Genomic DNA, 55,214 nt, shown 5'->3' with positions numbered 1-55,214 from the left:
GGGAATACGCGCGATCAGAGACGCTTCGGCACGGTTCAGATCCAGCGGGAACACTTCACGATTTTGCAAAGCCCAAGCCAGTTTCGGGTCGATGTCCAGCGCCAGATTACCCGGCCCCTTGAGCAACTCGTCGGCGCTGTAGCCATAACTGCGCAAGAGAAAATCGGCCTGATACAAACGGTGCTCACGCATCAGCGGCGGCGCGGCCAGCGGTACGCTTTTCGGGCTGTCGGGGATCGGGCTGAAGGCCGAATAGTAGACCCGGCGCAGTCGGAAGTTGCCGTACAAGGCCTGGGCGCTGTGGAGGATGGTGCTGTCGTCGGTGTCGTCGGCGCCGACAATCAATTGCGTGCTTTGCCCGGCTGGAGCGAACTTCGCCGAGCGCGGTTCGTTCAAAACGGTCTGCACGCCGGTGTAGATGGTGTTCATCGCCTGCTTGATCGAAGCGATGTCCTTCTCCGGTGCCAGCACTTGCAGGCTGGCATCGGTCGGCAGTTCGATGTTGACGCTCAGGCGATCGGCGTAGCGGCCAGCCTCTTCAATCAATGCCGGATCGGCTTCGGGAATGGTCTTGAGATGGATGTACCCGCGAAACTCATGCTCTTCGCGCAGCAGCTTCGCCACCCGCACCAGTTGTTCCATGGTGTAGTCCGCCGAGCGGATGATGCCGGAACTGAGAAACAGCCCGCTGACGCAATTGCGCCGGTAGAAATCCATGGTCAGCGCCACAACTTCTTCGGGGGTGAAACGGGCACGCGGAACATCGCTGGAGCGGCGGTTGACGCAGTATTGGCAATCGTAAAGGCAGAAATTGGTCAGTAGAATCTTCAACAACGACACACAGCGCCCGTCCGGCGTGTAGCTGTGGCAGATGCCCATGCCATCGGTCGAGCCCAACCCGCTCTTGCCTTCGGAGCTGCGCTTGGGCGCGCCACTGCTCGCGCAGGAAGCGTCATACTTGGCGGCGTCGGCGAGGATGCTCAGCTTGTCGATGATTTGCATGGCACGGGCCCTTTACTGTTTGCATATACAGTATAGAGTCGTCTGCGGTGATACAAGGTGGCAGATGCGCCCCTCGTCGGTCAGAAGCTGAAAATCAAAAGATCGCAGCCTTCGGCAGCTCCTACCTGGATCGGGTAGGGTCGAGATTTATCGGGTGTACGCGATTTCTGTAGGAGCTGCCGAAGGCTGCGATCTTTTGATCTGCCCGTCTACCGGCCATTCAACGCCAAACCGCGCACTGATCTCCTTACGCCCCAGCGCCGTCAACGCCAACGCTCGACTGTCCAGATCCTGCGTCACCCACTTGCGCTTCAGCGCCGTTTGCAACAACGCTGCACCCAGCGAACCCCCGAGATGCGGCCGGCGCATGCTCCAGTCCAGACACGGGCAGGCAAACTTGCGGCGCAGCGTCGTCAAATCCTGCACTTCGATGCCCAAACCGAGAAACAACGCCTCGCCACTGTCACTCAAGCGATACGCCTGTTCGTCGGTTTGCACCAGCCAACCAGCCTCAAGCAAACGGTCATGCAGCAACACCGCCAGCGTTCCGGCCATGTGGTCATAACAGGTGCGAGCGAATTGCAGACGATCCGGCGTATGCGCCTTGAACGTCGGCGCCGCGTTCTGGCCAATCACCATCAACGCTTCCAGCGCCTGCGCCACGCGCTGATCAGCGAGGCTGTAATAGCGATGGCGGCCCTGCACATGCAGGCGCACCAGGGCCAGGTCCTTGAGTTTCGCCAAGTGCACACTGGCGGTCGAGGCGCTGACTTCAGCGATCGTCGCAAGCTCCGTGCTGGTGCGGGCGTGGCCGTCCATCAGCGAACAGAGGATTTTTGTCCGCGCCGGCTCGGCGATGGCGGCGGCCACCTGCGATACGCCGATGTCTTGATGTTCTGCGTGCATAGTTCGCTCCCGGACGAATCGTCGTCGTTGCGCAGTGGAGATAGTAGCAACACTTTCCCCGCCGACAAGGATGCAAACCATGAACCCGATCAGCGCCGCAACGCATGCCGACCCTTATCCCTACTACGCCGAACTGCGCGCAGCAGGTGGACTGACGTTTCATCCCGAGCTGAAACTGTGGGTCGCCAGCAGCGCCCGTGCGGTGTGTGCGGTGTTGGCCCACGCTGATTGCCGGGTGCGTCCGGCGCAGGAGCCCGTGCCCAAAGCGATTGCCGGCAGGATGGCCGGCAAAGTCTTTGGCCAACTGATGCGGATGAATGACGGTGAACGCCAGCGCTGTCCGCGTTCTGCGATCGAGCCTGAGCTGGCAGCGCTGGACCTTGAGACGATCAATGCTTTGGTCGCCGCACGGCTGATCACAGCGGACGCCGACGGTGTGTACAAGGCAATGTTTCGTGGCCCGGTGTGCGTGGTCGCGGCGCTGCTGGGATTCACGCCAGCACAGGCGCGGGTAGTCAGCGAGCTGACGGCGGACTTCGTCGCTTGCCTGTCACCGTTGAGCGATGACCTGCAATTGGCCGCAGCGGATGCAGCGGCCGAGCAACTGCGCGGCTACTTTATCGAATTGCTCGCCGAACCTGCGAGCGACTTGCTCAACGCGATCAAGCGGCGCTTTGTCGGCGATGAAGAAACCCTGATCGCCAACCTGATCGGGCTCTGTTCGCAGACATTCGAAGCCTGTGCCGGACTGATCGGCAATACGCTGTTGGCGCTTCGTCGGCATCCGGATTTGCGCGGCGAAGCCATCGAAGCGTTGCTCAGCGAAGTCCAGCGCTTCGACCCGCCCGTGCAGAACACCCGGCGCTTTGTCGCCGCGTCCTGTGAGATTGCCGGTGTGCGTGTCGAGGCGGGCGATGTGATTCTGGTGCTGCTGGCCTCGGCCAATCGAGATCCGGCGCTTAACGGACAGCCGGAGGAGTTTCTGCCGCAGCGCGAGAACCGCCGCAGTTTCAGTTTTGGCAGTGGCCGGCATCAGTGTCCGGGGCAAGCGTTGGCGATGAGTATTGCCGGAGCTACGGTGCGGGAAATACTCGCAAAGGGCATCGATCTGAATTGCCTGAACTGGCACTACAGGCCCTCGCTCAATGGGCGCATTCCAATGTTCAGCGACGTGGGCGCCTGATAGTCCGTCTTCGCGAGCAGGCTCGCTCCCACAGGGTTATGGGGTGTACACACTGTTGTGATCAACTCGAACAATGTGGGAGCGAGCCTGCTCGCGAAGAGGCCACCCCAGTCACCGCAAATGCTGGCTCAAGCCGCCCACTGCAAAATCAACCAGCTGTTAGCGCCGCTGATCACCACAAACAACCCCCACGCCAACACCCGGGTTGGCCAGCGATTCACAAACGGCCCCATCAGCTTTTTATCATTAGTCATGCGGATCAATGGATACAAGGCGAACGGCAACTGCAGACTCAACACCACCTGACTCAACACCAGCAATTTGCCGATCGCGTTATCGCCCATCAGCCACACGCCGATAAACGCCGGAATCAACGCCAGTCCGCGAGTAATCAAGCGGCGCTGCCAGCACGGAATCCGCAGGTTCAGGTAGCCCTCCATGATCACCTGGCCGGCGATGGTGCCGGTGAAGGTCGAACTCTGCCCTGATGCGAGCAACGCCACGCCGAACAACACACTGGCCAGCGCACCGCCAACCAGCGGATCAAGCAGGTGGTAAGCGTCCTGAATGTCCACCACGTCGGTGTGCCCGGACTGGTGAAACGCCGCTGCCGCGAGAATCAGGATCGCCGCATTGACCAGCAACGCCAGCGCCAGCGAACCGATGGTGTCGATGCGCGCAAGTTTCACCGCGTCCTGCTTGCTCGCCAGGTCCTTGCCGATCATCCGCGTCTGCACGATCGAGGTGTGCAGATAGAGGTTATGCGGCATCACCGTTGCGCCGAGAATACCGATCGCCAGGTACAACGGCGCCGCTTCACCAATCGCCGCCAGCGACGGTTTGAAGCCTTGGGCGACATCCGGCCAGTACGGTTTGATCAGCAACAGTTCAACGAAAAAACACACGCCGATGGTCGCGACCAATACCAGCATGATCGCTTCCAGCCGGCGGAAACCGCGATTTTGCAGGGCCAGCACCAGCAAGGTGTCGAACGCGGTCAGGGCAATGCCGAAGGTCAGCGAACAACCGAGCAGCAAATGGAACGCCAGCGCACACCCAAGCACTTCGGCCAGATCGGTGGCGATGATCGAGATTTCCGCCAGCACCCACTGCAAGCGCGCGGTCGGTGTGCTGTAGCGCTCGCGGGACAGTTGCGCCAGATCGCGACCGGTGGCGATGCCCAGTCGCGAGCACAAGCACTGCACGACCATGCCCGCCAGACTCGCCAGCAACACCACAAACAACAGGCTGTAACCGAAGCGTGAACCGGCCTCGATGGCGGTGGCCCAGTTGCCCGGATCCATGTAGCCGATCGACACCAGCAAACCGGGACCGGCAAAACGCAGCACGCGTTTGAAGAATGAGGCATTGGGATCTACCGCGACACTGCCGGCCACTTCCGGCGGGCAAAACGGCGCGGTGGCGATTTTGGGCAAGCTGAATTTCACGCACACATCCAGAAACAAGTCGGAAAGACGCAGCTTAGAGGTTTCCGCCACAGCCTTGAAGCGCAAAAGATCGCAGCCTTCGGCAGCTCCTACAGGAGAGTGCATTCCAATGTAGGAGCTGCCGAAGGCTCGGGCCGCGATCGGACGATCTTTTGCTCTTATCGACTCACCCCCAACAACTGTTCGCGCAACTCCGGACTGCGTGTGCGCGGATCCAGCCAGATAGCAAAAAACGCTCGGGCAAACAGCGGGTCATCAATCTCGTGCTGCAACTGCTGACCGACAAAAAACCGCGCGCCCTGCCCCGGTAGGTACACGCCGGTAATCCGCGTGCCGGCCTGCACATCGACGAACGATTGCTGCATCTGTATTTGCCAACCGGCCAATTGCGCCGGGCTGACGCGGCCATCGGCCAGACGTTTGATTTCGTCGACGCTGGCCTTGACCAGATCGTCGCGAGAGATATTGCGGCGGTAGATCAGTTCCAGCGCAAACGGCTGGCCGTCGACCAAGGGTCGCGCGGCGCTCCACAGGCGCGCGTTGTACACATCGAAACCGAACACGCTGTAATCGCCGGTGCCGATGATTTGCGCGCCGGGCACGGCGTCCTGCCAATTGGCCCAGGTTGGCGTCAGCAATAGCGCCCACAAGCCGATGCCGCAGCATCCCCGCAACACCTTCGGTGTTCTGTTCATCGCGGCATCGACTCCGGCAAGCCCTGATAGTCAGAGCATAGTCGGGTATTGCTCCCGACACTTTGTATACAAAAACTGCGCACATAGGCAGCAATCGCTGATCGACAATGCTAACGTGGCGAACCTTCAACGGATGGAGACTCCTGCGTGCTGATCCTCAAACTGCTGCTGATTCCCGGATTTCTGCTGCTGATTTCCCTGGCGGGCAAACGCTGGGGGCCGAGTGTGGCCGGGTGGCTGTCGGGATTGCCGGTGGTGGTCGGGCCAATTCTGTTTTTCCTCGCCATCGAGCAGGGTCCGGCGTTTGCCGCGCAGTCGGCGGTGGCGGCGTTATCGGCGATGTTCGCGATGATTGCGTTCTGCATCACCTACGCGCAGGTCGCGCAACGAGCGAACTGGCCGTTGGCGTTGGCGGCGTCGCTGTCGGTGTGGGCCGTGATTGCTGGGGTGTTGTCGCTGATTCCGGCGTCGCTGCCGTTTTCAGTGGCAGCGGCGGCGGTTGCGTTGCTGGCATCGCCGTATCTGTTTCCTACGGTGCAACCGATGCTCAACGGCCCGGCGCCGAAGTCGGACAGACTGATCTGGCGGATGATCGCCGGCGCCGCGTTGACCCTGGTGGTGACGATGCTCGCCAGCACCGTCGGCGAGCGCTGGAGCGGTTTGCTTGCGGTGTTCCCGGTGCTCGGCAGTGTGATGGCGGTGTTCTCGCAACAAACGCGCGGCCCGGCATTTACCGCCGCATTGTTACGGGCGACGGCGACCGGCATGTATTCGTTTTCGGCGTTTTGCCTGGTCTCGGCACTGACGTTGCCGAGCATGGGCCTGAGCGGATTTGCTGTAGGCGTGGCGGTGTCGGTGGCCATGCTCGGTGTGACCAAACGGCTGTTGGCCCGTCCGCTGGCGAAAGCGCAGGCGCAGTAACCGCTCAGACGATTCGCGCTGGAACGCCCGCCCCCCTCCGTGGGATGATCGCCCGCCTCGCGCGACCATCCACCGGAGATTCACATGTCATTGTTGAGCAAAAAAGCCGTCGTCCTGCTGGTGGCGGCCCTCGCCGGTTTCGGCGCCCTTCACGCGCAAGCAGCGAAGGAAAAAGCCAGCACCGAGAAAGTCTCGATGCTCGATGGCAAGTTCACCTTTGTGCTGCCTAAAGGTTTCATCGCCGACCCGCTGCCGACCAGCCCGAGCGGGACCACGGGCACGATGTACACCAACGAGGCCACAAAAACCGTGGTCATTACCGCTGAAAACAAGATTCCCGAAGGCCAGCACGTCAAGGACAACGACGGCCAGTTCCTCGACGGCAGCGTGGCGAGTTTCATTGAAGACCAGCGCAAAGCGCTGCCGGACTTCAACAAACTCAGTGAAAAGAGCCTGACCCAAAAAGGCACCGGCCTTGGCCTGCGTCAGGTCGACAGCACCGCGACCCAGGGCGGTGGCCAGACCCTCAACACCACGCTGATGGCCGGCTCCGGCACGAAGATGGCGCTGGTGCAGGTGATCTCCCGCGCCAGCGACAAGAAAGGTCACGATGCGCTGGTGAAAACCATCCTCAAGGATTGAGCTGCTGCAACCAGCCGTTCAAGTCACGCAGCTCGGCCGCACTGATACTGTGGCCGACGCCGGGATAGGCGTGGAACTGCGGTTTGTAGCCGAGTTTCTGTAGTTGCGCGTTGGCCTCGGTGCCGTTTTTATACGGCACCGGATTATCGGCGGTGCCGTGGCCGATGAAGATGTTCAGCGGCAACGGCTGCTTTTCGCTTTTGAGTTCAGCCTTCAACACTGGCAATAAACGCCCGCTCAATGCCGCAATCCCACCGACCGCCACTGGCGGCCTCAGCCCCACTTCGTAGGTCATCATCGCGCCTTGGCTGAAGCCGATCAGGTACACCTTGCTCGGGGTGGTGTGATATTTCTTCGCTGCTTGCGCGATAAAGTCGCGAAGCTTCTGGCCACTGACCTTCAGATCATCGGTCTCGCCGTTGTAGGCGCCTTCGCCTTTCTTGCGAAACCACTGGAAACGTCCTTCACCCAATGACAGCGGCGCCTGCACCGACAGGTAGTTGTATTGCGCCGGCAGTTGGAATTTCATGCCGATCAGGTCGGCTTCGTTACTGCCGTAGCCGTGCAGGAAGATCACCAGCGGCCGAGCCTCAGCGTCGGCGTGCACCTGTTCGATGTACTTGAGCGGCAGATCGGATTGCAGCGTGGTTTGCGCCTGCACAGCAGTGGACGCCAGCAGGGTCAACAGAGCAAAGACCTTCAACATAGAGCCTTCCTTCACGGAGTGTCGGGTTCGGGGGGGAGCCTAACATCCTGCGGCGAGGATCAACATGTTGGGTGCTGCTGATGACCCCTTTCGCGAGCAAGCTCGCTCCCACATTGGAAATGCATTCCCCTGTGGGAGCGAGCTTGCTCGCGAAAGGGCCAGTGAATCCAGCGAAGATCCTTCAGTCGTTAGTCAGTTTCCCTGTACGAAACGCCACCCGCCCCGCCACTTTCGCCTGCCAGATCCCCGGCTCGGTATAGCGCCCGCGATCAAGCGCAAACAACACGCCACTGGTGCCGGCGCGCACGGTGGTCACGCGATCCTGCAACGGATCCACCACCTCAAACAGCGCATCGCCCTTCTCCACCCACTCGCCGGCATTGCGCAGAAAACTGACCACACCATGGTGTGGCGCGAACAGATATTCGGTGCCCTCGAACGGCAGACCTTCACAGCACTCGCCCGGTGCCGCCGGCCATTCGCCGCTGATAAAACCCTGCTCGGCAAGAAAGCCGAGAATCGCCTCACAATTGGCCTGAGCCTGATCGACCCGGGTGTCGCCCATACTGCCCAGTTCCAGCGTGGTCGCGAGGTTCGCCGCCGGAATTGCAGCATTGGGAAATGCCCGCGCCAGACGCAACCACGGCGTCGAGCAGGATTCATCAAACGAGCTGCCACCGGAATCTTCACACAACAGCGCCACGCCAGCCTTCAAACGTGCCGCCAGCGATTGCCATTGCGGCCAGTGCTGCGGCAGCGCGTACAAGTGAATCGCCGCGTCGAAATCACAATGCAGATCGAGGGTGATGTCGGCATCGCAGGCATGGCGCAGCAACAAACGATGCAAGGCTTCCAGTTGCGAGGCTGGGGCCGGCAGCTCATCGAACACCTGGCCCATGGTTTGGCGGATCAGTGCAACGTTGGCCTCGGCATCCGCGCCCAGACGCTCACCGATCAACGCCGCGACCGGTGCGCTGAGTTCGACGAAGGCACGGTTGAAATTCTTGCCGCTGCCCAGTTCGAAGCGGCCCATGTGCGCACCTTGCACATGTTGATCGAGGCCGATCGGGTTGGCCACCGGCACCAGCTCGATCACGCCCTGCAAACGGCCCTGCTGTTCGAGTTCATTGAGACGCTGCTTGAGCTCCCACGCAGTGCGCATGCCCGGCAGTTCATCGGCGTGCAGGCTGGCCTGGATGTACACCTTGCGGGTGCCTGCGCCGTAGCGAAACACGCTGAGCGAGCGCTCGCTGCCCAAGTGGCTCCAGGGCAGAACATGGTCGATGCGTTGCATGGGTAACTCCTGCAGTCTGGTAGATCTGGATCAATGAGATCCCTGTGGGAGCGAGCTTGCTCGCGAATGCAATTGGACAGTCAATAAAGATGTTGAATGTTAAACCGTATTCGCGAGCAAGCTCGCTCCCACAGGGATTTCCATCAGTAGAAAGAGAGCATAAAAAAAGTGGCCACCGCGCAAACGGGGCCACTTTTTTCTACGGCGTATTAATGGCCGTACACATCAAAGTCGAAGTACTTGTCCTGGACTTTCTTGTACTCGCCATTGGCGCGGATTTCGGTGATGGCTTTGTTGAACTGCTCGGCCAGCGCGGTATCGCCCTTGCGCACCGCAATGCCGGCGCCGCCGCCGAAGTACTTGGCGTCTTCGTAGGTCGGGCCAACGAATTCAAAACCTTTGCCGGCGTCGGTTTTCAGGAAACCGTCACTCAGGTTGACCGAGTCGGCCAGCATCGCGTCGATACGCCCGGAAACCATGTCGAGGTTGGCTTCCTGTTGCGAGCCGTAACGCACCAGGTCGATCCCGGCTGGCACCAACACTTCGGTGGCGTAACGGTCGTGGGTGCTGGCACGCAGCACGCCGACTTTCTTGCCCTTGAGCTCAGTCAGCGGGGCTTTGACACCGGAGCCTTCCTTCATCACGAAGCGCGCCGGGGTGTGGTAGTACTTGATGGTGAAATCGACGTTCTTTTTGCGGTCATCAGTAATGGTCATCGACGACAGGATCGCGTCAATCTTCTTCACTTTCAGCGCCGGGATCAGGCCATCGAATTCCTGCTCGACCCAGGTGCATTTGACTTTCATCTGCGCGCACAGCGCATCGCCGATATCAACGTCGAAACCGGTCAGTTTGCCGTCAGGGGTTTTCATCGAGAATGGCGGGTAACCGGCTTCGATACCGATGCGGATCGGCTTGGCGTCTTCGGCCACAGCGGTCAGGGACAACATCGACAGTGCCAGGGCACCGAACATCACTAGCTTCTTCATTTATAACTCCTGTGTGCGGAGGCTTTTATTGGCAGCTTTCGATTCAGCGTTCGGTCATGGCCAATTGGCTACAAACACCGAAGTGGCCGGCAGTCTATGGCGGCGCGCACAGGGTAAATTGTGTTTAAGCGACAAATACTTATGAAAGATCGGCGCACCGATTGACCGGGATCAACGGGTGCGCCGTCGTGGTGCAGAGGCTGTAGGACAAGAGCATTTCCAGCGCAGAAAATCGCTGATTTCCCTGTAGGATCTGCCGCAGGCTCGGGCCGCGTTCGGACGATCTTTTGATCTGGTTTTTTTACCGCAAGATCATGAGATCGCAGCCTGCGGCAGCTCCTACAAAGGGATCAGCATTCGCAGCCGATGGCGGTTTTGGCGGCTTGCTCAACGCTCAGTTGAAAGCCTTCATCCAGCCATCCAGTAACGCCGCCAATCATCTCCTTGACCGGGTAACCCAGCGCCGCCAGCTTCACCGCCGCCTTGTTCGCGCCGTTGCAGTGTGGGCCGGCGCAATAGACCACGAACAGCGTGGATTTCGGGTAGTTCGCCAGTTCCGCCGCCGTCAGCAACCGGTTCGGGATATTGATCGCCCCCGGCACATGCCCGCGCTCAAAGGCCAGCGGCCCGCGCACATCGACCAGAACAAAATCAATCTCGCCAGCCTCCTGGCTACTGAACACGTCGGAACAATCGGTTTCGAAAGTCAGACGATTGCTGAAGTGCATCAGGGCGATCGCCGACGGGGCTGCGGGGATGTCGCGAACCAGACTGACCATGGGTGTTGCTCCTTTATCTGAACGGGTGTGAACAGACTTTATCGAGCGGCCGCTTGCGGCTACAGTGGCGCACAAGACACTCACCGGGAATTTTCCGCCAAATGCCGACATCACCAGGTCTGGTCGCGATTCTGGCCTACGACGGCCTCTGCACATTCGAGTTTGGCATCGCCGTGGAGGTCTTCGGCCTGACCCGGCCGGAGTTCGATTTTCCGTGGTACACCCACGCCATTGCGGCGGTCGATAAAGGCCCGATGCGCGCCTTGGGCGGCATTCAGGTGCTGGCCGACGGCGGTCTGGAATTATTGGCCGAGGCGCGCACCATCATCATTCCCGGCTGGCGCGATCGCAACGCGGCGGTGCCTCCAGCATTGATCGACGCGCTGTGCCAGGCCCATGCCCGGGGCGCGCGATTACTGTCGATCTGCTCCGGTGTATTTGTGCTGGCGGCCACCGGCTTGCTCGACGGCCACGGCGCCACCACCCATTGGCGTTACACGGCGGAACTGGCGCAGCGCTTCCCGGCGATTGCCGTCGATGCCGATGTGCTTTACGTCGATTCCGGTCAGTTGATCACCTCGGCGGGCAGCGCGGCCGGGATCGATGCCTGCCTGCATCTGGTGGCGCGGGATTTCGGCACGCAAGTCGCCAACTCGGTGGCGCGGCGTCTGGTAATGTCGCCGCAACGCACCGGCGGTCAGGCGCAGTTCATTCCGACCCCGGTCAGCCCGACGCCGCGCAATGATCTTTCACGGGTGATGCAGTGGGCGCGCGAGCGTTTGCATGAACCGCTGGAAGTGCGTGATCTGGCCAGCGAAGCGGCGATGAGTGAGCGCACGTTTCTGCGGCGTTTTACCGAGGCTAGCGGGCAGTCGCCGAAGGCGTGGTTGCAGCATGAACGGTTGGCGCGGGCGCGGGAGTTGCTGGAGAGTACGCCGGACAATACCGAGCAGATTGCCGAGCGTTGCGGTTATCGTTCGGTGGAGAGTTTTCGTGTGGCGTTTCGTGGGGTCGTGGGTGTGCCGCCGTCGGTTTATCGGGAGCGGTTTGGGCGGGGCGTGAGGGTTGAATCCTGAAGTGATTTTGAAGGCGCCTTCGCGAGCAAGCTCGCTCCCACAGGGGTACGCATTTCAAATGTGGGAGCGAGCTTGCTCGCGAAGGCGTCCAGTCAAACGCAGCATCATTTAGACATCAGCCACAAGGCTACAGCGCCTTGCGCCTTTGCCTACAACTACGCCAGAATCCGCCGGCTTGTGCGGCTTGGGGGCTGCCGGTAACTTGGTTCGCGTCACTGAATGTTCAGTGATCGGGTTTAGTCGCTCGGTGGTTTTTTGGCAGCATACAGTCCGTTCAGTCAGGCATTCTCGCGCCTGAGCTTAATGGTAGCTGTGCGCAGGGCGCCTTCGGGTGCGCCGGGACTGCTTAGAACCACCGGTCGACTAACCTGCGCATAGCTGCCACCCATTTGTTTAGTCGCAATGAACGTGTCGGCCTCATTAAAAGGTTCTAAGAAATGTTCAAAATTACGCCGAATCCGCCCGAAACAGACGCGGAAATCGATCCAAACTCAACGTCCCCTTATTCCACACCAGGCTCCAGAAAACTCCACGAAGCCGCCGAACGCGCTCTCGATCACTACCTGAAACCCGCGCCCCCAGCGCCACCACGCAAACCCAGCACCATGTTCCTCGTCGACCCCAACACCGGCGCCGAAGACCTCATGGCCCACGCCTGCGAATCCATGGCCTCGGCCAGCGTCATGCTCAGCGACTTCGCCGCCCTGCTCGACTCGCCCTACCGCAACACCGTGCTCGGCATCCAGCAAGTGGTCATGCTCGGCGAACTCGCGGTCAACCGCGCCCTCGACAAAATCGAACCGGCCCTGAGGCAATAACCATGACCCACAAAACCGATGCACAAGTCGTCGCGGCACTGGTGGCCATGGGCTTCAACGAGCGGGACGGACGCTGGGCACAGAACGCCTGCCTGGTGCTCTTCGAAAGCGAACGCGAATCCATCGTCGCCTCCGCCGTCACCGTCCTTCCCCAACTCGATGAACTGGAAATCGACGCCGTGCTACCCGCACTGCGCCGCGTGACCCGCCGGTTCCCCTCACTGCAAAGAACCGTGGCCGACACACTGGCCGAAATGTCCCACGCAGCCTGACTGACCGCGTGATCGTTCTTCGCGAGCAGGCTCGCTCCCACAGTTGTTCGCGGTTACTCGCGGCATTCGAGTACACCGCAGTTCCAATGTGGGAGTGAGCCTGCTCGCGAAAGCGTTCTTTCTGCATCGGACGCGTGAGTCACGACGCTCGAAAATCCGCGAGGATAAAGGGTGTGTGGTCACGCAAGTAAACGTCGACATCGTCCAGCGAGTGCAACGCTTCACTGGATGACTCCACGCATTCTTCATCGTCATGGCGAATGACCGTGACGAAAAAGGTTTCTTCCTGCCGGACCAACGTCGCAGTGCGTTTGACTGGCCGCCCATCCTCCTGGGCAAAGGACATCGCACGTAACGTTTCATTTTGCAGAGCTTCAGACACGTTTGCTTTGAGAGCCTTGCGTTTGGCGAGCAGTTCTTTCGCGACTACCCAGCTGCCAACTGCAGCGGCAGCGGAAACGAACAACATATAGTTGTAGGTCGATCCCCTACGAGTCGCATGCCTCTCAACCAGCCAATCGGCAACTTGTGAAACCACCTGCCACACATCCATCGCATTTATTCCCAAGCGTAAAAAAGACCCGGTTTCAATCCTCCCGCGTCAGCACTTCCAACAACTCAATCTCAAATACCAGATTCGAATTCGGCGGGATCTTGCCCATCGTCCGCTCGCCATACCCCAGATGCGCCGGCACCAGCAATTTACGTTTGCCCCCCACCTGCATGCCCATCAAGCCCTGATCCCACCCCTTGATCACCCGCCCCGTGCCAATCACGCACTGAAAAGGTTTGCCACGGCTGTAGGAAGAATCGAACTCGCTGCCGTCTTCCAGCCATCCGGTGTATTGGGTGGTGATCAGTGCGCCTTTGACGGCGGCTTTGCCTTCACCGATCTGAAGATCGATTACCTGCAGTTCATCATTCATAACATTCACTCTATTGTTCAGCCGGCCGCCGTTTTCCCAGAAATGCCGGTGATTGGCAACCTGCCAGCGCAGATCAACGTGGTATCGGAACTGAGTATTGAAGCATTAACATAGCCAACCGCCACTACCCCACGGATCGACCCGCCATGCTGGCAGCGCCCGAATGACTCTGTTCTGGATCAGCCTTGCCGTGGCCGCGATTTTGCTCGCCGTCATCGCCGTGTTGCTTTGGCGCGAACGCGGTTTGCGCAGGCAGCTCGCGCAGTACCGGGATCTGCTGAGGCGGGCCGCCGATGGCCAACACATTCAGCAGGACGGCGACGTCGAGCGCTTCAAGCGCAGCCAGTACTTTGCGCGCATCGGTACGTGGGACTGGGAAGTCGACACGGATCGCTTGTACTGGTCGGATGCGATCTACGGCATGTTCGGGTTCAAGATCGGTGAGATCACCCCGTCCTATGCGCTGTTCTGCTCCTGTGTCCATCCGGACGATCGCACCAAGGTGCGCGAAGGCGAACTGCGCTGCCTGGAGACTGGCGAAAACCACGATGAGGAATACCGCGTGGTGTGGCCCGACGGCACGATTCGCTGGCTGCGGGAAACCGGCAACGTTGTACGCAACGACCACGACGCGGTGGTGAAAATGATGGGCGTGGTGCGCGACATCACCGAAGAAAAAGCCTCGGCCAGTTACCTGCAACACCTCGCTCACTTCGATCCGCTGACCGGCCTGCCCAATCGCCTGGTGCTGGAACAACGCTTGTCCGAAGCACTGGATCACGCGCGGCAGACCGAAACTCGCGTAGCGCTGGTATTCGTCGACCTCAACGGTTTCAAAACCATCAACGACCGCTACGGCCATGCCGCCGGCGACCGGGTGCTGATCACCATGGCCACGCGGCTGAAACGCATCCTGCGCGCCACCGATACCGCTGCGCGCATTGGCGGCGATGAGTTCGTGGTGATCCTGCAAGGCCTGGCGCCGAGCCTGAGTTTGCAGGACGAAGCCCGCAGCATCTGCCAGAAAATCTTCATCGAACTGTCGCCCCCGATCAGCATCGGCAACGACCAGCGCCACATCGGCACCAGCCTTGGGGTGGCGGTGTTTCCGGATCATGCGACGGCCATGGATCGCTTGCTGCACATTGCCGATCTGGCGATGTATGAGGCCAAGCGCAGTGGCAATAATCAGTATCGGCTGGGGGGTGGGCAGGTGATGAATCACTTACCGATATAGAGGCTGAATCCGCCAAAGAACGTTAAGCCTTATGGAAAAATGCCCCGCGCATGGTTTCGGCCACCAAGCCGAGGCAGATGATTTAGGTTTTATTAAATGCTTGAGCGACCACCTACATAAAATTCCAGCTTCGAATACGGGAACATATTTCCTTCATATTTAATTCAATCTCAGGACGAAACTCCAAATTTTTCTGAGTAAAGTACTTTACATACTCTTTAGCCTTATCAAATTTTTGAGTGTATTCAGAGGCCTCTGTCACTTTATGCCGGGTCAAGAACTCCAGTATCGACTCATGCATTCCGATATGCGCAATATTACTTAATGCATTTACCGATTGAAAGGCCTCTTTAGGAATGCAATTTTCAATTTCTCTGCACTCTGTAACCCACGAATATCCGCCCGTGGACTTAAGATCCTGCATCGCCTTTATCACTCTAGCCTTCAGTGGATCACCTGGTTGACGCCTGTCACCATCACAAATAAGGACAGCATTTTTATTAATCCGCAAAACATTTAAAGCCTCATTGACATCATGCTCAGGGAGAGACATATCCAAATGCTTCAAGAGACTCCCACCAAAGTAGGCATACTGAAAATGCACGCCTTCGCGAAGCTCTCCCTCGCTAAAAATATCAATAAACTTATTAATATAAATGCGATCTGATGGCCCTTCCACCCAGAGCAGGCCATTGGCTTGCAACAGATCGCTGGCCCTATTCCCGAGGTCGGACAACACACGATACCCGTGGGAGTTGTCGCTAACAACGAACCCGACCACTTCTCCATCTATTTTTTGAATATGATTTATCTGCGCGCTATCCGAATAACTGTACGTATCAATGGCCACACTGGAGTGAGTGGTAATAAACATATGACACTTATTACTTACCGCAAAATTCTCGAGATACTTGAATAATCTGCGTTGCAGGCTAGGATGCAAATTATTCTCTAATTCCTCAAAAGAAAATATGTACTCAGAAACCGGAAAATCTTCAAATTTTGGCCGAACCAACAAATTCAGCAGCACTAGAATAATCGTCTTTAATCCACTTCCAGATTGGGACAGCGGATACAGTTTCGCCCCATCTTCAGAAAGATAAATCTCCCAAAATTTTTCGGTCTTGTGATATTTCGTTGTAATTTCAATGAACCGAGTATCGGGACTGAACACCTCATTCAATGCACTTAAAAAGGTTTTTGTAATAAGCTCTCTATCCCGCTCAGAATGATGGGAGAGCGCATGAACTATTTGCGTCGCCCCAACCCCATTATCCGTGAAGGTAATATTTTGTTGATCGACCTCTGGAACAATATCGCGATCGGCACGTAATCTTACATGTTTCTTATCGAGAATTTTTTGAGTCGCTATATACCCTCCATCCAGCTCACTACGAAACATATTTGTTGAATATCGATCAGCCAGACCATACTGTTCATATTCCGAAACTTCACAATTGACTCCGACATAAGCGGTATCGTGTTGACGTTCCCTGTAAGTAACCACAGCCCCTCTGAGATGCTCGTGATCAACGGCTTCTGGCTCGGGCTCATCTACATAAGCTTGCTCATCAAAATCTATCCTTGCGAATACATCATCAGTGAGTGTTTCAAAAAGCTCTATTTCCTCAAACGGAGTGCCCTCCCAGCCATCGGGAGCACATAAAGAGTCCAACACTTCTAGAAAAGTCGACTTACCAACATTATTTCTACCGATCAACAAGTTGATGGGCTTGATTTGGTGGATACTGGCTCCGCGCGACTTGAAACATTTGTAGTCTTTAACGGTGAATCCGAAATTGATAGTCATGACAGTCCATGTAAACGCGACAAACCATCATTTTGCCATCACCCCATCCATTGCTGTCAACTCGATGGAGTAGCGAGTTAAATATCGTTTCACCGAAACGGGGAGTGCCTTGTTTTTGATGAGGTAGCTTGTTTTTCATGATGCTGGCATTGACCTCGATTCATTCGAAACGTCGTACGAGGTTGTATTCATACGACGCTCGATTTTGATCGCCCGTTCATGGCCAGATATTGCCGTAAAAATTAACGCTCCACCGGTTTCATCTCGACAATCGTCCCGTTGGTGATCATCACCATGACGTACTGGTCATTGATCTGTACCCACTGCGCTTGCGGCTCGGGTTGTTTCAGACCTTTCTGTTTCCAGTTGGTAATTGCCTTTTCACTGCGCTGATAAATATCCGGCGCCCGATCATTGACCTTCAATTCGCGGTCGCTGACCGGGGATTGCACGGCCTGTTCATTTGAGGTTTGCGCCGCTTGAACAAGTGGGCTGATCCCGGCAATGCCGGCGACGAGGGCCAGGCTGGCGATTAGGGTTTTGCTGTTCATCGGTGAACCTCCTGAATTGGGTAGTACCTCAACTCCGACTGCGTGGGGCGGGAAACATTCCTTTTTTACCGGGGGTGGCCGCTAGAGGTCATTGGAATTTGGGTGTCCTGGAGACAAAAGCAAAATCAAGAGCCCCTCACCCTAGCCCTCTCCCGGAGGGAGAGGGGACTGACCGAGGTGTTTGGCAGAAGTGCGCCGACGTGCGATACCGAGTCGAATGCAAGTTTCAAAACCAACCGAAATCGGCTCCCTCTCCCTCGGGAGAGGGCTGGGGTGAGGGCGAAACCATAAGCAGCCGTTACCGCAGCAATGGATTTGTACCCAAAAAAACCATTGATCCACTTTGCACATCAATCCATGCCAACAATGCAATTAACATCCAGTTACACCTGCGCCACCATCCGCCTCAATAAAAACCGTGCGCCGCCCTCCCGTCGCGCACGTCATAAAAGCGGTGGAGTACTTTTCTATGACAGCCTCAATCCCACATAACGGCTCGCGGGCCGGCGCCATTTTCCGGGTGACCTCGGGCAACTTCCTCGAACAGTTCGACTTCTTTCTGTTCGGCTTCTACGCCACGCAGATCGCGGCGGTGTTCTTTCCGGCGAGCAGTGAGTTCGCTTCCCTGATGATGACCTTTGCGGTGTTCGGCGCAGGCTTCTTGATGCGTCCGCTGGGCGCCATCGTGCTCGGTGCGTACATCGATGATGTCGGTCGGCGCAAAGGTTTGATCGTCACGCTGTCGATCATGGCCAGCGGCACGATCTTGATTGTGCTGGTGCCCGGTTATGAAAGCATCGGCCTGTTTGCACCGGCGCTGGTGTTGATCGGGCGTTTGCTGCAAGGCTTCTCGGCCGGGGCGGAATTGGGCGGTGTGTCGGTGTATCTCGCCGAGATCGCCACGCCGGGTCGCAAGGGTTTCTTCACCGCTTGGCAGTCGGCCAGTCAACAAGTGGCAATCATTGTCGCCGCCGCGTTGGGCTACGCCTTGAACGCATGGATGGCGCCGGATGTGGTGGCTGACTGGGGCTGGCGGATTCCGTTTTTCGTCGGCTGCATGATCGTGCCGTTCATCTTTTTCCTGCGTCGTAACCTGGCGGAAACCGAAGAGTTCGCCGCACGCAAACACCGCCCGAGCATGGGCGAAGTGTTCCGCACCCTTGGCCAGAACTGGGGCGTGGTCCTCGGCGGCATGTTGATGGTCGCCCTGACCACCACCGCGTTTTACCTGATCACCGTGTACGCGCCGACCTTCGGCAAAACCGTGCTGCACCTGAGCACCTCCGACGCACTGTTGGTGACCTTGCTGGTTGGTGTGTCGAACTTCTTCTGGCTGCCGATTGGCGGCCTGTTGTCCGACCGCATCGGCCGTCGTCCGGTGCTGATCGCCATGTCGCTGCTGGCCTTGGCCACGACCTATCCGGCGCTGTCGTACCTGGTGCAGGCGCCGAGCTTCAGCCACATGTTGCTGTCGCTGTTGTGGCTGTCGTTTATCTACGGCTTGTACAACGGCGCGATGATTCCGGCGCTGACCGAGATCATGCCGGTCGAAGTGCGCGTTGCCGGTTTCTCCCTCGCCTACAGCCTGGCAACGGCGATTTTCGGCGGTTTTACCCCGGCGATGTCGACCTTCCTGATCCAGTACACCGGCGACAAAGCCGCGCCGGGTTACTGGATGAGCATCGGTGCGCTGTGTGCCTTGTGCGCCACTCTTTATCTGTACCGCCGTGCCGGTGGTCGTCTGCAACCTGTCGCGGCCTGAGGAAACTTGCCATGAAAAAACTGTTTACTGTCACCGCCCTGCTCGCCGGTCTCGCGTTCAACCTCGCGGCGCAGGCCGAAGAATTGAGCGTGATGACCTCCGGGGGCTTCACTGCTGCCTATAAGATTCTCGGGCCGAAATTCGCTGCCGCCAGCGGCAACACACTGACCACCAGCCTCGGCCCGTCGATGGGCAAAGCGCCGGAGGCGATCCCCAATCGCCTCGCGCGCGGTGAGCACGCCGACGTGGTGATCATGGTCGGCTACGCCCTCGACGACTTGATCAAACAGGGCAAGGTCGACCCGGCCTCGCGCGTTGAGCTGGCCGATTCGCGGATCGGCCTGGTGGTGCGTGAAGGTGCGCCGAAACCAGATATCAGCAGCGTCGACGCCTTGAAGAAAACCTTGCTTGACGCACAATCGGTGGCTTACTCCGACAGCGCCAGCGGCGTGTACATCGAGCAGCAGTTGTTCAAGAAACTGGGCATCGAAGAGCAGCTGAAACCGAAGGCCAAGATGATCCCGAAGGTCCCGGTCGGCTCGGTGGTTGCTACCGGCGACTATCAATTGGGCTTCCAGCAGGTCAGCGAACTGCTGCCAGTGCCGGGTGTGAGTTTCGTGGCGAAGATTCCGGAATCGGTGCAATCGGTGACGCGTTTTGCCGCCGGGATTCCAGTCGGTGCGCAGCATCCAGAAGAAGCCAAAGCCCTGCTCGCCTACCTCGCCGCGCCGGCCGCGCAAGCTGACGTGCAGGCCACCGGACTGGACTCGGTCAAGCGCTGATCGTAGGCGGCTGGACCTTCATTTCCACCACCAGCCGCTCCAGTTCCAATGCCGCCGGGGTCAACGTGCGACCCCGGCGTTTGATGATGCCGACACTGCGCATCACTTGCGGGTCGGTCAGCGGCACCCGCGTCAGGATCGGATGATCCGGCCCGGGCATCGCCATCAGCGGCACCGCCGCCACGCCCAACCCCGCCTCCACCAAACCGATCATCGTCGTCACATGCCGGGTTTCGCAGATGCTCGAACGCTGCGGCACCACCGTGCTCAACGCCTGATCGAGCAGAAAGCGGTTGCCCGACGTCTTGTCCAGCGAGATGTAATCCTGCTGATAGAACTCGTCCCAGCTCACGCTGTTGCGCCCGGCCAGCGGATGATCGCGGCGACAGGCGACGACGTAGCACTCCTGCACAAGCGGTTCGAACTCGACTTTGGCATCCTGCGTGCCGAGAAAACTCAAGCCGAAATCCGCCTCGCCATTGACCACCGCACTCAACACATCGTGCGCGCTGGAGTCGAGTACTTTGACTTTGATGCGCGGGAATTGCTGGTGATAGCGCGCGATCACGCGGGGCATGAAGTAGTACGCCGCCGAAGGCACGCAAGCGACAGTGACGTGACCCAAACGGGTCGAAGCGACTTCGCTGATGCCCAGCAACGCGACATCCAGATCATCGAGCAAACGCTCAACGCTGGGCATGAAACCGCGCCCGGCCTGAGTCAGGCTGACCTTGCGCGTGGTGCGTTCGAAGAGTTTGACGCCGAGGGCGTCTTCGAGCTTCTCGATGCGCCGGCTCAACGCCGGTTGCGACAGGCGAACAGTGTCGGCGGCCTTGCGGAAACTGCCCTGCTCGACCACGGCGCGAAAGGCTTGCAGGTCATTGAGGTCGAAGTTGATGGCCATGGTGAGACTCGGGAGATTGATTCGCAGAGGTTATGAATGTAACCAATTGATGCAAATTATTACAGGTTAAAACCAAGATCCCTGTGGGAGCGAGCCTGCTCGCGAATGCGTTCTGTCAGTGACAACTATGCTGGCTGACACTCCGCATTCGCGAGCAGGCTCGCTCCCACAGGGATCTTCGGTGGATGAAAAGTCGCTGTAGCCCTTATCCTTGTCACCCCCGCCGTACCGTTGTCAGGAGTACCCCCCATGCCCCATGAAGGCAATCTGTTGCAAGCCGCTGTCGTCTTTCTGTTCGCGGCCGTGCTCACCGTGCCTTTGGCCAAACGTCTGCAACTGGGCGCCGTGCTCGGTTATCTGTTTGCCGGCGTGATTATCGGCCCGTCGGTTTTGGGCCTGATCGGCAATCCACAAAGCGTCGCGCATATTTCCGAACTGGGCGTGGTGTTGCTGCTGTTCATCATTGGCCTTGAGCTGTCGCCGCGACGCTTGTGGGTGATGCGCAAATCAGTGTTCGGCGTCGGTCTGGCGCAGGTGCTGCTGACGGCTTCGGTGATCGGCGTGCTGGCGTTGTCGGTATTTGGCCAACCGCTGAACAGTGCAATTGTGCTTGGCCTTGGTCTGGCGCTGTCCTCTACGGCATTCGGCCTGCAAAGTCTGGCCGAGCGCAAAGAATTGACCAGCCCCCATGGACGTTTGGCATTTGCGATTCTGCTGTTCCAGGACATCGCCGCGATCCCGTTGATCGCGCTGGTGCCGATGCTTGCCGGTGGTGCTCAGGACACCAGCAATGCCGAGGGCCTGAATCACGCCTTGCAAGTACTCGGCGGTATCGCCGTGGTCGTGGTCGGTGGGCGCTATCTGCTGCGTCCGGTGTTCCGCGTGGTGGCGAAAACCGGTTTGCCGGAAGTGTCGACGGCCACAGCGTTGCTGGTGGTGATCGGCACCGCGTGGTTGATGGATCTGGTCGGTGTGTCGATGGCGCTGGGCGCGTTTCTAGCCGGCCTGCTGTTGGCGGATTCGGAATATCGCCATGAACTGGAAGCGCAGATCGAGCCGTTCAAAGGTTTGCTGCTCGGGCTGTTTTTCATCAGCGTGGGCATGGGCGCCAACCTCGGTTTGCTGCTCAGTGCGCCGATCACCGTGTTGGGGCTGACGCTGCTGTTGATCGGGCTGAAATTGCCGCTGCTGTTTGTCGTCGGACGCCTGGCCGGTGGCTTGAACAAGGTCAGTGCAATACGCCTCGGTATCGTGTTGGCGGCGGGTGGTGAATTTGCCTTTGTGGTGTTCAAGATCGGTCGTGATCAGGGCCTGTTCGAACCGCGCTTGTATGACTTGCTGGTGCTGACCATCACCCTGTCGATGGCGGTGACGCCGTTGTTGCTGTTGCTCTGCGCGCGGCTGGTCAGCCCGAAAGTGCAGCCGGTGGAAGTGCCGGAAAAATACCGTGAGATCGACACTGACACCCCGCGTGTGGTGATTGCTGGCATGGGCCGGATGGGCCAGATTGTGGCGCGGATTCTGCGAGCGCAGAACATCAAATTCGTCGCGCTGGACACCTCGGTGGAAACCATCGAACTGTCGCGCAGTTTTGGTGGTGTGCCGGTGTTCTACGGCGACCCGATGCGCCCGGAAATCCTCAATGCGGCCAAGGTTGGCGAGGCGGAATATTTCGTGATTGCCACGGATGATCCGGAGACCAACATCAAGACCGCCGAGGTGGTGCGCAAGCTGTATCCGCACATGAAGATCATCGCCCGGGCGCGTAACCGTCAGCATGTGCACCGTTTGGTCGATGTCGGCGCGGAGGCGATTCGTGAGACGTATTACTCAAGTCTGGAGATGAGCCGGCGCACCTTGGTGGGACTTGGTTTGACCCAGGCCCAGGCCGATGCGCGGATCAAGCGCTTCAAGCATCACGACGAACAGGTGCTGGAGGCGCAACACGCGATCTACGACGATGCGGCCAAAGTCCTGCAAACCGCCCAGGAAGCCCGGGCGGAACTGGCGCGGTTGTTCGAGTCGGACCAGCTCGAAGAAGAATCACGCAACACCTGAGCCACATACAAAACCCCATGTGGGAGCGAGCCTGCTCGCGAATGCAATCTGTCAGTCATTGAGATGTTGACTGACAGACCGCTTTCGCGAGCAAGCTCGCTCCCACAGTGATTTTCGGTGCTCACAAAACCTGTGATAGCCAAGGCCTAAGCCAGTTCTAATTCCAGTGATTGCTTAACCTGGGCTGTTTCAAAGCGATCCGCCAAAAACGGCGTGATGTCCAACGGCAGCGGTTCATCGTTGACCAGCTTATCCAGCAACACACCAGTAATCGCCGAGGTCAGAATCCCGGTGCGGAAATGCCCGCAGGCATTCAAATACCCCTCCACCCCACGCATCGGCCCGAGGATCGGTAACTCATCCGGCGAACCCGGACGCAAGCCCGCCCACGTGCGCTTCAGATTGACGTCCTTGAGTTCCGGCAGGCAACGCACCGCACCCTGCACCAGGCCGGCGATTTCCGGGTAGGTGGTGGTGACGTCGAAGCCTTTGTCTTCGGTGGTGCTGCCGATCAGGATCTCGCCATTGTCCTTTTGCGCCACGTAGCAATCGCTGGTGGTCAGGCAGCCGTTGAGGATTTTCGGCATGCGCTCGGTCAGCAGAATCTGGCCCTTCACCGGTTTCACCGGGATGCGAATTCCCGTCGCCCATTCACTCAAGTCCGCCGCCCAGGCACCGCTGGCGTTGATCAACGTCTTGCAGTGGAACACGCCCTCCTCGGCCGTTTGTACACCGGTGACGCGGCTGCCGTGGTGCAACACGCCGGTGACGTTGGTGTTGACGAAAATGTCGACGCCATTCTGTCTCGCACCTTCCATGTAGGCGTCGGCGAGGCGGAACGGGCTGACTTGATGGTCGCAGAGAAACTCCAGCGCCCCGCGTGCTTCATGGCTGACGCTAGGCTCGGACTCACGCAGCGCCGCCTGATCGAGCCAGCGCACCTGATCGGCCAGATGCGGGATGCAACCGACGATGTGCTCGGCGTAGAGCCGGTCTTCATCGTCATAGATGACGAACTTCAGCCCGGTCTTTTCGAACTTGAAATCCATCCCGTGATTGTCTTTCAGCTCTCGGTGCAACGCCGGGTACAGCGCGTTGGACTGCAAAGCAAAATCGAAGAACGACTCCGGCAGAATGTGCGGCGTGCTCGCATCCACAGCCACCGCCGCGCCCTGGGTTTCGCGCTTGCGGTTGGCCGACATCATGCGGAAGAAAATCACCCCGCAGCCGAGACCGACCGACTCACCAATCGCCCACAAGCCACCGGCCGAAGCACGCGTCGCGTTGCCCGGGCGCTTGGCATCGATCAGCGCGACCTTGAGGTTTTTGCGTTTGGACAATTGATAGGCGCAGGACGCCCCGATCACGCCACCACCGGCGATGACCACGTCATAGAACTTACTCATGGGCAGCGGCCTCCGTGCCGACAGACTGGAATGCGGAAAAAGGAATCGGATCGATCGGGAAACGCGGGCGCAACCAACCGACATCCTTGCGCCCGGTAGCCTGACGCAAGCGATCGCTGCAGTAGCCGACGCACATGCGCCCCTGGCAATCGCCCATGCTCACCCGGGTGCGCATTTTCAGGCTGGCGATGTCTTGCACGCCCTGCTCCAGCGCCAGGTCGATGTCGGCGCGGGTGGCGTGTTCGCAACGGCAGATCACCGTATCGGCGGCGGGCAATGCAGTCTGGCCGACGCCACGTTCGGTGTAGCGATCCACGGCGGCGCGGAAGCGTACGATGGCTTTGAGTTTGCTCAAGTAGCGGTCGCGGCGCACGCGAGCCAGTTCCTCCTCGAGGACACCGCGTTGCAGCAGAATCGAGGTTGCGGCGATCTTGCCGGCGAGCATCGCTGCTTCACCACCGCGAATTCCGCCCATGTCGCCGGCCAGATGTACGTGCGGTTGATTGCTTTGCTGCCAGACGTTCGCGTTGGCGCGCAGATAACCGTCGTCGCTGAAGCCATGATCCAGGCCCATCTGCTGGCTCAGTTGGGTGCGCGGAATAAAGCCGTAACCCACCGCGAGGGTCTTGGCTTCGAAGCGCTCGACACGGCTCATGTCCGGTTCCCAAGTGGCCGAATATGGCGCGACGCTGACGCTTTTCAGCTCGCCCTCGCCGTGGGCCTCGACCACGCCCCAGCCGTAGTTCATCGGGATGCCGTGCAGTTTCAGGTAGGCGAGCATGCTCAAACCGTCGAGAAACAGCTGCGGCTTGTTCAGCAGCGCCAGACTTTCACGGGCGATCTTGCCGAACGCACAGGCCTCATACACGCCCGCAACGCTGACACCTGCGGCGTGCAGTTGTGTCGCCACCAGCGGCAGCAACGGCCCGGTGCCGGCGATGATCACCGGCCCTTGCGGCTTGACCACGCCGCTTTTGATTTGCAGTTGCAGACCGCCGAGCATGATCACCCCCGGCAAGGTCCAGCCCGGAAACGGCACGCTACGTTCATGGCAACCGGCAGCCATGAGCAATTGCGGGTACTCGATCTCGTGCAATTGCTCGTCGCTATCGAGCACCATCAGCGCGCGGGTGCCTTCAGCGCCGACCACGCGATGGTTGAGGCGCACGTCGATCAGCCCGGCCTGCTCCTGAAAATCACCGTGCAGCTTGCCCAGTGCTTCGGAGTAACGCGGGCCGAGATAATCCAGTTGCACGCCGTCACGCAACGGCCCGCGATAGACCACGCCGCCGAGGCGCGAAGCTTCTTCGAACAAGGTGCAGCGCACGCCGTGGCGCGCCAGTTCGATGGCTGCCGCCATCCCCGCCGGGCCGCCGCCGACAATGACCGGTTGCAGGCTCATACGACCACCTCCTGCGCGGTGATGCGGTTGACCTGGGTTTCGATGTGCATGCCGTCACGCACCACGGTCTGGCAGGCGCGGCGTTTGTGCCGGCCATTGATTTTCACCAGACAGCACTGGCACACGCCCATGCCGCAATAGGCGCCGGTGATCTGGTTGTGATCGTTGCGTGCAATCTGACGCACGCCGAGGGACTGGATAACGCTGAGGACGGTTTCGCCAATGGCGGCGGTGACCGCTTGGCCGTTGATGTGGACGGTCATATCCGCCTGCGCCAACGGCTGGATATCGAAGGTTCTTTCTTGGCAGTGCATTGCAATGTTCATCCGTGAAGGTTCGGTTGAGGTGGTGTCAGCTCCTTGCCGCACTACACCGGGTCGACGCGTTTATTGTGGCTATGAGGGAGCGTCGACGCGGGTACTTCGTCAGCGCAACAAGGTGCGCGTGAAGCACTGTAGTTCATACCTCAGCAAAGGCCGGGATCATTTACGTTAGGCGATCTCGCCGCTCGAAATATTGATCCAGGCCAGTGAAAGCGGTTGGATTGTCCAACGATCAATTGGAGAAGACGAATTGCCCTTTGATCTTTTTCGCGCCGATGAAACCCAGGTCCGGGAACAGCAGGGATTTGATCCAGGCAGCGTAGAACACAATGGCCAGGGTGATGCCGACGGCAATCACGGTCGACAGCGGATCTTCCTCATAGCCCTTGAACATGCGTGAAACCTGACTGATGGTGAGGAGGACGTAAACGGTGTAAGCCGCCGCCACGTTCTTGTAGAAGCCCCATGCAAACAACAACGGAATGCCACCAGCGATCAGCAACATGGTCAGTGCCAGACCGGCGCTTGCGTCATAGAACAGGAAGAAACCGACGACTGAGCCGATCAATGCCTGAATGCAGGTCAACACGATCAGCAGGATGACTTTGAGTGAATGCTTTGCTCTGAGGGCCGGATCCGGGCGCCCTCCGATCCAGGCCGCCAACACGCGATCCTTGACCGCTCCGCCCGACAACGCCTTGAACGTTTCGGTTTTCGAGCGCCCGGCTTCGAGCATCTCCACCAACTGGCGTTTGATTTCCTTCTTGTCCAACGTGTTCATCCTTAAAGAGAGGTAAAAGCGGCCAATCCACTTCCGGCGGCGATTCTCGCTGTTGCCCCCGCAGAAAGCAAAAAGCCGCTTCCACCCGAAGGTGGAAGCGGCCGAGGCATGGGCCTCAATGGAGCAATCAGTGCACGAACAGGGCGATCAGGATGATGATCGGGATCGGTACGCCGAGGAAAAACAGCAGAAGTGAGCGCATGGTCATGCTCCTTGTTTAACGGACTGGAGTGGTCGTGGTGTAGGTGTCGACTTCTACGTACTCGACGGCATCGCGGCGGCGACCGCCGTAAGTAGCCGCGAGGCTGGCAAAGAACGCACCGGCCAACAGCGAGATAAACATCCACAGCGAGGTCCAGGCAGCGACTTTCGCGGCGGTGTCGGCGGCTTGTTGAGCTTTCAGTTTGGCGTCGGCCACAGCCTTCTGAGTGCGCGCGTAGATTTCATCGACGCGGCGCTCGGCATCAGCCTGAGTCAGGTTGGTCCGTTGGGCGACCAGTTGCGCAAGGTAGGTACGGTCTTCGGCACTCAACTGACCGTTGGCCAGACTTTGCGCAAAGATCCGGGCCACGGCGCCATGCGCGGCGTCATCGCTGACGGAGGCTGGACGGTCATCGCGGAACAGGCTGTCGATGTAGTAACCGTACTGGTTGCTGTCGGTGTTCGCCGCTGCAGTACCGGCTGCCTGAGTCATGGCTCCGGCGGCACCGCCAGCAACACTGGCACCGGCCTGGACACCACCACTGATGACGCTGCTGACCGAACCGACCACCAGCACAGCGGTGACCAACGTAGCCACGCACCAGGCAAGGAAGCCGTGCGCGGTGTCGCGGAAATACACCTCGTCACCGTGCATGTTCGCCCACTTCACCCGCAGGCGACCGGCGATGTAGCCACCCATGCCGGAAGCGATGATCTGCGTCGCCGCCAGCCAGACGATTGTTGAAATGCCCAGGCCTTTGGCACTGACGCCCTCTCCGGCCCACGGTGAAACGGCAGAGAAACCCAAACCGAATCCGAGCAGGACCAGAATCATCGACAGTGCAGCGGCAGCCGCAGCACCGGCGAAGATCGCGCCCCAGGACACGCCCGAAACGCTGCTCGACTCTTCAACGGCGGGATAAAACCCATCAGGGGATCTATTCATTGTTGTTCTGCTCCAGGCATGAAAAATGGTGTTACAACTCGTCATCAGATGAATTGCAGCGACCGTGCCATTCGCGAGAATTAATTAAGTCCTTTAATTTCAGCCAGTTATAAAGAATGAACTTCCGAAAACCTTGCAAATTGCAACAACTGCCGGATAACAGCGGGTTTTATGCATTGGCTTCGGATACCCATCACACTCGAAATTTGCGTTTGTGACAGGTGAACATGAAAGTTAATTTAAAGCGTCAGCGGATTTTCTTGGCAAAATGCTGCCATTCCGTTTGAACCGATCAGCAGGTCTGCCTATGACTCGTATCTTGACCATCGAAGACGACGCCGTGACCGCCCGGGAAATCGTCGCCGAACTGAGCAGCCACGGACTGGACGTCGACTGGGTCGACAATGGCCGCGAAGGCCTCGACCGCGCCGTGAGCGGCAACTACGACCTGATCACCCTCGACCGCATGCTGCCCGAACTCGATGGCCTGGCCATCGTCACCACCCTGCGCACAATGGGCGTGGCCACGCCGATTCTGATGATCAGCGCCCTCTCCGATGTCGACGAGCGTGTGCGCGGCTTGCGCGCCGGCGGCGATGACTACCTGACCAAGCCGTTCGCCACCGATGAAATGGCCGCACGGGTTGAAGTCTTGTTGCGTCGGCAGAACAGCGGCGCGACTCAAGCAACGACCTTGCAGGTCGCCGACCTGGAGCTGGATTTGATCAGCCACGAAGCGCGCCGTGCCGAACAAGTGCTGACGCTGCTGCCCACCGAGTACAAGCTGCTCGAATTCCTGATGCGCAACAGCGGCCAGATCCTCTCGCGGATGATGATTTTCGAAGAGGTCTGGGGTTATCACTTCGACCCCGGCACCAACCTGATCGACGTGCACATCGGCCGTCTGCGCAAGAAGATCGACGCCGTCGGCAATGTGCCGCTGATCCGCACGGTACGGGGCTCCGGTTATGTCATTGCCGAACCCGTCTGACGGCTGGCGTTCCTCCAGCAGCCGCTTGCTGGCGCTGTACAGTTCGCTGTTCGTGGCGTGGAGTGCGATCCTCATGGGGGTCATGTATTACGAGGTCTCCGGCTACCTCGACAACCTCGCCAAACATTCGCTGATGCAACGTCAGCACCTGTTTTCGCACTTTCGCGGCGAGCAACTGGAAGACGCCCTCGCCGCCAGCATGACCTTCGACATTCGCGGTATCGACGCTTATGGCCTGTTCGATGCGCAAGGCGTATACCTCGGCGGCGCACTCCAGCAGATCCCCGAAGGCCTGCAGCTGGACGGCAAGATCCACATGCTCGCCGACTGCGCCGACTCCGACGATCCGACCCTGCCCAATGACAGCTGCGACGCGGTCGCCACGCAAACCCGCGACGGCCGCTGGCTGGTGCTGCTGCGCGACAACGGCTCGCTGTTTGCGGTGACGCGGATCATTTTGCATGCGTTGTTCTGGGGCGTGTCGCTGACGATTCTGCCGGGGATTGCCGGTTGGCATTTGCTGCGGCGGCGACCGTTGCGCCGGATACGGGCGATTCAGGACAGCGCCCAGGCGATTGTCGCCGGCGATCTGACCCACCGTTTGCCGCTGTCCAATCGCCGCGATGAACTGGACATGCTCGCCGCCATCGTCAACGCGATGCTGGAGCGCATCGAGCGTTTGATGAATGAAGTCAAAGGCGTCTGCGACAACATCGCCCATGATTTGCGCACACCACTGACGCGTCTGCGCGCGCAGTTGTATCGCATGCAGCAGCAGGCCGGCGAAGGCTCGCAGGAAGCGGCGCAGCTGGATCTGGTGCTGGCCGAAGCTGACACGCTGATGGCGCGGTTTCGCGGATTGCTGCGGATCTCCGAACTTGAGGATCGCCAGCGCCGTTCAGGTTTTGTCGAACTCGATCCGGTGCAATTGCTGGAAGAACTGCATGAGTTTTATCTGCCACTGGCCGAGGAAGGCGAGCTGCGTTTCGAGCTGAACATGCCGGAGACGTTGCCGGCGCTCAATGGCGACCGAGCGTTGTTGTTCGAGGCGCTGGCGAATCTGCTGAGCAACTCGATCAAGTTCACGCCACCGGGCGGCACGGTGATGTTGCGCGGGGTGAACGCGGGTGGGCAGACGCGGATTGAGGTGCACGACTCAGGGCCGGGGATTCCCGAGGCTGAGCGTGAGGCGGTGTTCCAGCGCTTTTATCGTGCAGAGGGTGGGCAGCCGCAGGGTGGTTTTGGTTTGGGGCTGTCGATTGTCGCGGCGATTGTCAGCTTGCATGGCTTCAGTCTTGAAGTTGGCAGCAGTGATCTCGGTGGAGCGAAACTGGTGCTCGATTGCCGGCAGAGCCTGATCGAGAATTCCTGACTTCTACCTTGAAATGCAATCAATGTGGGAGCGAGCCTGCTCGCGAAAGCGGTGAGTCATTCAACAAAGATGTTGCCTGACAGTCCCTCTTCGCGAGCAGGCTCGCTCCCACAGGGTTTTGTGCTCAATGATCAGGATGGGTAATTGGCTCGGAGTGCCTCGAGGCCACCCTGATAGATGCCGTTAAACAACGCCACCACTTCCTCATCGCTCACGCCTTTGGCGTTGAAACGCCCCGACCACGTCACCCGCGCGCCCTGCCCCTGGGCTTCGACCTTGATCGTCGCCAGATAATCAGTCGCCGGGAACGGTGCCTGTTCGATCGAATAGCTGTAGGTTTTCTCGGCGTTGTCGAACGCTTGCAGACGCTCGACCACCACGCCGCCGTCAGCGGTTTGCAGGGTGCGCACGCGGCCGCCGTCGCTCAGTTCACTGTTGGGAATAAACGGCAGCCAGTCGGGCAGCGTGTTGAAGCCGCCGATCAATTGCCAGACCTGATCGGCCGAAGCCGGGATGTCGATGGTTGCAGATGCTGTAGGCATAGATAAATGTCTCTCTCGGGAATTCAGATCGTGAGGCTGTCGACCACACCGCCATCGACGCGCAACGCGGCGCCGGTGGTGGCTGAGGACAGCGGCGAAGCGATGTAGGTGACCAGGTGCGCGACCTCTTCAACATCCGCGACACGCTGGATGATCGACGTCGGCCGCGCCTTGCGCACAAAAGCGTCAGCTTCATCGCGCAGGTTGCGCCCGGATTCGGCCGCGGCGTCCTTGAGCATGTCTTCAAGGCCATCGGTGAAGGTCGGCCCCGGCAGGATCGCATTGACGGTCACCCCGGTGCCAGCCAGACGTTTGGCCAGACCGTGGGATACCGCCAGATTGGCGCTTTTGGTCACGCCATAGTTGATCATGTCCGCTGGCGTTGCCACACCGGATTCCGAAGACAGGAAAATCACCCGGCCCCAGCCCTGCTCGACCATCGCCGGCACGTAATGCCGCGCCAGACGCACGCCGGAAATCACGTTGACCTCATAGAAACGCGTCCACTCGCTGTCCGGTGCTTCGAAGAAATCAACCGCGTCGAAGATGCCGAGGTTATTCACCAGAATGTCCGCACGTGGTTCAGCGGCGAACAGTTTCTGCGCGCCTTCGGCGGTGCCCAGATCGGCAGTCAAACCGCGCAATTGTGCACCCGGGACTTTCTCGCGAATACTCGCCAGCGCTTGCTCGACCTTTCCCGTGTCACGGCCGATCACGACCACCGTGGCCCCGGATTCAGCCAGCGACTGGCTTATGCCCAGACCAATGCCCGCAGTGCTGCCGCTGACAATGGCCAGTTTTCCACTCAGATCAATCTTCATGCTTTCACCTCATCGATTGGCAATGGTGCACGTTCGGAAACCAGTCTGGCGTCGCGCATCGCCTGCCAGAAACCGGCAGGAATAACGGCTGACAATGCGGCGACATCTTCAGCAATTCGGCCGGGTTTGCTTGCGCCGGGAATGACCGCCGCAACAGCAGGATTGGCCAGCGAAAACTGTAGCGCAGCGGCTTTGATATCAACGTTGTACGCGGCGGCGATGCGTTTGATCTGCTCGACCTTGGCGATGACCTCAGGGTTGGCTTTCTGGTATTCGAAGTGCGCACCACCGGCGAGGATGCCCGAGCTGTAAGGGCCACCGACGACAATTTCAACGTTCTGCGCCAGCGCCGCATCCATCAAGCGTTGCAACGGGCGTTCGTGATCGAGCAGCGTGTAGCGACCGGCCAGCAGAAAACCGTCCGGCTGCGCTTCGCTGAGGTCGAGGGTCAATTCGCACGGCTCGACTTTGTTCACGCCCAGGCCCCAGCCTTTGATCACGCCTTCTTCGCGCAAGCGGGTCAGCACTTTGAATGCGCCGGTGCGGGCCTGATTGAAGTATTCCAGCCATTGATCGCCGTAGAAATCCTGAGCGATGTCGTGCACCCAGACGATGTCGAGGCGATCGGTTTGCAGGCGCTTGAGGCTGTCTTCGATCGAACGCATAGTCGCATCGGCGCTGTAGTCATTGACGATCTTGTTCGGGCGACCGTGTTCGAACACGCCGCTTTTCTCGCCGAGATCACGGGCAGCGGCGTCTTCGACTTCATCGAGAATTACCCGGCCGACCTTGCTGCTGAGCACGTAGTCGTCGCGCTTGTATTGCTTGAGCGCTTCGCCGAGGCGGATTTCCGACAGGCCCGAACCGTAGAACGGCGCGGTATCGAAGTAACGCACGCCGGCATCCCACGCGGCATGCACGGTGGCTTGCGCTTCGGCTTCCGGGATGGCGCGGAACATGTTGCCCAGTGGTGCGGTGCCGAAGCCCAGCTGGCCGGGCAGTTTGTCTTTCAAGCTCATTGGTTTTTCCTCAATAGGTTCTGGGTCGGTGTGACCGTTGAGCAGATCCTAGATTGCGACACCGAGACCGTCCAAGACATAATGCGCAGCACTTGAGTCCCTATAGGTCTGACATGATCGATATCCGCCAATTGCGCTACTTCGTTGTAGTCGCCGAGGAAGAACACGTCGGCCGCGCCGCCGAACGGCTGCATATTTCCCAGTCGCCACTGAGCCGGCAGATCGCCCAGCTCGAAGAGCGCTTGGGCCTGACGCTGTTCGAGCGTAGTCAGCAACGCATTCGCCTGACCCGCGACGGCCAGACTTTTCTTGCCGAAACCCGCGCCCTGCTGACCCACGCCAATCGCCTCGAATCCCTCGGCAAACGCCTCGGTCGCGGCGAAGAAGGTGGCCTGTGCATCGGCTATATCGAGAACGCCATGCACGCCGGAGTCCTGCCCAATGCCTTGCGCGTATTGCGCGCGGATCGTCCCAACGTTCACGTCGCGCTGTACAACCTTAGTTCCGCCGAGCAATTGGAAGGCCTGCGGCAGCGTAGTCTCGATATTGCCTTGGTGAGTGAGCCGCCGACCGATGACGATCCTGATCTGCTGGGCTTTCAGGTGCTGGATGAGCCGATGCTGCTGGCGTTGCCGGAACATCATCCGTTAGCGCAGCAGGCTGCGTTGAAGCCGGAGGATCTGGCCGCTCAGGAGTGGATCGGCGTGCAGCCGCGTCAGGATGCCAACGATGAGTTTGTCAGCGCCTGCATCCGCGCCGGCTTCACTCCGGATGTGCGCATGCAGGCGACCGAGCCGTTTACCGCGCTGGGGCTGGTGGCGTCGGGGCTGGGGATTGCGATGATTCAGAAAGGCCTGAGCCATAACGCCCCGCCGGGTGTGGTGTTGCGAGAACTGCCGTGGCTGACGCTGACTACGCCATTGTGGGCAGCGTGGCACCGGATCAATTTGCGACCGTTGGTAGAAACGTTCCGCAAAGTCCTGACTGACGACAAGGTATCTGCTGACTGACATGGCCCCTTCGCGAGCAAGCTCGCTCCCACAGGTTCAGAAGTGATCTCGCATTCTCTGTTCAACACAGATCCCTGTGGGAGCGAGCTTGCTCGCGAAAGGGCCGGCACATCCAAGATAAGAAATTGACTGACCCAACGCTTTCGCGAGCAGGCTCGCGCCCACACCTTCAGACGTGATCTCGCATTCTCTGTTCAACGCAGACCCCTGTGGGAGCGAGCCTGCTCGCGAAGGGGCCGGCACATCCAACATCGAATTTGACTGACCCAACGCCTTCGCGAGCAAGCTCGCTCCCACAGGTTCAGAAGTGATCTCGCATTCTCTGTTCAACGCAGATCCCTGTGGGAGCGAGCTTGCTCGCGAAAGGGCCGGCACATCCAAGATAAGAAATTGACTGACCCAACGCTTTCGCGAGCAGGCTCGCGCCCACAGGTTTTGCGGTGGATCTACACTCAACGGAAACGCAACCAGCCGTGAGTTGACCATGAAAATGTCTGCGCAAATGACCGTCGTCGCGGTACTCGCCACCCTCGCCTGGCTGGGTCTGGCGGTGTGGGGCATTGGTGGGGTGGCGATGTTCTTTTCCCATGGTTCATTGGTGATCGTGGCATTGGCGACGGTGGCGATGGTGATTGCTTCACTGTTCAGTGAGGTCAACCTCAGTTCTGGCGAACGTGAAGATCGCGCCAATCGCTGGGTGATTCCGGCGTTTGGTGTGATTGGACTGGTCAGTGGATTCTTGCCAGCCTATTGCGACCGGGTGAACTTCTGGACGTTTGGTGGTGAGGGCGTGCGTTGGCTCGGCGCTTTGCTGTTTATCGTTGGCGGCACGCTTCGATTGTGGCCGGTGTTTGTGCTGGGGCGGCGCTTCAGTGGATTGGTGGCGATTCAGCCGGGGCATCGACTGGTCACGGACGGCATCTACGAGCACCTGCGCAATCCGAGTTATCTGGGGTTGGTGGTCAATGCCGTGGGTTGGGCATTAGCGTTTCGTTCGGTGGTCGGATTGATACTGGCAGCGCTGACGTTGATCCCGTTGATTGCCCGGATTCACTCGGAAGAAGCCCTGCTGCGGGCGCAGTTTGGGGCGGAGTATGACGCTTATTGCGCGCGGAGTTGGCGTTTGCTGCCGGGGGTTTACTGATCTTCAATCCACACTGGAAAAATGTGGGAGCGAGCCTGCTCGCGAAAGCGGTGGGTCAGCCAATATCAATATTGGCCATGACAATGCTTTCGCGAGCAGGCTCGCTCCCACAGGGATTGTGTTGTGTCAGTTGCGTTGCAGGTGGAGCTGGCCCGCGCTGTCGACTTTTACCTGCACCGCAGCATAACTGGCCAACGTCGCATGGGCCGTTTCCAGCGGATGCTGGTGCGTGGTGGTGATGATCATCAGCGGCGCGCCGGCCGCTTCGGCAGCCTGAATACCGACGGTGGCGTCTTCGAAGATCAGGCAATCATGCGGCTCCTGGCCAAGTCGTTTGGCTGCCAGTAAATAGCCTGCCGGATCAGGTTTGCCGGCCTTCACATCTTCAGCGGTGATCATCACCGCAGGCTCCGGAATCCCCGCCGCCGCCATGCGCCGCAAGGCCAGATCCCGTGGCGCCGAGGTCACCATCGCCCAGCGTTCTCTGGGCAGGCTGTTGAGAAATTTGGCCGCGCCGGGAATCTCGACAATGCCTTCAACGTCTTCGATTTCCGCCTCGGTGATGAACGCCGCTTGCGCCTCGGCATCCACGCCCGGCAGGTTCAGGCGATTGATCGTGTCGATGGCTCGCGCACCATGAATGGTCGGCAAAAAGGTTTCCACATCGACACCATGGCGCAAAGCCCAGGCTGACCAGATCCGCTCGGCGGCGGCGATGGAATTGAGGACAGTGCCGTCCATGTCGAACAGAAACGCGCCGAACGCGCGATCAAATAAAGCATCGTGAGCAGACAAAGGGTCGCATCCTCTGGCAAAAGACCGGGCGGGCAATGTAGCACTTGCCCGGTCGATCCACCCAGTGTGTCAGTGCAGGCGCGGTGCCTTGGATTTGAAGGCGCTGTCGACACAGTCGAGCAATTGCCCAATGGCCCACGGCTTTTTGATAAACGCCACTGGATGCTTGACCCCGGAAGTCTCGGGCGTTTCATAGCCGGACATGACCATTACCGGTTTATCCGGCCAGCGGTCGCCGACCAGATTGGCCAACCCAGCGCCATTGATTTCGCCGGGCATGGTGATGTCGGTCAGCAGCAAGGCCACTTCCGGCGCGTGCTCTTCCAGATACAGCTTGGCGTCATCCGCGCTGGTGCGCGGCTCGACCTTGAAACCTTCCTCCTGAAGAATTTCGCAGAGAAACTCCAGAATCAACGGATCATCCTCAACCACCAGAATCAACCCGCCAGGAAGGTCCGCGTTCGCCGTCAATATTGGGCACATGGAACCGCACTCCCTGAATTGCATTAACGATTTAGCGGCTTGAATCCGCTGCTTATCTGGTATGAGCGGTGGGCTCTGCAGAAATTCATTTTTGATACAGGTCTTTTGCGAATGGCCATTTTTCCCCGTCGCAGGCAATCGTTCGCGACGACGGATTTGTGGTTAAAATGCCGGCCCTTTTGCTTGCCGATCCTGACCGATGAACCCTGAAGCCCTCGTCACCCTCCACGCCCATCTGCTGCCGGCCCTTGCGGCAGCGCCGAGCGAAACCCGCCGTCTGTTCCACGGGCGCGGACGCTGCTGGGCCGGGCTGGAGCAGTTGACCGTGGACTGGCTGCAAGGCGTGGTGCTGGTGTCGCTGTTCAAGGAGCCGGCGCCTGAGCAACTGGAGAATCTCAAGGCGCTGCTGCTGGAGCTCACGGGGTCCGCCGAATGGAAACAGTCCGGCGCCCACTCCTTGCTGATCCAGCATCGCTACTTGCCGCAAAGCACTGCCGAATGGTTGCTGGGCGATGAAATCGACGAAATGACCATCGTTGAAGGCGCCTTACAGTACCGTGTCGATCTGGGTCGCAAGCAGAACGCCGGGCTGTTTCTCGACATGCGTTACGGGCGCAACTGGGTGCGCGAACAGGCCGATGGCAAACGCATCCTCAACCTGTTCGCCTACACCTGTGGTTTTTCCGTGGCAGCCATCGAGGGTGGTGCCAGCCATGTGGTCAATCTGGACATGTCGCGCGCAGCTCTGAGCCGGGGTCGCGACAATCATCGCTTGAACGGTCATGACTTGAGCAAAGTCAGTTTCCTTGGCCACGACCTGTTCAAGTCCTGGGGCAAAGTGATCAACAGCGGCCCGTATGATCTGGTGATCATCGATCCGCCGTCGTTTCAGAAAGGCAGTTTCCTGCTGACCAAGGACTACCAGCGCGTGCTGCGTCGTTTGCCGGAATTGCTCACGCCCCAAGGCACAGTGCTGGCGTGCATGAACGATCCGGCGTTCGGTTCGGACTTTCTGATCGATGGCGTGACCCAGGAAGCGCCGAGCCTGCGCTTTGTAGAGCGGCTGGAGAATCCGCCGGAGTTTCCGGACATTGATCCTGAAAGCGGCCTCAAGGCTTTGGTCTTCCAGCGCACCGCCTGACACCCAGAAGATCCCCTGAACAACACACATCCCTTGTGGGAGCGAGCTTGCTCGCGAAAGCGTTTTGGCAGTCGCCTGTGAGGTTGACTGATCTACCGCATTCGCGAGCAAGCTCGCTCCCACAGGTTTATGGGTACGGCTGATGATCTTCAGTGAGGGCGCAACACCAGCGCAAACAACTCGCCATGCCCGGTGACATTGAGCTTGTGATACAGATTGCGCCGATGCACCTTGACCGTCTCCGGCGAGATGCCCATCTGCTGGGCCATCGCCTTGCTGGAGAAGCCCTGCAAGATCAGCCGTGCCGTGTCGACCTCACGCACGGTCAGCCGCGCATCGAAGCGGTCAAGCAACGTCGCCAGATCCCCGACCACCGCCTCCGCCACCGCACCCTGCGGTGGCAACAACTGCACATGCCGACGCATCGCCGCCAGCACCCACTCGCGTACGCACAGCAACCTGCCCTGCTCGGCCATGTCGAATGGCGTCGAACGGCCCAATGACAAACCGAGCACGCCGCCCTCGACGTTGATCATGAACTGCAACTCGTCTTCGCCCACCACCGAGCGAAAGTAGCTCTGGTAGTACTCGCTGTGCAGAAACTGGTCCGGCGCCACCGAGGCGAGGCTGTGCAAACCATCGGCAATGCCGGTCGAGGCAGCTTGATAAAACGGATCGAGCAAGTACATCCCGGCGCTGTAGCCGGCCAGTTCTTCCTGCTCGTCGGGGCGACCCTTGCTGTCGAAGTCGATCAGCAACTGCGGCGCCTGCCCGGCTTGCATCAGCGCCACCAGCGCGTTGTCCAGCGGCACCAACAATCGCAAAGTGTCCACCAGCGCACGCCAGAAACCGTCCTGACCAACACCGGCAAATACCCGCGCCAGGCTTTGATGCACTGGCAACTCCTGCAGCAACGCGTCCACGCACTACCCCTTTTGAGTAACCCATGATGGGAATGGGTCAGGTGTGACCGGCCCGATAGGCTGAGCACTCCTGTTCATCACCGGCCTGCACAGGCCAGGAGTGCCGCATCATGCGTGGTCACCGTGGCTGTATCAACCTCAGCATAAAACTGGGCCTGCTGGCCGGTCTCAGCGCCAGCTCGATCGCCATGGCCGCCGACGCACCGAGCGTGCACGTCTACAACTGGTACGACTACATCGGCCCGAACACCCTGCACGATTTCCAGCGCGACAGCGGTATCCAGCCGGTCTATGACACGTTCGACAGTGCCGAAGTCCTCGAAGGCAAACTGATGACCAGCCGCAGCGGTTACGACGTGGTGGTGGCGAGCAATTTCAGCCTGCCGACGCTGATCAAGGCCGGCGCCCTCGCCCCGCTGCCGCGCGATCAATTGCCGGGCTGGAAGAATCTCGACAGCGACCTGCTGGCGAAACTGGCCAACAACGATCCCGGCAATCAATACGCCGTGCCTTATCTGTGGGGCACCAACGGCATCGGCTACAACGTCGACAAGGTACGCGCGGCGCTCGGCGACAAAGCGCCGGTGGACTCATGGGATCTGGTGTTCAACGAAGCCAACCTCGCCAAACTCGGCCAGTGCGGTGTGGCGATGCTCGATTCGCCGTCGGAGATGCTGCCGGTCGCCCTGCATTATCTGGGGCTGCCACCGAACAGCACCGATCCTGAAGACTATAAAAAGGCCGAAGCGTTGCTGCTGAAATTGCGTCCGCATATCGCCTACTTCAACTCGTCGAAATTCATCAGCGATTTGTCCAACGGCAACATCTGCGTCGCCGTCGGCTGGTCAGGCGCGATGCTGGAAGCCAAGACCAATGCCGAGCAAGCCAACAACGGCGTAAAGATCGCCTACAGCCTGCCCAAGGAAGGCGCGCCGGTGTGGTTCGACACGCTGGTGCTGCTCAAGGACGCGCCGAATCGGCCTCAGGGTCTGGCGTTTATCGACTATCTGCTGCGGCCCGAAGTGATCGCGCCGGTCAGTGATCATCTGTCGTATCCCAATGGCAACCGCGCGGCAACAGTGCTGGTAGCCGCCGCGACTCGGGACAATCCGGCGGTGTATCCCTCCGCCGCAGCGATGGCCACGCTGTACACCCTTGAACCCCTGCCAAAAGCCACCGAGCGAGTGCGCACGCGGGTGTGGAGCAAGGTTAAGAACGGCCAATAAAGCCTTTTGAACATTGCACAAAACCCTGTGGGAGCGAGCCTGCTCGCGAAAGCGGTGGGTCAGGCACTGATGTGTTGAAAGTGCCGACGCATTCGCGAGCAGGCTCGCTCCCACAGGGGCCGCGCACAACCCAGCATTTTTTAGAGAGACAGAAATCAATGAAACCTCGTGCCCGTGACCTCAACATCCGCATCGGCCAACTGCCGCCCGGCCCGCTCAACGCCATCACCGATGTACCCGGCGTACGCGTCGGCCACAGCAATGTGCGCGGCCGCAGCAGCGCCGGGCGGGACATCTGCACCGGTGTCACACTGATCGAACCGCGCCCGGGTTCGACCAATCAGCAACCGTGTTTTGCCGGCGTGCATGTGCTCAACGGCAATGGTGACGCCACCGGCCTTGAATGGATTCGCGAGGCGGGTCTGCTGACCAGCCCGATTGCGTTTACCAACACCCACAGCCTTGGTGTAGTGCGCGATGCATTGATTGCCCTGGATCGCCAGCAGCAACCCGACGACGGTCGTCTCTACTGGAACATGCCGGTAGTGCTGGAAACCTTTGACGGTTTGCTCAACGACATCAACGGTTTTCACGTCCAGCCTAAACACGTCGCCGAAGCGCTGAGCGCAGCTGTTGAAGGTCACGTCGTGGAAGGCGCGGTCGGCGGTGGCAGCGGCATGATCTGCCATGAATTCAAGGGTGGCATCGGCACCTCATCGCGGCGGTTGAGCCGTGCTCAGGGTGGCTGGACCGTCGGCGCCATCGTGCAGGCCAACCACGGCATTCGCAGCGAGCTACGGGTCGATGGCTACCCGGTCGGGCGCTACATGGAACAGAAAGATTCGCCGTTCTTGCGGGCATCGTTGCCACATCCGGGCATGGGTTCGATCGTCGTCTGTCTGGCCACCGATGCGCCGCTATTGCCTCACCAGTGCACACGTCTGGCGCAACGCGCGAGCCTCGGCCTGGCGCGCACCGGCGGTGGCAACGAGGATCACAGCGGCGACATTTTCATCGCCTTCGCTACGGGTAATGATCACGTGCCGCCGGCAGCCTACGAAGGCAAAGGCGCGCCGACCTGCGACGGTTTGCGTATGGTCAACAATGACCATATCAGCGAGCTGTTTCTCGCCGCGACCGAGGCGGTTGAAGAAGCGATCATCAATGCGTTGCTGGCCAGTGACAGCACCGACGGTAATGGGCATTCGGTGCCGGGACTGGATGCGCAAACCCTGCTCGCTGCTCTCGAAAAATCAGGCTGGCCTGGCGCCCGCTGACACCGCAAAAACACTGTAGGAGCTGCCGAAGGCTGCGATCTTTTGATTTTGCTTTTAAAAGACAAGATCAAAAGATCGCAGCCTTCGGCAGCTCCTACAGGGAGTCTGTGAACATTCATGAAAGAGGCCAGCGTCTAGTTGCCCGTGCGACTGGCGGTACTTGAGCCGCCACTTGCAGGCTCCTACGATGGAATCACGCAGTGGCTCCGCTCTATCGAGCGCTGCGTAGGCACGGGTGCTCTGAACCCCAATCAAGCCCGTGCCTTGCTTCATGCGCATCTTGAGCCTCGAGGGCTCTACTTCCTCCCCATCAAAGAGCTTTGAGGCTCTTTTTTTTTCTGCGCAAATCAGCTGTCCGACAGCGAATCGGCGCGGATCGAGCGCCACGCCGCTTGTGCCAGCAACTCGCGATAATCCGCCGGACGGCCCTTCACCCGCCCCGCCAACCAGGCGCGGCAATAACTGTCGGCCTGACCAATGATCAACGATGGCAACAGTTCGGCGGGCAGCGCCTTGAGTTCGGCAGCGCGCCCCGATTCAGCCAGCCAGTCGCGCAGACGCAGATTGCGGGTCTTGTTGCGCTCGGCCAGTTCGTCTTTGAACGGCCCTTTGGTCACGGCAAACCGCGCGTGATACTGGAAGCGCGCCCATTCGGGTTGACGCTCGACCCAATCGACGTAGCTGAACACCAGCGCCTGCACACCTTCCTCGGTGGTTTTCGCTGCATCCAGATAGGCATCGCGCAGGCGCGCCTGATCCTCCAGCGCGGTGAAAAACAACGCGGCGACCAAGCCCTCCTTGTTGCCGAAATGGTGATAGATCGCCCCGACGCTGGTATCGCACTCGGCGCGAATCATCTCGATGGTGGTGGCCTCGATCCCCTGCTCGTTGAACAGGCTCAGCGCCTTGCGAAAGATATCGCGCTTGAGTTCGGCGCGGCGGCCGGGGTAGCTGCGTTCAAGTAGATCTGCGGTGTCCATGCGGCTCACTGCCTGAAAGTCGGGATTGAAAGGCACACGTCGTGCCCATGAAAAAAACACGCACAGGTTGACAGATTTCCCGCAGACCGAATACCGTTCCGTTACAGAATATTATTCTGTAACGGAACATCATTCTGCAAAATCACTTTCCGCGAGGCGTTTCCATGAGTCAGTTTCTAAGCATGTTCAACAGCGCAGGCCCGCAAGCGTTCAGCCAGATGGCCTGCCAGGTCGCGCCGTACTTCAGCACCATCAGCCCACTGGTGACCGAGTTGCGCGCCAACGCGGCGACGGTACAAGTGCCGTTCCGTCGAGAGATCACCAACCACCTCGGCACCGTGCATGCGATTGCCATGTGCAACGCCGCAGAACTCGCCGCCGGGATGATGACCGATGTGTCGATCCCGGCCGGCGCACGCTGGATCCCCAAAGGCATGACCGTGGAATATCTGGCCAAGGCAAAAACCGATTTGACGGCAGTGGCCAGTGGTGAAGGCGTGGATTGGCAGAGCGAAGGCGACAAGATCGTCACCGTGGATATTCGCGACACCGAGGACAAGCACGTGTTCACGGCGCGGATCACCATGAACGTCAAACTCGGCTGAATGACGCGCACAAAAAAGCCCTTGCTGCGCCATTCACAGCAAGGGCTTTTTCAGCGATGTGAGATCAGTGCACGGTCAGGCGCTGCCGGACAAATTCTTCGGTGTGACGGGTGGTCTGATCGAGGTGTCGGTCGCGCTGTTTCTCGGCGTCGAGCATCGCGCGCTTGCCGTTTTTCTGCAGCAGATAGGTGTGGATCTGCTGCACTTCCAGCGACCGGTAAATCGGTGTGGTGTCGATAAATCTGCGCAGGCCGTTGCTGCGGTAATGCCGGGTGCTCATCAATACCTGCGTTTCCCGTGAACCGATCACTTCAAAACCCAAGGCTTCGAAGTACGAGACTTTACCCACGGTGCAGGCCAGTTCCGCATGAGGATAACGCCCGACCATGTCGCCGATCAGCGCCCGCGCCACGCCCTGACGCCGATGCCCTTCGCGCACCGCCATATAAGCCACGCTGCAGGCTTCCCAATCGCCCTGCACCGGCAGGTACAACAGAAAACCGATCACTTGCTCCGGATCATCCTCGTCGGTGGCCACCAGCAACTCGACGTCGGTGCCCTTTTCGCCACTCAACGCTTCCAGATACAGATGCACCTCATAGCCGACCGCGTACTGATAGACGTTATATAGCAGGTTGCTCGGGCCGAGACCGACCGCGCTGATGTCGGTCAGGTAATCGACGACCATTTGCAGAATCTGGCTGTTGACGCCTTCGGGGCATGGGGATTTGTAGTGGGTGATGCGTGGCATGACGAACTCCGACGGTAAAAAGCGTTGCCGACAACCGCAGCGGTCGACGAACCGCGACATCATACCGTGACCGGCCCGGCGGACGTCTAAAGTTCCTTTTCCGAGCGCCGATGTAACGGTCTCCTACCAATGTCACCACCAGGGACCGGCCATGTACTACCCGCGCGAAGCTGCCAAGGATCACCTCTACAACCGTATCGTCATGCTGACCGTTGCTTGCTGCGTAGTTCTGCTGCTCGCTGCAATGGCTCACAAGTCGGGCATGCTTTATGGGGCGCTGAGTTTTAACGGCGTGGAAACCCGTGGCAGTGTCACGGCACTGGAACAGATTCCAATGAACGCCAATGGCAAGGTCATTCACTATCAATACACCGATGCCCAAGGCCAGCCCCATGAAGGGCAACACGCTGACGAACGCTACGTCGAGCATACCCAGTACGAAGTCGATGGCCCGATCACCCTGCTGGTGTCGCCCTGGATGCCGGATAAAAGCTGCATCGCCAGCCAGTTGCAGAGTTACCGCACGAGCTTCTACATCATGAGCGGCGGCGCGCTGCTCGCGTTGCTGTTTCTGCTGATCTCCGGCAGGACGTTCTGGCAGATTCAGGCGATGAAAGAACAGGACCGGTTTTATTGACTGACGAGGTCACTGCTGCGGCGCTACCACTTTGAATTTGATGGCGATGTCCTTGGACACCACGGTGTCCGCCCACTCCCCCGCGCCGAGGCCGAACTCGTCGCGCTTGAGCACCAGTTCACCATCGAAAATGCCGATGGCGCTGCCCGGTTTCAATTCCACCGGCACCTGCACTTCGCGGGTAATGCCCTTGAGGGTGAGTTGTCCGTCGATCAGATAGCGACGCTCGGCCACTTGGGTGAAACGTCGGGATTCGAACACCGCCACGGGAAATTTTTCGGTGTTGAACCACGCCGGTTTCACCAGCTCGGTGTTGGCGTCTTCGCTGCCGGCATCGATGCTGTTGAGGTCAATGTGCAGCGTGGTACGGGCGTTGGCGAGGTTGTCGGTATCAAAGTCCAGCGTCGCCTCGAACTTGCCAAAGGTGCCGTACATCGGCGAGCCCATCTGGTTGTAGGTAAAACTGATCTGGCTGGCGGTGGTGTTGACCCGCGTGTATTCGACAGCCTGCGCGGCAGAGATGACGCACAGCGAACACGCGGCAGCCAGCAGCAATCGGATCAACATGGGATTCTCCAGGCGGGGCCTGCCGTCGAGGGCCTCGGTTGACTTAAGCAAACATCCGACTGTTACGCCAGCGCCTACACCAGTCGCTCGATCTTCTGATGCTGCCAGACCAGTTTGTAATACAGGGTCTGCAACACCAGCATGCTCAGATACGCCACCGGAAACGCCATCCACACACCCTGCAAACCATATTGGCCGTCCAGCCAGTACGCCGCCGGCAGTTGCACACCGACCACACAAATGATCGCAATGATCACCGGCACCAGCACCGTGCCGCTGGCGCGCATGATCCCGCCAATGATGGCCTGGAAGCCAAAAACCAACAGGCTCCACAGCATGATGTGCAGCAGATGCTCAGCCATCGCCCGGGTCGAGTCCTCGGTCAGGAACAGCCCCAGCAACCAATGCGACAACAGGTAACCGAGCACTATCAAGCCGCCGGTCAGGCACACGTTGATCAGCAGCCCGGTGCGCAGAATCGGCCCCATGCGCTCCAGTCGCCCGGCGCCGATGGCCTGCGCACCGAGAATCGACGCGGTGATCGCAATCGACAACGCCGGGAACTGCACATAGTTGACGATTTGCGTCACCGCGCCATAGGCCGCCGTCGCTTGCGAACCGTGCTGGTTGACCAGCGCCAGAATCACCAGCTCCGACAGCGACAGCACAATCATCTGCACGCCGGTCGGCAGACCGATGCGCAACACCTTGCCGAGAATCGCCCCGTCGAGACGTAGCGCGGCGAAGAACTCGCGGTCCGGCGCCAGCGGATGGCCCTTGCGAATCAAGCGCCACGCCAGCCATGCCATTGCCGCCAGGTTACCGGCCAGCCCTGCGTACGCCGCACTTTGAATGCCCAGTTGCGGCAAGCCGAACCAACCGCGAATCAGCGCCGGGGTCAGGGCCAGCCCGACACCGGTCGATACGATCAGCGCCAGCAACGGCGACAGCGTATCGCTGACCCCACGCAACAATTGGGTGAACAACACAAACACCAGCAGCGACGGCAAGATCCACATCATCACATGGGCATACGCCACCGCATCGTCGAGCACATCCGCCGGCGTCCCCAAACCCGCCAACGCCTGCCGCGCGAATACGCTGCCCAACACCGCAGCCACCAGACCGATCAGCACGCCGAGCAACAGCGTCGCCCCGGCAATCGCTTTGACCATGTGCGGCTCACGCGCGCCCCAGGCCTGCCCGATCAACACCCCGGCGCCCGCACCGAGGCCGATCACCAGCGCGATAAAGAAGAACACGATGGGAAACATCCCCGACACCGCCGCCAGTGCCTGGGTGCCGAGCATCTGGCCGATGTAGATGCTGTTGACCGTGCCCGACATAGATTGCAGAAAATTCGACAGCACCATCGGCGCGAGGAACAGCAGGTAGGTGTGCCAGAGTGGGCGTTGGGCGACGGCTTGCATTGAATAGAGGTCCATCTCGACGGCGGGAGGGCTGATTGAGGATAGCTTCGGTGAGTTGCTCGCGGGGTGCAATTAACATTTCAAATCGGTGTTTATTACCGGTGCCCGCACCTGTGTAATGAGCACGGATCTATAGGTGTCGGTTCAGCGCTGTGGTAAACAACTGCCCACTTCCATTGCTCTCATTGAGGCTCTGTTCATGCCGCACGTTGCCAATCTGTTGACCGCCAGCCTACTCGCCCTGCTCACCACCAGCGCTCACGCCGCCGCGCCCGCCGAAACGTTGAAGCCGTTGCTGGAAACACTCAACGAACGCCTGAACATCGGCGACCTCGTCGCGCTGACCAAATGGGACAGCGGCAAACCGATTCAAGACAGCCCTCGTGAGGCGCAGGTCATCGCCAATGCTCGCACGCTGGCCGCCGAGCGCCAGCTCGACCCTGAAGACGTGGCGCAACTGATCGCGGCGCAAATGGAGGCGAACAAATTGGTGCAGTACGGCTTGCTCGCACAATGGCAGGCGGCCGCTGCCGCACCAGACACCCCGCGCCCCGACCTTGGTAAACAGATCCGTCCGCGTCTGGATGAACTGCAAACCCGTCTGCTGCAGCAATACGCCGCGTTCATGCCGTATCGCCACGACGCGAATTGCCCGGCGTGGCTGGCCAAGGCACGCAGTGGCCTGACCCACGACGCGTTGCATGAGCTGGCCCTGACGCGCGCGACCGGTGAACTGTGTGTTCGGGCGGCGAAGCCGCTCTGAGAAAGATCAACGGATCGCAGCCAGCGGCAATTCCTATAGGGATTGGTGAACCATCATTGCGGTCGATGTTCATCATCACGTCAATGAAGTTCTCATAAAAAATCCACGGCGTAACATCGGCTCCAGACAAACAACTACCCCTTGGAGCACACGATCATGAAACGCCAAACCCTTCTCAGCATCGCTTTTTCGGTTTTCGCCATTAACGCTTTTGCCGCCACCCCGGCACATACCCAGGTCGCTGAAGGCGGCTCGGACAAGTTGATTGAAAGTCGTGTTGCTGAGGGCGGTTCTGATCGTCTGCTCGAACGCCGAGTTGCTGAAGGCGGTTCCGATCGCCTGATCGAACGCCGCGTTGCTGAAGGTGGTTCCGATCGACTGATCGAACGCCGCGTTGCCGAAGGCGGTTCCGATCGTCTGATCGAACGTCGCGTTGCTGAAGGTGGTTCCGATCGACTGATCGAACGCCGCGTTGCTGAAGGTGGTTCTGATCGCCTGCTCGAACGTCGCGTTGCCGAAGGTGGTTCCGATCGTCTGCTTGAACGCCGCGTTGCTGAAGGTGGTTCCGATCGACTGATCGAACGCCGCGTTGCTGAAGGTGGTTCTGATCGCCTGCTCGAACGTCGCGTTGCCGAAGGTGGTTCCGATCGTCTGCTTGAACGCCGCGTTGCCGAAGGCGGTTCCGATCGTCTGATCGAACGCCGCGTCGCCTAAACCACTGGCTTCATCGCAACCCCAAGAAAAAGCCCGGCCTGATCAGCCGGGCTTTTTCCTGCCCGCAACCATCCATTCCCCGACTGGTCACCCACCGCCCATTGCGCATACCATGCGGCCACAACTCCAAAACAGACCTCGCCTGCCCATGCTCAAAGCCAGTCTGCGTAGCCACCTCACCCTTTGGTTTGCCGGTTTGTCCCTGCTGACGCTGCTGAGCGTGGGCTTCTATGTCGGCCACATCGCCACCGAACAAATGAAACAGGCCAGCGGCAATGCCTTGCTCAACACCGCGCGCTCGGCCGCATCGTTGCTGGGTGAACAACTGCGCGAACGCCAGTTGGAGGTGTATCTGCTCAGCCGCGCGCCGCATCTGGAGCGTGGCGATCTGGACAACCCGGCGATTCTGAAATCGATGCAACTGCGCACCCAGGCCCGCGCCGAGTATGCGTGGATGGGCGTCACCGATGCCGAGGGCAAGGTGCATCAGGCGGTGAACGACTTGCTGGTTGGTCAATCGGTGCAGCAACGGCCCTGGTTCCAGGCCGGGTTGCGCGGCGAGTACACCGGCGATCCTCATGAGGCGGTGCTGCTGGCGAAAATGCTGCCGGCCCTGCCGAACGGTGAACCGCTGCGCTTCATCGATTTCGCCGCACCGATCCGCAACGCCGACGGCCAGGTGATTGGTGTCCTGGGCGCCCACGCACACTGGAGCTGGGTAACACGCATTGTCGAGTCGGCGGCGTTTGCGCACAAAAATTCAATGCCGGATATCGAAGCGTTGATCATCGATCACGATGGCAAGATTCTCTACCCCGAAGCACTGATGGGCCAGCAACTGGCGGCGACTGATTCGAAATTGCAGGGCTGGACGGCGGGCAACGGCTTTCTCACCAGCATGGTCAGCGTGCCGACGCCATCGAGTACGGTGCTGTCGTGGTCGATTGCCGTGCGCCAGCCGTTGGAAACCGCACTGCAACCGGCGCGCCTGCTGATGTACAAATTGCTGATTCTCGGCGTTTTCGCGGCGGTGCTGTTCGGCTTGGTGGCTTACTACCTGGCGCTGTACCTGAGCCGCCCGATCGAACAGCTCGCGCATTCGGCCCGGCAGGTGCAGAACCAACAGCCGGGCGCGCAATTCCCGCTGCAACACCCGGTGCGGGAAATCGCTCAGCTTGGCCAGTCCATTGATGCGATGACCCGATCACTGCTCGGCAAGGAACGCGAACTGCAAGAGGCCAATGCCTCGCTGGAAGCCACGGTGGCGCAACGCACTGCGGCGCTGACGCAGGCCAACGCCGAGCTGCTGAGCCTGGCGACTCACGATGGCTTGACCGGCGTTTACAACCGTCGTCGCTTCGACGAGAAACTCACCGAATACACCCTGCTGTTCCGCCGCACCGGGCGCCCGTTTGCCCTGCTACTGATCGATGCCGACCACTTCAAGCGCATCAATGACAGCCACGGTCATGCGGTGGGTGATGAGGTGCTGCAACAGTTGGCGCAACTGATTCATAGCAGCTTGCGCACCACCGATTTCGTCGCCCGTTACGGCGGCGAAGAGTTCGCAGTCTTGTTGCCGGAAATCGCCCAACCCGACACCCCGGAAGTCGTCGCCGAGAAGATTCGCGCGGCGATTGCCGAGGCCGAATTTCCTGTGGTCGGGAATGTGACGGTGAGCATTGGCGTCGGCTTGGCAGACCCGGCCGACAACAGCCACAACGCATTGATCAAGCGCGCTGATCAGCAGCTGTATCAGGCCAAGGCTGCGGGTCGCAATCAGGTGGCGTGATCAGCCCTTCACTGCTTCAAGTGTTCGACCAGCTTACCGACCACCAGATCTGAGACATGGCTGAATGCCTTGCGCAACGCTTCGGGATCCGTGGCGTATTGCTCCGGAGTGTAAGCGATGGTGTTGGCATCGTTGGATACGGAAATGGTGTCGAAATTGCGCCACACCGCGGAGCCGTTGCGCTTGATTTGCGCCGTGGCGCCGATCACCGGGTACAACACGGTGCTGTAGTTCTTCAGGCAAAGCCCCCATTGCGATACCAGGATTTCGACCTCGGCATCGGCTATCTCACCCTCGCCCACCACAGTAAACAAATGTTCCTGCTGCACGCGTTTTTCGAAGCTCTGCCGAATCAACTGACTCAGGTCGATGCCATTGGCCTTCATGTTGTTGCGAATCGCCAGAGTGATATCTCCGGTGGCCACGTCCGCCGCTTTCGTCCCTGCCACAGAGCCCGCCCCCGTTAACGCACCGGCGCCAACAGTCGAAGCACCGGAAGCCATGCCCGCCGCCGCACCGGCTCCGGCGCCCAGACCTGCTCCCCAGGCCTGCGTCATGCTGGTGTACTGAAAGTTGTCGACGGCGACAAACACCGGCAGCACTTTCAGGGTTTTGATCTGCTGGCGATCTTCAACGCGGAGATCTTTGGTCACGCAACCCGTTAGCAAAACGAAGGCAGCCATAACGCCGAATAACTTTTTCATGTCGTTTTCAATCTGAGACCAGGGTGTCAGACATATCGCCAGAACACAGCAATACTTGAATCGCGAAAGGCGTGACCGCGACGGTTATGCCCCCTGTCGGCGGAATTGATCGAGCGTGATGGGAGGGTTTGCCAGCCAGAGCCTCAACCCGGCATCGCTGCTTCTCATAAACGCGACCTTCTACCGTTATTGCGCGAAGGTCTGGAGGTAGGCCAGCAGATTATCGAGCTTCTCTTCGTCGCTAAGCCCCCAGAAAATCATCCGCGTACCGGGCACCACACCTTTCGGGTCCTTCAGATAGGCGATCAGCGTTTCACGATCCCAGGTCACCCCCGAGTTCTTCATCGCATCGGAATACACGTAATTAGCCGACGTACCGGCAGGCCGGCCGATGATGCCGTTGAGTTGCGGGCCGAATCCGGGGCGGGCCGATTCGCCGACCTGATGACAGCCGCCGCACAGGCGCGGGAAGATTTTTGCGCCGGCTTCGGGATCGCCTGCAGCGTGGGTGAACGTACTCAGCAGGCTGGTGGCGAGCATCAGGGCGAGTGACAGTGCAGCGGTGTTTTTCATCGCGGGTTCCGGATCGGTCTGCATTGGGCGGCGCAAGGGTAGCATTTTGTTTTTACAGGTAAGCGCCGATGATCCTCCTGACCGTCGTCAACGCCTGACGCAACACCTCCATGTCTACCGAACCCAATGCCAAGCGAATCGCATGCGGCACATGCCCCGACACCGAAAACGGCACTGCCGTGGTGACCGAAATCTGTTCATGCATCAACTCGACGACAATCTGATCGGCGCGCACGTCTTCCGGCAGCGGCAGCCACAGGAAGTACGACGCAGGATGGCCAATACTCGGCAGCCCTTTCAGCACTCCGGCCGCCAGCGCTTGTCGCGCCTTGGCGTCGTTGCGCTTCTGCTCCTCAAGCAGCGTCACCGTGCCGTCGTCGAGCCAACCGCAAGCGATGGCGGTCATGATGCCGGGGGTGTTCCAGGTGGTGGCGCGGATGATGCGCTCCAGAGCCGGCACCGTTTCTGGCGGGGCGGCAATGAAACCGACGCGCAGTCCGGTGGCGATGTTTTTCGACAGGCCCGAGACGTACACCGTGCGCTCCGGCGCCAGATCGATCAGCGTACGCGGTGGGTTTTCCACCAGAAATGCGTAGGCCGCGTCTTCGATGATCGTCAGATCATGTCGACGGGCAATCGCCACCAACTGCTCGCGCTGCGCCAACGGCATCACCCAGCCCAGCGGATTGTGCAACGTCGGCATGCTGTACACGGCACGCACCGAGCGACTGCGACAGAGTTTTTCCAGCGCAGCGAGATCCGGCCCCTGATCGCTGAACGGGATCGCCACGACTTCCAGATGCAGCGCCTCGGCCAAGACCTTGAATCCGGAATAAGTCAGCGCGTCGGCGGCAATCACATCGCCGGGTTTGAGCAATGCCATCAGCGTCACCGCCAGGCCTTGCTGAGCACCGTTGACGATCAGCACTTGCTCGGCTTCGACCGTCACTCCGCGCGTCAGCAGGTGCCGGGCAACCGAGGCGCGCTCGTGGGCGCGACCGGCATGCGGTTGATAACGCAGCAACGCTTCCAGGTCGCCGGACAACGCCAATTGCCGCAACGCGCTGCGCAACAAATCCGCCTGACCGGGCAATGATGGGTAATTGAAATTGAGGTCGATCATGCCGACCGCCACGTCTTTCTGATCGATGCCCTGCCCCGGCGCCAGCGAGGTTTCACGGACAAACGTGCCGCGCCCGGTTTCGCCGCTGACCAGGCCCATGGCCTCCAGCTCTGCATATACCCGCGAGGCGGTGACCAGCGCCAGGCCTTCTTGAGCGGCCAGTTGCCGATGGGTCGGCAGCCGTGTGCCCGGCGACAATTGGCCCGAGCGAATGTTTGCGGCATAGGCATCAACGAGTGTCTTGTAGCGCGAGCGTGGCATGTCGAGATGTATCCATGACAATTCTTTGATTGTGCTGATTCTCGGCTCTAGCATGGCCGCAACGCAACCCACCTCTGAGCGTGATCCGGTATGGAACGAACCTCGAATCTGACGACCCCGGCACTGGAAAAAACCAGCGGCTGGATCAACGGCTTTATCGGCGTAGTGATCTTCAGCGGCTCACTGCCGGCCACGCGTTTGGCGGTGCTGGAGTTCGATCCGGTGTTTCTCACCGTGGTCCGCGCGGCCATCGCCGGGGTGTTGGCGGTAGCGCTGCTGTGGCTGTTTCGCGAACGGCGTCCGGCGCGCGATCAGTGGTTGTCGCTGTTGATTGTCGCGCTGGGCGTAGTGCTCGGCTTTCCCCTGCTGACCGCCCTGGCGCTGCAACACGTGACGTCGGCGCATTCAATTGTATTTGTCGGCTTGCTGCCACTGGCCACGGCGATTTTTGCCGTGCTGCGCGGCGGTGAGCGGCCGCGACCGGTGTTCTGGATCTTTTCGATTCTCGGCAGCGCTCTGGTGGTCGGCTTCGCGCTGGCACAAGGGCTGACGGCCTCGCCCACCGGTGACCTGCTGATGCTGGCGGCCATTCTCGCTTGCGGCCTCGGTTATGCCGAAGGCGCGAAACTGTCGCGCACCCTCGGCGGCTGGCAAGTGATTTGCTGGGCACTGGTGCTGTCGCTGCCACTCATGGCGGTGTTGAGTCTGTGGCTGGCGCCCGCCTCCTTCAGCACAATCAATCTGTCGGCGTGGGTGTGTCTGGGCTATGTGTCGCTGTTCAGCATGCTGATCGGCTTTGTGTTCTGGTATCGCGGTCTGGCTCAGGGCGGGATTGCGGCGGTGGGTCAGTTGCAATTACTGCAACCGTTTTTTGGTCTGGCGCTGGCGGCGACGCTGCTGCATGAACACGTCAGCATTGGCATGCTCGCCGTGACGTTGGGCGTGATCCTGTGCGTCGCCGGGGCGAAGAAATTCGCCAAATGATCGTCAGACGCCCGCCTTCCACTCCCGCGGACTGAGCCCGGTCTTGCGCCGAAACGCCCGGGCCAGCGCCGAAGGACTTTCGTAACCGACTTCTTCGGCAATCAGCGCAATCGGTTTACCTTCGCGCAGGCGTTTCTGCGCCAGACTGACGCGCCAACTCAGCAGATAATCGGCCGGCGTCTGCCCGACAACGCGGCGAAACTGCTCGGCGAACCCGGCGCGGGACAAGTTGGCGACAGACGCCAGATCCGCCACGCTCCATGGCTTTTGCGGTTGCTCGTGCATCAGATTCAAGGCACGCGACAGACGTGGATCAGCCAGCCCGGCAATCATCCCCGGTTGTTGTTCGCGACTGCTGATCAGGTGCCGCAACAGCAGAATCACCAGCAATTCGAACAGGCGATCCATCACCGCGACGCGCCCGCAATGACCTTCGAACGCTTCCTTGAACAGCCATTCGACGGTGTTGCCCAGCTCCGGGATGTCCGTCAGTTTCAGCACCAGATAATCCGGCAGTGCCGCCGCCAACGCGTTGCCGGAACCGCCATCAAACGTTAGCGTTGCGCAAACTACCTGAGTGTCCATGGTTTCGTCGGCAAACATGCGATGGGCGAAGGGTCGGGGGAAGAAGATCAGCGACGGTTCACTGAGGCGGATCTCGCGTTCGCTGCCCGGCTTGAGCAGCAACTCGCCAGCCTGCAACAAATGCACATGGCCGACCGGTTCATTTTCATGAACCGCGACGCCGCAGAACGTGCCGCTGTGAAAAGTGCCAGCAGACACGCCGAAATGGCTGAGCAATGTTGAAAGGCGATCCATGGACGACTCCAAGAGCATGTCTGGACGATCTGCCGCATATCCTCGACGATTTGCCGCCAATCCACCAGCCTCACTCAATAACATGACCTCCATCCCCGGCGCACTTCGCACCGGACTCTCGGAGAATCACCATGAGCCGCATCCACGCAATCAGCCTCGAAACCGCCACCGACGCCACCCGCCCAGTACTGGAAGGCGTGAAAAAGAAAATCGGTTTCCTGCCCAACGTCTTCACCACCCTGGCCAAAGCACCGGTGGCCCTCGAAACCTACGTACAAGCCTCGGCGATCCTCGGCAAAACCTCGCTGAGCGCTCAGGAGAAAGAAGCGGTGTATTTGGCTACGTCGCAGGTCAACGGTTGCGATTATTGCCTCGCAGCGCACACGTTGTTCGCCGGCAAGGCCGGACTCTCGGCGCAAGACATCGTCGCCGCCCGCCAAGGCGAACTCAACGCGTATGCCGCCCTCGCCCGTCAGCTGACCGAAAGTCGCGGCCATTTGAGCGATGCACAGATCGCCGCCGCCCGCGCTGCCGGCATCGACGACGTGAAGATCATTGAAGTCATTGCGCTGGTGGCCGTGCAGAGCCTGACCAATTACCTGAACAATGCGGCGCTGACGGACATCGACTTCCCGGCCATCTGAATTCTGGTCGAACACAAAAACCTGTGGGAGCTGACCTGCTAGCGATAGCGGTGTGTCATTCAAAACATCGTTGAATGACCCGACCGCCATCGCGAGCAGGCTCGCTCCCACAGAAAAGCAAAAGCAGTACCCACCTCGCACCGCATCGCTTCTAACCACTCAACAGGATGAGCGTTAGCTCGGCTGCCGCTCTTGATCTTGATCCACGGGCGACGTCGGAAGGCTGAGTGGAGGGATTCATCCGGGGGTGGGGAGCGCAGCGACCGTTTGGCGCAGCCAAACACAGCGAGAGGAGGTGCAGCGAAGCAAACCGTAGGCGCTGCGCCCGGAGGGATCACGGAGCGAAGGAACCCCGAGCCCCAGCGAGCGGGCCGCACGTAGGAGCAAGCGTTTTTTTGCTTACTTTTTTTAGGCGTTTGTAAAAAAAGTGAGTCGCCGTAAGGGCGAAACCCTAAGCCGCCGTGACCGCAGCAACGGATATGTACTCCGTAATCCAGACAACCATAGCCAACGCCCACGGCTGATCAGTGATGCTCCTCACCCGCCCGCTTCAGCAATTTCTTGCAACGCTCCGATAAATGAAACACCTGCAAATGCTTACCCGCCTTCGCATAGCGCTCGCGCAGAGTCTTCAACGCCGCAATCGCCGAATAATCGACAAAACTCAAATGCCGACAGTCCAAAGTCACCCGAGCCGGATCATTGGCCGGATCGAATTGATTGAGAAACGGCGTAGTCGAGGCAAAAAACAACGTGCCATGCAGACGATAAAGCTTGCTGCCGTCAGCCTCCAAATGCTCATCGGCATACAACTCACGCGCCTGCTGCCAGGCAAAATTGAGCGCCGCGATAATGATGCCGCACAGCACCGCAGTGGCCAGATCGGTGAACACGGTGATGGTCGTCACCGCGATGATCACCAGCACATCATTGAGCGGCACTTTGTTCACCACCCGCAACGACGCCCAGGCAAAAGTCTGCTGCGACACCACAAACATCACACCCACCAGCGCCGCCAGCGGAATACGCTCGATCAGCGGCGACAGAAACAGAATGAACAACAGAATCAGCACGCCAGCGACCACGCCAGACAAGCGCCCGCGCCCACCGGAACTGAGGTTAATGACGGTCTGGCCGATCATCGCGCACCCGCCCATACCACCGAACGCACCCGAGACCATATTCGCCGCACCGAGCGCCACGCACTCGCGATCCGGGTAGCCACGGGTTTCGGTGATTTCATCGGTGAGGTTCAACGTCAGCAGGGTTTCCAGCAGACCGACCAGCGCCATCAAAATCGCGT

At 59.6% G+C, this 55,214-nt stretch carries 57 protein-coding genes (2 of these 57 cut by a window edge); 24 read left to right on the top strand and 33 right to left on the bottom strand.

The window, feature by feature from the left end; all coding sequences use genetic code 11:
• Both F8N44_RS11510 and F8N44_RS11505 read right to left on the bottom strand, forming a co-directional pair.
• Positions 1-1,002 carry the 5' portion of a putative DNA modification/repair radical SAM protein gene (locus F8N44_RS11510; RefSeq protein ID WP_077573477.1) on the bottom strand. It extends 219 nt beyond the left edge of the window, so only the first 1,002 of its 1,221 coding nucleotides appear in the window; the start codon lies at positions 1,000-1,002; the stop codon falls past the left edge of the window.
• 147 nt (positions 1,003-1,149) lie between these two features.
• The gene (locus F8N44_RS11505) at positions 1,150-1,908 is read right to left on the bottom strand and encodes an ArsR/SmtB family transcription factor (protein ID WP_150650386.1); all 759 of its coding nucleotides are present in this window, start codon (positions 1,906-1,908) and stop codon (positions 1,150-1,152) included.
• A gap of 79 nt (positions 1,909-1,987) precedes the next feature.
• On the opposite strand from F8N44_RS11505, the gene F8N44_RS11500 reads away from it, so the two are divergent.
• Positions 1,988-3,091, top strand: coding sequence for a cytochrome P450 (locus F8N44_RS11500; RefSeq protein WP_150650385.1), 1,104 nt, complete (start codon positions 1,988-1,990; stop codon positions 3,089-3,091).
• 128 nt (positions 3,092-3,219) lie between these two features.
• Here F8N44_RS11500 and F8N44_RS11495 read toward each other — a convergent pair whose 3' ends face one another.
• Together F8N44_RS11495 and F8N44_RS11490 are read right to left on the bottom strand one after the other, a co-directional pair.
• Complete coding sequence (locus F8N44_RS11495; protein WP_077573596.1) at positions 3,220-4,539, bottom strand: Nramp family divalent metal transporter; 1,320 nt, start codon at positions 4,537-4,539, stop codon at positions 3,220-3,222.
• Between the two features lie 158 nt (positions 4,540-4,697).
• Positions 4,698-5,234, bottom strand: a complete 537-nt coding sequence (locus tag F8N44_RS11490) for a chalcone isomerase family protein (RefSeq protein ID WP_150650384.1) — start codon at positions 5,232-5,234, stop codon at positions 4,698-4,700.
• 147 nt (positions 5,235-5,381) lie between these two features.
• Here F8N44_RS11490 and F8N44_RS11485 point away from each other — a divergent pair, with 147 nt between their 5' ends.
• Positions 5,382-6,155 (top strand): hypothetical protein, encoded by a 774-nt coding sequence (locus tag F8N44_RS11485; protein WP_150650383.1) that lies wholly within the window; start codon positions 5,382-5,384, stop codon positions 6,153-6,155.
• Positions 6,156-6,239: 84 nt separating this feature from the next.
• Positions 6,240-6,797 (top strand): hypothetical protein, encoded by a 558-nt coding sequence (locus F8N44_RS11480; RefSeq protein WP_150650382.1) that lies wholly within the window; start codon positions 6,240-6,242, stop codon positions 6,795-6,797.
• Here F8N44_RS11480 and F8N44_RS11475 read toward each other — a convergent pair.
• The 4 genes from F8N44_RS11475 to F8N44_RS11460 all read right to left on the bottom strand — a co-directional run bounded on the left by F8N44_RS11475 (position 6,787) and on the right by F8N44_RS11460 (position 10,565).
• Positions 6,787-7,503, bottom strand: coding sequence for an alpha/beta hydrolase (locus tag F8N44_RS11475; protein WP_150650381.1), 717 nt, complete (start codon positions 7,501-7,503; stop codon positions 6,787-6,789). The genes F8N44_RS11480 and F8N44_RS11475 overlap by 11 nt on opposite strands.
• Positions 7,504-7,684: 181 nt before the next feature.
• Entirely contained in the window at positions 7,685-8,797 is a 1,113-nt protein-coding gene (locus F8N44_RS11470) for a succinylglutamate desuccinylase/aspartoacylase family protein (RefSeq protein WP_150650380.1), read from the bottom strand.
• Between the two features lie 209 nt (positions 8,798-9,006).
• Positions 9,007-9,786, bottom strand: coding sequence for an ABC transporter substrate-binding protein (locus F8N44_RS11465; RefSeq protein WP_150650379.1), 780 nt, complete (start codon positions 9,784-9,786; stop codon positions 9,007-9,009).
• Positions 9,787-10,136: 350 nt separating this feature from the next.
• Positions 10,137-10,565: a rhodanese-like domain-containing protein gene (locus F8N44_RS11460; RefSeq protein ID WP_150650378.1), complete on the bottom strand. Its 429-nt coding sequence runs from the start codon at positions 10,563-10,565 to the stop codon at positions 10,137-10,139.
• A gap of 101 nt (positions 10,566-10,666) precedes the next feature.
• Here F8N44_RS11460 and ftrA point away from each other — a divergent pair, with 101 nt between their 5' ends.
• The 3 genes from ftrA (at position 10,667) to F8N44_RS11445 (ending at position 12,731) form a co-directional block, all read left to right on the top strand.
• The gene (gene ftrA, locus F8N44_RS11455; protein ID WP_141127156.1) at positions 10,667-11,641 is read left to right on the top strand and encodes a transcriptional regulator FtrA; all 975 of its coding nucleotides are present in this window, start codon (positions 10,667-10,669) and stop codon (positions 11,639-11,641) included.
• A 437-nt stretch (positions 11,642-12,078) separates the two neighbouring features.
• Entirely contained in the window at positions 12,079-12,459 is a 381-nt protein-coding gene (locus F8N44_RS11450; RefSeq protein ID WP_150650377.1) for a DUF6124 family protein, read from the top strand.
• 2 nt (positions 12,460-12,461) lie between these two features.
• Positions 12,462-12,731, top strand: a complete 270-nt coding sequence (locus F8N44_RS11445) for a hypothetical protein (protein ID WP_150650376.1) — start codon at positions 12,462-12,464, stop codon at positions 12,729-12,731.
• A 139-nt stretch (positions 12,732-12,870) separates the two neighbouring features.
• On the opposite strand, the gene F8N44_RS11440 is transcribed toward F8N44_RS11445, so the two are convergent.
• Positions 12,871-13,284: a hypothetical protein gene (locus F8N44_RS11440; protein WP_150650375.1), complete on the bottom strand. Its 414-nt coding sequence runs from the start codon at positions 13,282-13,284 to the stop codon at positions 12,871-12,873.
• 34 nt (positions 13,285-13,318) lie between these two features.
• Complete coding sequence (locus F8N44_RS11435) at positions 13,319-13,657, bottom strand: FKBP-type peptidyl-prolyl cis-trans isomerase (RefSeq protein ID WP_150650374.1); 339 nt, start codon at positions 13,655-13,657, stop codon at positions 13,319-13,321.
• Between the two features lie 163 nt (positions 13,658-13,820).
• On the opposite strand from F8N44_RS11435, the gene F8N44_RS11430 reads away from it, so the two are divergent.
• Entirely contained in the window at positions 13,821-14,894 is a 1,074-nt protein-coding gene (locus F8N44_RS11430; RefSeq protein ID WP_150650373.1) for a sensor domain-containing diguanylate cyclase, read from the top strand.
• A gap of 112 nt (positions 14,895-15,006) precedes the next feature.
• On the opposite strand, the gene F8N44_RS11425 is transcribed toward F8N44_RS11430, so the two are convergent.
• Both F8N44_RS11425 and F8N44_RS11420 read right to left on the bottom strand, forming a co-directional pair.
• Positions 15,007-16,704, bottom strand: a complete 1,698-nt coding sequence (locus F8N44_RS11425) for an ATP-dependent nuclease (RefSeq protein WP_150650372.1) — start codon at positions 16,702-16,704, stop codon at positions 15,007-15,009.
• Between the two features lie 242 nt (positions 16,705-16,946).
• Positions 16,947-17,255 carry an RcnB family protein gene (locus F8N44_RS11420; RefSeq protein WP_007915043.1) on the bottom strand — a complete coding sequence of 103 codons (309 nt, stop codon included), beginning with the start codon at positions 17,253-17,255 and terminating at the stop codon, positions 16,947-16,949.
• Positions 17,256-17,724: 469 nt separating this feature from the next.
• On the opposite strand from F8N44_RS11420, the gene F8N44_RS11415 reads away from it, so the two are divergent.
• Both F8N44_RS11415 and F8N44_RS11410 read left to right on the top strand, forming a co-directional pair.
• Positions 17,725-19,017, top strand: a complete 1,293-nt coding sequence (locus F8N44_RS11415) for an MFS transporter (RefSeq protein ID WP_095048013.1) — start codon at positions 17,725-17,727, stop codon at positions 19,015-19,017.
• 11 nt (positions 19,018-19,028) lie between these two features.
• Positions 19,029-19,799: a substrate-binding domain-containing protein gene (locus F8N44_RS11410; protein WP_150650371.1), complete on the top strand. Its 771-nt coding sequence runs from the start codon at positions 19,029-19,031 to the stop codon at positions 19,797-19,799.
• Here the strand turns inward: F8N44_RS11410 and F8N44_RS11405 are convergent.
• Positions 19,789-20,703, bottom strand: coding sequence for a LysR family transcriptional regulator (locus F8N44_RS11405; protein WP_150650370.1), 915 nt, complete (start codon positions 20,701-20,703; stop codon positions 19,789-19,791). The genes F8N44_RS11410 and F8N44_RS11405 overlap by 11 nt on opposite strands.
• Positions 20,704-20,952: 249 nt before the next feature.
• On the opposite strand from F8N44_RS11405, the gene F8N44_RS11400 reads away from it, so the two are divergent.
• Positions 20,953-22,761: a monovalent cation:proton antiporter-2 (CPA2) family protein gene (locus F8N44_RS11400; RefSeq protein WP_150650369.1), complete on the top strand. Its 1,809-nt coding sequence runs from the start codon at positions 20,953-20,955 to the stop codon at positions 22,759-22,761.
• Between the two features lie 146 nt (positions 22,762-22,907).
• On the opposite strand, the gene hcnC is transcribed toward F8N44_RS11400, so the two are convergent.
• The 5 genes from hcnC to F8N44_RS11375 all read right to left on the bottom strand — a co-directional run bounded on the left by hcnC (position 22,908) and on the right by F8N44_RS11375 (position 27,820).
• Positions 22,908-24,167: a cyanide-forming glycine dehydrogenase subunit HcnC gene (hcnC, locus tag F8N44_RS11395; RefSeq protein ID WP_150650368.1), complete on the bottom strand. Its 1,260-nt coding sequence runs from the start codon at positions 24,165-24,167 to the stop codon at positions 22,908-22,910.
• Positions 24,160-25,569, bottom strand: coding sequence for a cyanide-forming glycine dehydrogenase subunit HcnB (gene hcnB / locus F8N44_RS11390; protein ID WP_150650367.1), 1,410 nt, complete (start codon positions 25,567-25,569; stop codon positions 24,160-24,162). Before hcnB ends, hcnC begins: the two co-directional genes overlap by 8 nt.
• Positions 25,566-25,883, bottom strand: coding sequence for a cyanide-forming glycine dehydrogenase subunit HcnA (gene hcnA, locus F8N44_RS11385; RefSeq protein ID WP_150650366.1), 318 nt, complete (start codon positions 25,881-25,883; stop codon positions 25,566-25,568). Before hcnA ends, hcnB begins: the two co-directional genes overlap by 4 nt.
• Positions 25,884-26,124: 241 nt before the next feature.
• Positions 26,125-26,664 carry a hypothetical protein gene (locus F8N44_RS11380; protein ID WP_150650365.1) on the bottom strand — a complete coding sequence of 180 codons (540 nt, stop codon included), beginning with the start codon at positions 26,662-26,664 and terminating at the stop codon, positions 26,125-26,127.
• Between the two features lie 226 nt (positions 26,665-26,890).
• Complete coding sequence (locus F8N44_RS11375) at positions 26,891-27,820, bottom strand: hypothetical protein (protein WP_150650364.1); 930 nt, start codon at positions 27,818-27,820, stop codon at positions 26,891-26,893.
• A 307-nt stretch (positions 27,821-28,127) separates the two neighbouring features.
• Between F8N44_RS11375 and F8N44_RS11370 the strand changes: the two genes are divergently transcribed.
• On the top strand, positions 28,128-28,811 hold the full coding sequence (locus F8N44_RS11370) for a response regulator transcription factor (protein WP_129394452.1): 684 nt from the start codon (positions 28,128-28,130) through the stop codon (positions 28,809-28,811).
• Positions 28,789-30,183, top strand: a complete 1,395-nt coding sequence (locus F8N44_RS11365) for a sensor histidine kinase (RefSeq protein ID WP_150650363.1) — start codon at positions 28,789-28,791, stop codon at positions 30,181-30,183. The genes F8N44_RS11370 and F8N44_RS11365 overlap by 23 nt, the downstream gene beginning before the upstream one ends.
• A 131-nt stretch (positions 30,184-30,314) precedes the next feature.
• On the opposite strand, the gene F8N44_RS11360 is transcribed toward F8N44_RS11365, so the two are convergent.
• From F8N44_RS11360 to F8N44_RS11350, 3 genes are read right to left on the bottom strand one after another with little or no spacing between them, the layout of a single operon-like run.
• A complete protein-coding gene (locus F8N44_RS11360; RefSeq protein ID WP_150650362.1) occupies positions 30,315-30,725 on the bottom strand; it encodes an SRPBCC family protein in 411 nt (136 codons plus the stop codon).
• A gap of 23 nt (positions 30,726-30,748) precedes the next feature.
• The gene (locus F8N44_RS11355) at positions 30,749-31,546 is read right to left on the bottom strand and encodes an SDR family NAD(P)-dependent oxidoreductase (RefSeq protein ID WP_150650361.1); all 798 of its coding nucleotides are present in this window, start codon (positions 31,544-31,546) and stop codon (positions 30,749-30,751) included.
• Entirely contained in the window at positions 31,543-32,565 is a 1,023-nt protein-coding gene (locus tag F8N44_RS11350) for an aldo/keto reductase (protein WP_150650360.1), read from the bottom strand. The genes F8N44_RS11355 and F8N44_RS11350 overlap by 4 nt, the downstream gene beginning before the upstream one ends.
• A 113-nt stretch (positions 32,566-32,678) precedes the next feature.
• On the opposite strand from F8N44_RS11350, the gene F8N44_RS11345 reads away from it, so the two are divergent.
• Together F8N44_RS11345 and F8N44_RS11335 are read left to right on the top strand one after the other, a co-directional pair.
• A complete protein-coding gene (locus tag F8N44_RS11345; protein ID WP_150650359.1) occupies positions 32,679-33,575 on the top strand; it encodes a LysR substrate-binding domain-containing protein in 897 nt (298 codons plus the stop codon).
• 484 nt (positions 33,576-34,059) lie between these two features.
• Complete coding sequence (locus F8N44_RS11335; RefSeq protein ID WP_150650358.1) at positions 34,060-34,719, top strand: methyltransferase family protein; 660 nt, start codon at positions 34,060-34,062, stop codon at positions 34,717-34,719.
• A gap of 126 nt (positions 34,720-34,845) precedes the next feature.
• Here the strand turns inward: F8N44_RS11335 and F8N44_RS11325 are convergent, their stop codons facing one another.
• Together F8N44_RS11325 and F8N44_RS11320 are read right to left on the bottom strand one after the other, a co-directional pair.
• Entirely contained in the window at positions 34,846-35,514 is a 669-nt protein-coding gene (locus F8N44_RS11325) for an HAD family hydrolase (protein WP_150650356.1), read from the bottom strand.
• A 69-nt stretch (positions 35,515-35,583) separates the two neighbouring features.
• Entirely contained in the window at positions 35,584-35,997 is a 414-nt protein-coding gene (locus tag F8N44_RS11320) for a response regulator (RefSeq protein ID WP_150650355.1), read from the bottom strand.
• 199 nt (positions 35,998-36,196) lie between these two features.
• Here F8N44_RS11320 and F8N44_RS11315 point away from each other — a divergent pair, with 199 nt between their 5' ends.
• On the top strand, positions 36,197-37,138 hold the full coding sequence (locus F8N44_RS11315) for a class I SAM-dependent methyltransferase (protein WP_150650354.1): 942 nt from the start codon (positions 36,197-36,199) through the stop codon (positions 37,136-37,138).
• Between the two features lie 149 nt (positions 37,139-37,287).
• On the opposite strand, the gene F8N44_RS11305 is transcribed toward F8N44_RS11315, so the two are convergent.
• On the bottom strand, positions 37,288-38,061 hold the full coding sequence (locus F8N44_RS11305) for a helix-turn-helix transcriptional regulator (RefSeq protein WP_150650353.1): 774 nt from the start codon (positions 38,059-38,061) through the stop codon (positions 37,288-37,290).
• Between the two features lie 110 nt (positions 38,062-38,171).
• Here F8N44_RS11305 and F8N44_RS11300 point away from each other — a divergent pair, with 110 nt between their 5' ends.
• Both F8N44_RS11300 and F8N44_RS11295 read left to right on the top strand, forming a co-directional pair.
• Positions 38,172-39,287, top strand: a complete 1,116-nt coding sequence (locus tag F8N44_RS11300) for a polyamine ABC transporter substrate-binding protein (RefSeq protein ID WP_150650352.1) — start codon at positions 38,172-38,174, stop codon at positions 39,285-39,287.
• A 158-nt stretch (positions 39,288-39,445) separates the two neighbouring features.
• Entirely contained in the window at positions 39,446-40,564 is a 1,119-nt protein-coding gene (locus F8N44_RS11295; RefSeq protein ID WP_150650351.1) for a P1 family peptidase, read from the top strand.
• Positions 40,565-40,911: 347 nt separating this feature from the next.
• Here the strand turns inward: F8N44_RS11295 and F8N44_RS11285 are convergent, their stop codons facing one another.
• Positions 40,912-41,544 (bottom strand): TetR/AcrR family transcriptional regulator, encoded by a 633-nt coding sequence (locus F8N44_RS11285; protein WP_150650350.1) that lies wholly within the window; start codon positions 41,542-41,544, stop codon positions 40,912-40,914.
• Between the two features lie 164 nt (positions 41,545-41,708).
• On the opposite strand from F8N44_RS11285, the gene F8N44_RS11280 reads away from it, so the two are divergent.
• Complete coding sequence (locus F8N44_RS11280; protein ID WP_150650349.1) at positions 41,709-42,149, top strand: hotdog fold domain-containing protein; 441 nt, start codon at positions 41,709-41,711, stop codon at positions 42,147-42,149.
• Positions 42,150-42,213: 64 nt separating this feature from the next.
• Here F8N44_RS11280 and F8N44_RS11275 read toward each other — a convergent pair whose 3' ends face one another.
• Positions 42,214-42,900 carry a GNAT family N-acetyltransferase gene (locus F8N44_RS11275; RefSeq protein ID WP_150650348.1) on the bottom strand — a complete coding sequence of 229 codons (687 nt, stop codon included), beginning with the start codon at positions 42,898-42,900 and terminating at the stop codon, positions 42,214-42,216.
• A 151-nt stretch (positions 42,901-43,051) separates the two neighbouring features.
• Between F8N44_RS11275 and F8N44_RS11270 the strand changes: the two genes are divergently transcribed.
• Positions 43,052-43,537 carry a DUF3592 domain-containing protein gene (locus F8N44_RS11270; RefSeq protein ID WP_150650347.1) on the top strand — a complete coding sequence of 162 codons (486 nt, stop codon included), beginning with the start codon at positions 43,052-43,054 and terminating at the stop codon, positions 43,535-43,537.
• A 9-nt stretch (positions 43,538-43,546) separates the two neighbouring features.
• Here the strand turns inward: F8N44_RS11270 and F8N44_RS11265 are convergent, their stop codons facing one another.
• Together F8N44_RS11265 and F8N44_RS11260 are read right to left on the bottom strand one after the other, a co-directional pair.
• Positions 43,547-44,104: a YceI family protein gene (locus F8N44_RS11265; RefSeq protein WP_150650346.1), complete on the bottom strand. Its 558-nt coding sequence runs from the start codon at positions 44,102-44,104 to the stop codon at positions 43,547-43,549.
• A 74-nt stretch (positions 44,105-44,178) separates the two neighbouring features.
• The gene (locus tag F8N44_RS11260; protein ID WP_150650345.1) at positions 44,179-45,534 is read right to left on the bottom strand and encodes an MATE family efflux transporter; all 1,356 of its coding nucleotides are present in this window, start codon (positions 45,532-45,534) and stop codon (positions 44,179-44,181) included.
• 199 nt (positions 45,535-45,733) lie between these two features.
• Between F8N44_RS11260 and F8N44_RS11255 the strand changes: the two genes are divergently transcribed.
• From F8N44_RS11255 to F8N44_RS11245, 3 genes are all read left to right on the top strand, one after another.
• Positions 45,734-46,297, top strand: coding sequence for a chorismate mutase (locus tag F8N44_RS11255; protein WP_150650344.1), 564 nt, complete (start codon positions 45,734-45,736; stop codon positions 46,295-46,297).
• A 156-nt stretch (positions 46,298-46,453) separates the two neighbouring features.
• Entirely contained in the window at positions 46,454-47,011 is a 558-nt protein-coding gene (locus tag F8N44_RS11250; RefSeq protein ID WP_150650343.1) for a phage infection protein, read from the top strand.
• Positions 47,012-47,159: 148 nt separating this feature from the next.
• Positions 47,160-48,803, top strand: a complete 1,644-nt coding sequence (locus F8N44_RS11245; protein WP_150650342.1) for a sensor domain-containing diguanylate cyclase — start codon at positions 47,160-47,162, stop codon at positions 48,801-48,803.
• A gap of 8 nt (positions 48,804-48,811) precedes the next feature.
• Here F8N44_RS11245 and F8N44_RS11240 read toward each other — a convergent pair whose 3' ends face one another.
• From F8N44_RS11240 to F8N44_RS11230, 3 genes are all read right to left on the bottom strand, one after another.
• A complete protein-coding gene (locus F8N44_RS11240; protein ID WP_150650341.1) occupies positions 48,812-49,507 on the bottom strand; it encodes a hypothetical protein in 696 nt (231 codons plus the stop codon).
• A 186-nt stretch (positions 49,508-49,693) separates the two neighbouring features.
• Positions 49,694-50,080 carry a c-type cytochrome gene (locus F8N44_RS11235; RefSeq protein WP_150650340.1) on the bottom strand — a complete coding sequence of 129 codons (387 nt, stop codon included), beginning with the start codon at positions 50,078-50,080 and terminating at the stop codon, positions 49,694-49,696.
• 52 nt (positions 50,081-50,132) lie between these two features.
• Positions 50,133-51,464 carry a PLP-dependent aminotransferase family protein gene (locus tag F8N44_RS11230; protein WP_150650339.1) on the bottom strand — a complete coding sequence of 444 codons (1,332 nt, stop codon included), beginning with the start codon at positions 51,462-51,464 and terminating at the stop codon, positions 50,133-50,135.
• A gap of 90 nt (positions 51,465-51,554) precedes the next feature.
• Between F8N44_RS11230 and F8N44_RS11225 the strand changes: the two genes are divergently transcribed.
• Positions 51,555-52,448 (top strand): DMT family transporter, encoded by an 894-nt coding sequence (locus F8N44_RS11225; protein WP_150650338.1) that lies wholly within the window; start codon positions 51,555-51,557, stop codon positions 52,446-52,448.
• Between the two features lie 3 nt (positions 52,449-52,451).
• Here the strand turns inward: F8N44_RS11225 and F8N44_RS11220 are convergent, their stop codons facing one another.
• Complete coding sequence (locus tag F8N44_RS11220; RefSeq protein WP_150650337.1) at positions 52,452-53,267, bottom strand: AraC family transcriptional regulator; 816 nt, start codon at positions 53,265-53,267, stop codon at positions 52,452-52,454.
• A 131-nt stretch (positions 53,268-53,398) separates the two neighbouring features.
• Between F8N44_RS11220 and F8N44_RS11215 the strand changes: the two genes are divergently transcribed.
• Positions 53,399-53,911 (top strand): carboxymuconolactone decarboxylase family protein, encoded by a 513-nt coding sequence (locus F8N44_RS11215; RefSeq protein ID WP_150650336.1) that lies wholly within the window; start codon positions 53,399-53,401, stop codon positions 53,909-53,911.
• Positions 53,912-54,435: 524 nt separating this feature from the next.
• Here the strand turns inward: F8N44_RS11215 and F8N44_RS11210 are convergent.
• Positions 54,436-55,214 carry the 3' portion of a SulP family inorganic anion transporter gene (locus tag F8N44_RS11210; protein ID WP_150650335.1) on the bottom strand. The gene runs 667 nt beyond the window's last position, so the window shows 779 of its 1,446 coding nt (coding positions 668-1,446); its start codon lies off the right edge, out of view — the gene reads right to left on this strand; its stop codon occupies positions 54,436-54,438.

This window comes from Pseudomonas fluorescens, from assembly GCF_902497745.1.
Taxonomy (GTDB): domain Bacteria; phylum Pseudomonadota; class Gammaproteobacteria; order Pseudomonadales; family Pseudomonadaceae; genus Aquipseudomonas; species Aquipseudomonas fluorescens_BM.
This window is presented reverse-complemented; position numbering and strand designations above follow the sequence as displayed.

What these genes read in the sequence shown, in the direction of transcription:
- F8N44_RS11505 (WP_150650386.1), bottom strand. Translation starts at nt 1,908, where the DNA reads ATGCACGCAGAACATCAAGACATCGGCGTATCGCAGGTGGCCGCCGCC.
- F8N44_RS11500 (WP_150650385.1), top strand. Translation starts at nt 1,988, where the DNA reads ATGAACCCGATCAGCGCCGCAACGCATGCCGACCCTTATCCCTACTAC.
- F8N44_RS11490 (WP_150650384.1), bottom strand. Translation starts at nt 5,234, where the DNA reads ATGAACAGAACACCGAAGGTGTTGCGGGGATGCTGCGGCATCGGCTTG.
- F8N44_RS11480 (WP_150650382.1), top strand. Translation starts at nt 6,240, where the DNA reads ATGTCATTGTTGAGCAAAAAAGCCGTCGTCCTGCTGGTGGCGGCCCTC.
- F8N44_RS11475 (WP_150650381.1), bottom strand. Translation starts at nt 7,503, where the DNA reads ATGTTGAAGGTCTTTGCTCTGTTGACCCTGCTGGCGTCCACTGCTGTG.
- F8N44_RS11470 (WP_150650380.1), bottom strand. Translation starts at nt 8,797, where the DNA reads ATGCAACGCATCGACCATGTTCTGCCCTGGAGCCACTTGGGCAGCGAG.
- F8N44_RS11465 (WP_150650379.1), bottom strand. Translation starts at nt 9,786, where the DNA reads ATGAAGAAGCTAGTGATGTTCGGTGCCCTGGCACTGTCGATGTTGTCC.
- F8N44_RS11460 (WP_150650378.1), bottom strand. Translation starts at nt 10,565, where the DNA reads ATGGTCAGTCTGGTTCGCGACATCCCCGCAGCCCCGTCGGCGATCGCC.
- ftrA (WP_141127156.1), top strand. Translation starts at nt 10,667, where the DNA reads ATGCCGACATCACCAGGTCTGGTCGCGATTCTGGCCTACGACGGCCTC.
- F8N44_RS11450 (WP_150650377.1), top strand. Translation starts at nt 12,079, where the DNA reads ATGTTCAAAATTACGCCGAATCCGCCCGAAACAGACGCGGAAATCGAT.
- F8N44_RS11445 (WP_150650376.1), top strand. Translation starts at nt 12,462, where the DNA reads ATGACCCACAAAACCGATGCACAAGTCGTCGCGGCACTGGTGGCCATG.
- F8N44_RS11440 (WP_150650375.1), bottom strand. Translation starts at nt 13,284, where the DNA reads ATGGATGTGTGGCAGGTGGTTTCACAAGTTGCCGATTGGCTGGTTGAG.
- F8N44_RS11435 (WP_150650374.1), bottom strand. Translation starts at nt 13,657, where the DNA reads ATGAATGATGAACTGCAGGTAATCGATCTTCAGATCGGTGAAGGCAAA.
- F8N44_RS11430 (WP_150650373.1), top strand. Translation starts at nt 13,821, where the DNA reads ATGACTCTGTTCTGGATCAGCCTTGCCGTGGCCGCGATTTTGCTCGCC.
- F8N44_RS11425 (WP_150650372.1), bottom strand. Translation starts at nt 16,704, where the DNA reads ATGACTATCAATTTCGGATTCACCGTTAAAGACTACAAATGTTTCAAG.
- F8N44_RS11420 (WP_007915043.1), bottom strand. Translation starts at nt 17,255, where the DNA reads ATGAACAGCAAAACCCTAATCGCCAGCCTGGCCCTCGTCGCCGGCATT.
- F8N44_RS11415 (WP_095048013.1), top strand. Translation starts at nt 17,725, where the DNA reads ATGACAGCCTCAATCCCACATAACGGCTCGCGGGCCGGCGCCATTTTC.
- F8N44_RS11410 (WP_150650371.1), top strand. Translation starts at nt 19,029, where the DNA reads ATGAAAAAACTGTTTACTGTCACCGCCCTGCTCGCCGGTCTCGCGTTC.
- F8N44_RS11405 (WP_150650370.1), bottom strand. Translation starts at nt 20,703, where the DNA reads ATGGCCATCAACTTCGACCTCAATGACCTGCAAGCCTTTCGCGCCGTG.
- F8N44_RS11400 (WP_150650369.1), top strand. Translation starts at nt 20,953, where the DNA reads ATGCCCCATGAAGGCAATCTGTTGCAAGCCGCTGTCGTCTTTCTGTTC.
- hcnC (WP_150650368.1), bottom strand. Translation starts at nt 24,167, where the DNA reads ATGAGTAAGTTCTATGACGTGGTCATCGCCGGTGGTGGCGTGATCGGG.
- hcnB (WP_150650367.1), bottom strand. Translation starts at nt 25,569, where the DNA reads ATGAGCCTGCAACCGGTCATTGTCGGCGGCGGCCCGGCGGGGATGGCG.
- hcnA (WP_150650366.1), bottom strand. Translation starts at nt 25,883, where the DNA reads ATGCACTGCCAAGAAAGAACCTTCGATATCCAGCCGTTGGCGCAGGCG.
- F8N44_RS11375 (WP_150650364.1), bottom strand. Translation starts at nt 27,820, where the DNA reads ATGAATAGATCCCCTGATGGGTTTTATCCCGCCGTTGAAGAGTCGAGC.
- F8N44_RS11370 (WP_129394452.1), top strand. Translation starts at nt 28,128, where the DNA reads ATGACTCGTATCTTGACCATCGAAGACGACGCCGTGACCGCCCGGGAA.
- F8N44_RS11365 (WP_150650363.1), top strand. Translation starts at nt 28,789, where the DNA reads ATGTCATTGCCGAACCCGTCTGACGGCTGGCGTTCCTCCAGCAGCCGC.
- F8N44_RS11360 (WP_150650362.1), bottom strand. Translation starts at nt 30,725, where the DNA reads ATGCCTACAGCATCTGCAACCATCGACATCCCGGCTTCGGCCGATCAG.
- F8N44_RS11355 (WP_150650361.1), bottom strand. Translation starts at nt 31,546, where the DNA reads ATGAAGATTGATCTGAGTGGAAAACTGGCCATTGTCAGCGGCAGCACT.
- F8N44_RS11350 (WP_150650360.1), bottom strand. Translation starts at nt 32,565, where the DNA reads ATGAGCTTGAAAGACAAACTGCCCGGCCAGCTGGGCTTCGGCACCGCA.
- F8N44_RS11345 (WP_150650359.1), top strand. Translation starts at nt 32,679, where the DNA reads ATGATCGATATCCGCCAATTGCGCTACTTCGTTGTAGTCGCCGAGGAA.
- F8N44_RS11335 (WP_150650358.1), top strand. Translation starts at nt 34,060, where the DNA reads ATGAAAATGTCTGCGCAAATGACCGTCGTCGCGGTACTCGCCACCCTC.
- F8N44_RS11320 (WP_150650355.1), bottom strand. Translation starts at nt 35,997, where the DNA reads ATGTGCCCAATATTGACGGCGAACGCGGACCTTCCTGGCGGGTTGATT.
- F8N44_RS11315 (WP_150650354.1), top strand. Translation starts at nt 36,197, where the DNA reads ATGAACCCTGAAGCCCTCGTCACCCTCCACGCCCATCTGCTGCCGGCC.
- F8N44_RS11300 (WP_150650352.1), top strand. Translation starts at nt 38,172, where the DNA reads ATGCGTGGTCACCGTGGCTGTATCAACCTCAGCATAAAACTGGGCCTG.
- F8N44_RS11295 (WP_150650351.1), top strand. Translation starts at nt 39,446, where the DNA reads ATGAAACCTCGTGCCCGTGACCTCAACATCCGCATCGGCCAACTGCCG.
- F8N44_RS11285 (WP_150650350.1), bottom strand. Translation starts at nt 41,544, where the DNA reads ATGGACACCGCAGATCTACTTGAACGCAGCTACCCCGGCCGCCGCGCC.
- F8N44_RS11280 (WP_150650349.1), top strand. Translation starts at nt 41,709, where the DNA reads ATGAGTCAGTTTCTAAGCATGTTCAACAGCGCAGGCCCGCAAGCGTTC.
- F8N44_RS11275 (WP_150650348.1), bottom strand. Translation starts at nt 42,900, where the DNA reads ATGCCACGCATCACCCACTACAAATCCCCATGCCCCGAAGGCGTCAAC.
- F8N44_RS11270 (WP_150650347.1), top strand. Translation starts at nt 43,052, where the DNA reads ATGTACTACCCGCGCGAAGCTGCCAAGGATCACCTCTACAACCGTATC.
- F8N44_RS11265 (WP_150650346.1), bottom strand. Translation starts at nt 44,104, where the DNA reads ATGTTGATCCGATTGCTGCTGGCTGCCGCGTGTTCGCTGTGCGTCATC.
- F8N44_RS11260 (WP_150650345.1), bottom strand. Translation starts at nt 45,534, where the DNA reads ATGCAAGCCGTCGCCCAACGCCCACTCTGGCACACCTACCTGCTGTTC.
- F8N44_RS11255 (WP_150650344.1), top strand. Translation starts at nt 45,734, where the DNA reads ATGCCGCACGTTGCCAATCTGTTGACCGCCAGCCTACTCGCCCTGCTC.
- F8N44_RS11250 (WP_150650343.1), top strand. Translation starts at nt 46,454, where the DNA reads ATGAAACGCCAAACCCTTCTCAGCATCGCTTTTTCGGTTTTCGCCATT.
- F8N44_RS11245 (WP_150650342.1), top strand. Translation starts at nt 47,160, where the DNA reads ATGCTCAAAGCCAGTCTGCGTAGCCACCTCACCCTTTGGTTTGCCGGT.
- F8N44_RS11240 (WP_150650341.1), bottom strand. Translation starts at nt 49,507, where the DNA reads ATGAAAAAGTTATTCGGCGTTATGGCTGCCTTCGTTTTGCTAACGGGT.
- F8N44_RS11235 (WP_150650340.1), bottom strand. Translation starts at nt 50,080, where the DNA reads ATGAAAAACACCGCTGCACTGTCACTCGCCCTGATGCTCGCCACCAGC.
- F8N44_RS11230 (WP_150650339.1), bottom strand. Translation starts at nt 51,464, where the DNA reads ATGCCACGCTCGCGCTACAAGACACTCGTTGATGCCTATGCCGCAAAC.
- F8N44_RS11225 (WP_150650338.1), top strand. Translation starts at nt 51,555, where the DNA reads ATGGAACGAACCTCGAATCTGACGACCCCGGCACTGGAAAAAACCAGC.
- F8N44_RS11220 (WP_150650337.1), bottom strand. Translation starts at nt 53,267, where the DNA reads ATGGATCGCCTTTCAACATTGCTCAGCCATTTCGGCGTGTCTGCTGGC.
- F8N44_RS11215 (WP_150650336.1), top strand. Translation starts at nt 53,399, where the DNA reads ATGAGCCGCATCCACGCAATCAGCCTCGAAACCGCCACCGACGCCACC.